Source organism: Stenotrophomonas daejeonensis, assembly GCF_001431505.1.
Taxonomy (GTDB): Bacteria; Pseudomonadota; Gammaproteobacteria; order Xanthomonadales; family Xanthomonadaceae; genus Stenotrophomonas; species Stenotrophomonas daejeonensis.
On the sequence record NZ_LDJP01000056.1, the window covers coordinates 1 to 55,908 of the forward strand.

Annotated in this window: 51 protein-coding genes (1 of these 51 only partly in view); 21 read left to right on the forward strand and 30 right to left on the reverse strand. The window is 69.9% G+C overall.

What is annotated here, in order from left to right; translation table 11 throughout:
• Window positions 1-352: 352 nt before the first annotated feature.
• From rlmM to ABB34_RS09570, 4 genes are all read left to right on the forward strand, one after another.
• A complete protein-coding gene (rlmM, locus tag ABB34_RS09555) occupies window positions 353-1,399 on the forward strand; it encodes a 23S rRNA (cytidine(2498)-2'-O)-methyltransferase RlmM (protein ID WP_057641095.1) in 1,047 nt (348 codons plus the stop codon).
• A gap of 142 nt (window positions 1,400-1,541) precedes the next feature.
• On the forward strand, window positions 1,542-2,498 hold the full coding sequence (locus tag ABB34_RS09560) for an SMP-30/gluconolactonase/LRE family protein (protein WP_057641096.1): 957 nt from the start codon (window positions 1,542-1,544) through the stop codon (window positions 2,496-2,498).
• 63 nt (window positions 2,499-2,561) lie between these two features.
• Window positions 2,562-3,284: a hypothetical protein gene (locus ABB34_RS09565; protein WP_057641097.1), complete on the forward strand. Its 723-nt coding sequence runs from the start codon at window positions 2,562-2,564 to the stop codon at window positions 3,282-3,284.
• A gap of 64 nt (window positions 3,285-3,348) precedes the next feature.
• A complete protein-coding gene (locus ABB34_RS09570; RefSeq protein ID WP_057641098.1) occupies window positions 3,349-3,726 on the forward strand; it encodes an EF-hand domain-containing protein in 378 nt (125 codons plus the stop codon).
• A gap of 113 nt (window positions 3,727-3,839) precedes the next feature.
• On the opposite strand, the gene ABB34_RS09575 is transcribed toward ABB34_RS09570, so the two are convergent.
• Window positions 3,840-5,018 carry a UbiH/UbiF family hydroxylase gene (locus ABB34_RS09575; RefSeq protein WP_057641099.1) on the reverse strand — a complete coding sequence of 393 codons (1,179 nt, stop codon included), beginning with the start codon at window positions 5,016-5,018 and terminating at the stop codon, window positions 3,840-3,842.
• The gene (ubiH, locus tag ABB34_RS09580; protein WP_057641100.1) at window positions 5,015-6,226 is read right to left on the reverse strand and encodes a 2-octaprenyl-6-methoxyphenyl hydroxylase; all 1,212 of its coding nucleotides are present in this window, start codon (window positions 6,224-6,226) and stop codon (window positions 5,015-5,017) included. The genes ABB34_RS09575 and ubiH overlap by 4 nt, the downstream gene beginning before the upstream one ends.
• A gap of 121 nt (window positions 6,227-6,347) precedes the next feature.
• On the opposite strand from ubiH, the gene ABB34_RS09585 reads away from it, so the two are divergent.
• The 9 genes from ABB34_RS09585 (at window position 6,348) to ABB34_RS09625 (ending at window position 15,680) form a co-directional block, all read left to right on the forward strand.
• A complete protein-coding gene (locus tag ABB34_RS09585) occupies window positions 6,348-6,929 on the forward strand; it encodes a hypothetical protein (protein ID WP_057641101.1) in 582 nt (193 codons plus the stop codon).
• A gap of 12 nt (window positions 6,930-6,941) precedes the next feature.
• Window positions 6,942-7,496, forward strand: coding sequence for a cob(I)yrinic acid a,c-diamide adenosyltransferase (locus tag ABB34_RS09590; protein ID WP_057641102.1), 555 nt, complete (start codon window positions 6,942-6,944; stop codon window positions 7,494-7,496).
• A 209-nt stretch (window positions 7,497-7,705) separates the two neighbouring features.
• Entirely contained in the window at window positions 7,706-8,623 is a 918-nt protein-coding gene (locus tag ABB34_RS09595; protein ID WP_057641103.1) for a histone deacetylase family protein, read from the forward strand.
• 89 nt (window positions 8,624-8,712) lie between these two features.
• Complete coding sequence (gene lptD, locus ABB34_RS09600; RefSeq protein ID WP_057641104.1) at window positions 8,713-11,145, forward strand: LPS-assembly protein LptD; 2,433 nt, start codon at window positions 8,713-8,715, stop codon at window positions 11,143-11,145.
• Window positions 11,142-12,479, forward strand: coding sequence for a peptidylprolyl isomerase (locus ABB34_RS09605; RefSeq protein ID WP_057641105.1), 1,338 nt, complete (start codon window positions 11,142-11,144; stop codon window positions 12,477-12,479). Before lptD ends, ABB34_RS09605 begins: the two co-directional genes overlap by 4 nt.
• Before the next feature lie 2 nt (window positions 12,480-12,481).
• A complete protein-coding gene (gene pdxA / locus ABB34_RS09610; RefSeq protein WP_057641106.1) occupies window positions 12,482-13,474 on the forward strand; it encodes a 4-hydroxythreonine-4-phosphate dehydrogenase PdxA in 993 nt (330 codons plus the stop codon).
• Window positions 13,471-14,274 (forward strand): 16S rRNA (adenine(1518)-N(6)/adenine(1519)-N(6))-dimethyltransferase RsmA, encoded by an 804-nt coding sequence (gene rsmA, locus ABB34_RS09615; protein ID WP_057641107.1) that lies wholly within the window; start codon window positions 13,471-13,473, stop codon window positions 14,272-14,274. Before pdxA ends, rsmA begins: the two co-directional genes overlap by 4 nt.
• Window positions 14,275-14,310: 36 nt before the next feature.
• Entirely contained in the window at window positions 14,311-14,694 is a 384-nt protein-coding gene (gene apaG, locus ABB34_RS09620) for a Co2+/Mg2+ efflux protein ApaG (protein WP_057641108.1), read from the forward strand.
• A complete protein-coding gene (locus ABB34_RS09625; RefSeq protein WP_057641109.1) occupies window positions 14,694-15,680 on the forward strand; it encodes a symmetrical bis(5'-nucleosyl)-tetraphosphatase in 987 nt (328 codons plus the stop codon). Before apaG ends, ABB34_RS09625 begins: the two co-directional genes overlap by 1 nt.
• 62 nt (window positions 15,681-15,742) lie before the next feature.
• Here the strand turns inward: ABB34_RS09625 and ABB34_RS09630 are convergent, their stop codons facing one another.
• The 7 genes from ABB34_RS09630 to ABB34_RS09660 form a co-directional block, all read right to left on the reverse strand.
• The gene (locus tag ABB34_RS09630; RefSeq protein ID WP_275452842.1) at window positions 15,743-16,282 is read right to left on the reverse strand and encodes a dihydrofolate reductase; all 540 of its coding nucleotides are present in this window, start codon (window positions 16,280-16,282) and stop codon (window positions 15,743-15,745) included.
• Between the two features lie 50 nt (window positions 16,283-16,332).
• Entirely contained in the window at window positions 16,333-17,127 is a 795-nt protein-coding gene (locus ABB34_RS09635) for a thymidylate synthase (protein ID WP_057641111.1), read from the reverse strand.
• A gap of 46 nt (window positions 17,128-17,173) precedes the next feature.
• Window positions 17,174-18,079, reverse strand: coding sequence for a prolipoprotein diacylglyceryl transferase (gene lgt / locus ABB34_RS09640; protein WP_057641112.1), 906 nt, complete (start codon window positions 18,077-18,079; stop codon window positions 17,174-17,176).
• A gap of 145 nt (window positions 18,080-18,224) precedes the next feature.
• Complete coding sequence (locus ABB34_RS09645; protein ID WP_057641113.1) at window positions 18,225-18,974, reverse strand: TerC family protein; 750 nt, start codon at window positions 18,972-18,974, stop codon at window positions 18,225-18,227.
• A 33-nt stretch (window positions 18,975-19,007) separates the two neighbouring features.
• Window positions 19,008-19,388, reverse strand: coding sequence for a diacylglycerol kinase (locus ABB34_RS09650; RefSeq protein WP_057641114.1), 381 nt, complete (start codon window positions 19,386-19,388; stop codon window positions 19,008-19,010).
• Between the two features lie 235 nt (window positions 19,389-19,623).
• Window positions 19,624-20,898, reverse strand: coding sequence for a sensor histidine kinase (locus tag ABB34_RS09655; protein WP_057641115.1), 1,275 nt, complete (start codon window positions 20,896-20,898; stop codon window positions 19,624-19,626).
• A 90-nt stretch (window positions 20,899-20,988) separates the two neighbouring features.
• Entirely contained in the window at window positions 20,989-21,702 is a 714-nt protein-coding gene (locus ABB34_RS09660; RefSeq protein WP_057641116.1) for a response regulator transcription factor, read from the reverse strand.
• Window positions 21,703-21,840: 138 nt separating this feature from the next.
• Here ABB34_RS09660 and ABB34_RS09665 point away from each other — a divergent pair, with 138 nt between their 5' ends.
• Window positions 21,841-22,194, forward strand: a complete 354-nt coding sequence (locus ABB34_RS09665; RefSeq protein ID WP_057641117.1) for a DMT family protein — start codon at window positions 21,841-21,843, stop codon at window positions 22,192-22,194.
• A 61-nt stretch (window positions 22,195-22,255) separates the two neighbouring features.
• Here ABB34_RS09665 and ABB34_RS09670 read toward each other — a convergent pair whose 3' ends face one another.
• The 4 genes from ABB34_RS09670 to ABB34_RS09685 form a co-directional block, all read right to left on the reverse strand.
• Window positions 22,256-23,191, reverse strand: a complete 936-nt coding sequence (locus ABB34_RS09670; RefSeq protein ID WP_057641148.1) for a DUF6607 family protein — start codon at window positions 23,189-23,191, stop codon at window positions 22,256-22,258.
• Between the two features lie 77 nt (window positions 23,192-23,268).
• Window positions 23,269-25,452: a TonB-dependent hemoglobin/transferrin/lactoferrin family receptor gene (locus tag ABB34_RS09675; protein ID WP_057641118.1), complete on the reverse strand. Its 2,184-nt coding sequence runs from the start codon at window positions 25,450-25,452 to the stop codon at window positions 23,269-23,271.
• A 152-nt stretch (window positions 25,453-25,604) separates the two neighbouring features.
• Window positions 25,605-25,802: a hemin uptake protein HemP gene (gene hemP / locus ABB34_RS09680; protein ID WP_057641119.1), complete on the reverse strand. Its 198-nt coding sequence runs from the start codon at window positions 25,800-25,802 to the stop codon at window positions 25,605-25,607.
• Window positions 25,803-26,352: 550 nt separating this feature from the next.
• The gene (locus ABB34_RS09685; RefSeq protein ID WP_057641120.1) at window positions 26,353-27,324 is read right to left on the reverse strand and encodes a potassium channel beta subunit family protein; all 972 of its coding nucleotides are present in this window, start codon (window positions 27,322-27,324) and stop codon (window positions 26,353-26,355) included.
• Window positions 27,325-27,529: 205 nt separating this feature from the next.
• Between ABB34_RS09685 and ABB34_RS09690 the strand changes: the two genes are divergently transcribed.
• The 4 genes from ABB34_RS09690 to dusB all read left to right on the forward strand — a co-directional run bounded on the left by ABB34_RS09690 (window position 27,530) and on the right by dusB (window position 31,346).
• Complete coding sequence (locus ABB34_RS09690) at window positions 27,530-28,828, forward strand: NupC/NupG family nucleoside CNT transporter (RefSeq protein ID WP_057641121.1); 1,299 nt, start codon at window positions 27,530-27,532, stop codon at window positions 28,826-28,828.
• 28 nt (window positions 28,829-28,856) lie between these two features.
• Window positions 28,857-29,807, forward strand: coding sequence for a ribokinase (locus ABB34_RS09695; protein WP_057641122.1), 951 nt, complete (start codon window positions 28,857-28,859; stop codon window positions 29,805-29,807).
• Between the two features lie 73 nt (window positions 29,808-29,880).
• Entirely contained in the window at window positions 29,881-30,216 is a 336-nt protein-coding gene (locus tag ABB34_RS09700; RefSeq protein WP_057641123.1) for a YegP family protein, read from the forward strand.
• 125 nt (window positions 30,217-30,341) lie between these two features.
• Entirely contained in the window at window positions 30,342-31,346 is a 1,005-nt protein-coding gene (dusB, locus tag ABB34_RS09705; RefSeq protein WP_057641149.1) for a tRNA dihydrouridine synthase DusB, read from the forward strand.
• A 160-nt stretch (window positions 31,347-31,506) separates the two neighbouring features.
• Here the strand turns inward: dusB and ABB34_RS09710 are convergent, their stop codons facing one another.
• Both ABB34_RS09710 and ABB34_RS09715 read right to left on the reverse strand, forming a co-directional pair.
• On the reverse strand, window positions 31,507-32,106 hold the full coding sequence (locus ABB34_RS09710) for a nitroreductase family protein (protein WP_057641124.1): 600 nt from the start codon (window positions 32,104-32,106) through the stop codon (window positions 31,507-31,509).
• 132 nt (window positions 32,107-32,238) lie between these two features.
• Window positions 32,239-33,285 carry a metal-dependent hydrolase gene (locus tag ABB34_RS09715; protein WP_057641125.1) on the reverse strand — a complete coding sequence of 349 codons (1,047 nt, stop codon included), beginning with the start codon at window positions 33,283-33,285 and terminating at the stop codon, window positions 32,239-32,241.
• 143 nt (window positions 33,286-33,428) lie between these two features.
• On the opposite strand from ABB34_RS09715, the gene metK reads away from it, so the two are divergent.
• Both metK and ABB34_RS09725 read left to right on the forward strand, forming a co-directional pair.
• Window positions 33,429-34,664 (forward strand): methionine adenosyltransferase, encoded by a 1,236-nt coding sequence (gene metK / locus ABB34_RS09720; protein WP_057641126.1) that lies wholly within the window; start codon window positions 33,429-33,431, stop codon window positions 34,662-34,664.
• Between the two features lie 183 nt (window positions 34,665-34,847).
• Entirely contained in the window at window positions 34,848-35,357 is a 510-nt protein-coding gene (locus ABB34_RS09725; protein WP_057641127.1) for an acyl-CoA thioesterase, read from the forward strand.
• 97 nt (window positions 35,358-35,454) lie between these two features.
• Here ABB34_RS09725 and ABB34_RS09730 read toward each other — a convergent pair whose 3' ends face one another.
• The 11 genes from ABB34_RS09730 to ABB34_RS09780 all read right to left on the reverse strand — a co-directional run bounded on the left by ABB34_RS09730 (window position 35,455) and on the right by ABB34_RS09780 (window position 49,785).
• Window positions 35,455-38,340, reverse strand: coding sequence for a serine/threonine-protein kinase (locus ABB34_RS09730; protein WP_083490149.1), 2,886 nt, complete (start codon window positions 38,338-38,340; stop codon window positions 35,455-35,457).
• 116 nt (window positions 38,341-38,456) lie between these two features.
• Window positions 38,457-38,945, reverse strand: a complete 489-nt coding sequence (gene folK / locus ABB34_RS09735; protein WP_057641129.1) for a 2-amino-4-hydroxy-6-hydroxymethyldihydropteridine diphosphokinase — start codon at window positions 38,943-38,945, stop codon at window positions 38,457-38,459.
• A gap of 61 nt (window positions 38,946-39,006) precedes the next feature.
• Window positions 39,007-40,518, reverse strand: a complete 1,512-nt coding sequence (locus ABB34_RS09740) for a hybrid sensor histidine kinase/response regulator (protein ID WP_057641130.1) — start codon at window positions 40,516-40,518, stop codon at window positions 39,007-39,009.
• A gap of 6 nt (window positions 40,519-40,524) precedes the next feature.
• Complete coding sequence (locus ABB34_RS09745) at window positions 40,525-40,965, reverse strand: response regulator (RefSeq protein ID WP_057641131.1); 441 nt, start codon at window positions 40,963-40,965, stop codon at window positions 40,525-40,527.
• 11 nt (window positions 40,966-40,976) lie between these two features.
• On the reverse strand, window positions 40,977-42,785 hold the full coding sequence (locus tag ABB34_RS09750) for a sensor histidine kinase (RefSeq protein WP_057641132.1): 1,809 nt from the start codon (window positions 42,783-42,785) through the stop codon (window positions 40,977-40,979).
• Window positions 42,786-42,905: 120 nt separating this feature from the next.
• The gene (gene gnd / locus ABB34_RS09755) at window positions 42,906-43,817 is read right to left on the reverse strand and encodes a phosphogluconate dehydrogenase (NAD(+)-dependent, decarboxylating) (RefSeq protein ID WP_057641133.1); all 912 of its coding nucleotides are present in this window, start codon (window positions 43,815-43,817) and stop codon (window positions 42,906-42,908) included.
• A 220-nt stretch (window positions 43,818-44,037) separates the two neighbouring features.
• Window positions 44,038-46,212 (reverse strand): carboxy terminal-processing peptidase, encoded by a 2,175-nt coding sequence (locus ABB34_RS09760; protein WP_057641134.1) that lies wholly within the window; start codon window positions 46,210-46,212, stop codon window positions 44,038-44,040.
• A 433-nt stretch (window positions 46,213-46,645) separates the two neighbouring features.
• Window positions 46,646-47,653, reverse strand: a complete 1,008-nt coding sequence (gene lipA / locus ABB34_RS09765; protein WP_057641135.1) for a lipoyl synthase — start codon at window positions 47,651-47,653, stop codon at window positions 46,646-46,648.
• A gap of 16 nt (window positions 47,654-47,669) precedes the next feature.
• On the reverse strand, window positions 47,670-48,371 hold the full coding sequence (gene lipB / locus ABB34_RS09770) for a lipoyl(octanoyl) transferase LipB (RefSeq protein ID WP_057641136.1): 702 nt from the start codon (window positions 48,369-48,371) through the stop codon (window positions 47,670-47,672).
• Entirely contained in the window at window positions 48,359-48,637 is a 279-nt protein-coding gene (locus tag ABB34_RS09775; RefSeq protein WP_057641150.1) for a DUF493 family protein, read from the reverse strand. The genes lipB and ABB34_RS09775 overlap by 13 nt, the downstream gene beginning before the upstream one ends.
• Window positions 48,638-48,807: 170 nt before the next feature.
• Window positions 48,808-49,785: a CsgG/HfaB family protein gene (locus ABB34_RS09780; protein WP_057641137.1), complete on the reverse strand. Its 978-nt coding sequence runs from the start codon at window positions 49,783-49,785 to the stop codon at window positions 48,808-48,810.
• A gap of 250 nt (window positions 49,786-50,035) precedes the next feature.
• Here ABB34_RS09780 and ABB34_RS09785 point away from each other — a divergent pair, with 250 nt between their 5' ends.
• Window positions 50,036-51,079 (forward strand): lipid A deacylase LpxR family protein, encoded by a 1,044-nt coding sequence (locus tag ABB34_RS09785; RefSeq protein WP_057641138.1) that lies wholly within the window; start codon window positions 50,036-50,038, stop codon window positions 51,077-51,079.
• A 132-nt stretch (window positions 51,080-51,211) separates the two neighbouring features.
• Here the strand turns inward: ABB34_RS09785 and ABB34_RS09790 are convergent, their stop codons facing one another.
• The 4 genes from ABB34_RS09790 to rodA form a co-directional block, all read right to left on the reverse strand.
• Complete coding sequence (locus ABB34_RS09790) at window positions 51,212-52,405, reverse strand: D-alanyl-D-alanine carboxypeptidase family protein (RefSeq protein ID WP_057641139.1); 1,194 nt, start codon at window positions 52,403-52,405, stop codon at window positions 51,212-51,214.
• 93 nt (window positions 52,406-52,498) lie between these two features.
• Window positions 52,499-53,641, reverse strand: a complete 1,143-nt coding sequence (locus ABB34_RS09795) for a septal ring lytic transglycosylase RlpA family protein (protein WP_057641140.1) — start codon at window positions 53,639-53,641, stop codon at window positions 52,499-52,501.
• Window positions 53,638-54,762, reverse strand: a complete 1,125-nt coding sequence (gene mltB, locus ABB34_RS09800; RefSeq protein ID WP_057641141.1) for a lytic murein transglycosylase B — start codon at window positions 54,760-54,762, stop codon at window positions 53,638-53,640. The genes ABB34_RS09795 and mltB overlap by 4 nt, the downstream gene beginning before the upstream one ends.
• A gap of 522 nt (window positions 54,763-55,284) precedes the next feature.
• On the reverse strand, window positions 55,285-55,908 hold the 3' portion of the coding sequence (rodA, locus tag ABB34_RS09805; RefSeq protein ID WP_057641142.1) for a rod shape-determining protein RodA. Its footprint extends 501 nt past the window's final position; 624 of the gene's 1,125 nt are visible here — the last part of the coding sequence; its start codon lies beyond the right edge, outside the window; it ends in the stop codon at window positions 55,285-55,287.

A 55,908-nucleotide genomic window follows, 5' to 3' on the forward strand; every position in this document is an offset into this window, starting at 1 on the left:
CTCGGCGGCAGGCGGAAGCTCCATTGCGCCGGCGGCGGCGCGGGTAGCCCGAGGCTGGAACGAATGGACAGCAATGCGCTACAGAGAAAGCGTAGAATGCGAGTTGTCCCGATCCCGGATCGAAATGTTTCGTGCTGCATGTCTCCTCCGGCTTCCTGCATTGCCGTACGGACGAGAAGCGCTTTCCGCTTGAAGCCCCTCGCCCTGCGGGAGAGGGGTTGGGGTGAGGGGCGATGGAGTCCCGATAGTTTGGACATCACTGACTCCGCTCGCCCCTCATCCGCCCTTCGGGCACCTTCTCCCGCAGGGAGAAGGGATGCTCTTCGCTTCGCCCAACATCCAAGGAATCCCCATGACCGGCCTGCTCTGCTACTGCCGCCAAGGCTTCGAGCCGGAACTGGCCGCCGAACTGACCGAACGTGCCGCTCATGCCGGCATCGCCGGCTATGCACGCACGCAACGCAACGACGGCTACGTGGTGTTCGCCAGCGATGACGCCGCCGCGCTCGACCGCAGGCTGCCGTGGCGCGAACTGATCTTCGCCCGGCAGAAACTGCGCCTGCTGGCCGAGCTGCCGCAGCTGGACCCGGCCGACCGCATCAGCCCGATCCTCGCCGCCCTGCAAGGCCAGCCGCGTTTCGGCGACCTGTGGGTGGAGCACCCCGATTCGGACGCCGGCAAGCCGCTGGCCGGGCTGGCACGCAGCTTCGGCAACGCGCTGCGCCCGGCGCTGCGCAAGGCCGGGCTGCTCACCGACAAGGACAACAGCAAGTTCCCGCGCCTGCACGTGGTGTTCGTCGATGGCATCCATGCCTTCCTCGCCACCGCCGACACCCGCGACAGCGCGCCGTGGCCGCTGGGCATCCCGCGCCTGAAGCTGCTGCCCGACGCCCCCTCGCGCTCGGCGCTGAAACTGGACGAAGCGCTGCTGACCCTGCTCACGCCCGAGGAACGCGAAGCGCTGGTCAAGCCCGGCATGCGCGCGGCCGACCTCGGCGCCGCGCCCGGCGGCTGGACCTGGGTGCTGACCCGCCAGCACCTGCACGTGAGCAGCATCGACAACGGCCCACTGCGCCAGCACGTGCTCGACACCGGGCTGGTCGAGCACCTGCGCGCCGACGGCTTCCACTGGCAGCCGGAAGCACCGCTGGACTGGATGGTCTGCGACATGGTCGAACAACCGCGGCGCGTGGCCGAACGCATGGCGACGTGGCTGCGCGAAGGCTGGTGCCGGCACGCGATCTTCAACCTCAAGCTGCCGATGAAGAAGCGCTGGGACGAAACCCGCCTGTGCCTGGAGCTGTTCGCCGCGCAGGCCGGCAAGCCACTGACGATCCGCGCCAAGCAGCTGTACCACGACCGTGAGGAAATCACCGTGCTGGCCACGCCGCTGCGCTAACCCGCTCTCGTAGATGCGGGGCTCGCCCCGCATGAGGCTTTCCCGATAAAGCCCCGTACCGGGCAAGCCCGGTACCTACGGCACGCCGCAACCTTCACCGCGCCACCTCGTTGCCCGCGCAACCACCGGCCACGTCCACAGCATGGCTCTGGCACACTCGGCAACTCCCCACCCGGAGACTGCCGCCATCGCCCGCCACGTCCTGCGCCATGCCGCCACCGCGCTGTGCCTCGCCCTGTGCGCCTGCGCCGCCTCGGCCGATTTCATCGCCCGCGACCACGTCGGCGACGGCACCTTCACCGCCGGCATCGAAGGCCCGGCCACCGGCCCGGACGGCGCGCTGTACGTGGTCAGCCTCGGCAAGGACGGCACCATCGGCCGCGTCGATGAGCACGGCAAGGCCGAACTGTTCGTCACCCTGCCCGAAGGCAGCGTCGGCAACGGCATCCGCTTCGCCGCCGATGGTGCGATGCTCGTCGCCGACTACGCCGGCCACGCCATCCTGCGCATCGACCCGGCCACCCGCGCCATCTCGGTATTCGCGCACCTGCCCGGCGCGCACCAGCCCAACGACATCGCGCTGGCGCCGGACGGCACGCTCTACGCCAGCGACCCGGACTGGGCCAACCCCGACAACGGCCAGCTGTGGCGCATCGACCGCGACGGCGGCGCGCACCGGCTCGAATCGGGCATGGGCACCACCAACGGCGTCGAGGTCAGCCCGGATGGCCGCCGCCTGTACGTCAACGAAAGCGTGCAGCGCAACGTGTGGGTGTACGACCGCGACGAAGCCGGCGCGCTGTCGAACAAGCGCCTGCTGATCCGCTTCGACGACCACGGCCTGGACGGCATGCGCTGCGACGCCGACGGCAACCTCTACATCGCCCGCTACGACGCCGGCGTGGTCGCCATCGTCTCGCCCGCCGGCGAGCTGCTGCGCGAGGTACCGCTCAAGGGCCGCAAGCCGACCAACGTCACCTTCGGCGGCGACGACGGGCGGCAGGTGTTCGTGACCCTGCAGGACCGCGGCGCGGTCGAGACCTTCCGCGCCGACCGCCCCGGGCGTGAATACGGGCAGCGCCCCACCGCCGGCCAGTGAGCGCCTGCCGTCTCGTTCCGTGAAACGGCGATCGGGCATGCTGCACTCCACCGGAGGACATGCATGCACGCCATCGAACTGAACGACCCGGCCGGCTTCGGCAACGAATTCCTGCGCCTGACCCTGCTGCAGGGCTTCCAGTCGCTGACCAAGCGCGACCTGGAACTGCTGATCTTCGTGCTGCTCGAACGCGACGGCGCCATCGACCGCGGCGCCTCCAACGCCGCGGTGGCGCTGCAGCTGCGGGTGACGCCGGCCAAGGTCAAGGGCCTGCGCCGCGACGGCTACGCCCGCTGGCGCGCACTGGTGCCCGAGGACGGCGAGGCCGCCCTGCGACGCATCGCCGCCACCGTGCTGACCGAGGCCAACCTGCGCTCGGGCGCCAAGCACGTGAGCGAGCGCAGCCGCAGGGAAGGCTTCCTCGCCATCCGCATCGAGCACCCCGACGACGCGCAGCGTTTCGAGCAGGCCATCCTCGAGGTGGGCGCGCTGCCGGTGTACGAGCGCAACCGCGAGGTGGTGGCGGTGCGTTTCGACACGCTGCTGAAGATCGCCGAGCGCTGGGGCTACCTGCAACCGGACCCACAGGCGACGATGGCGGCATTGAAGAAGCTGGCCCCTGCCTCGCAGGAGGTGGCCGACCTGCTGAAGAAGGACGTCACCCAGCTGCGCTGGGACGACGTGCGCGGCGCGCTCAACAGCCTCGGCGCCAAGGCGGTCGGCTCCACCGTCGAAGGCGGGCTGAAGGGGCTGCTGAAGCTGGTCTTCCCCTTCATCCCGGGCTGAATCTGCACGTTCAGCCAGTGCTGGCTACCATCGCGGCGCACCCTTTCCACCCGCGAACCGTGCCATGAACATCATCCGCCCCGCCCTGCTGCTTGCCCTTGCCGCCCTGCCGTGGAACGACTGCGCCGCGCAGGCCGTCAGTTCGCCGCTGGTACAGGTGCCGGTGGTCGTGCGCGAACAGCCGCTGGCCAGCGGCGCGGTCACCCACCAGGTGCAGTTGCCGGCCGAACCGGGACAGGCCGCGGTGGTGGTGCGTTCGATCCAGCCGGACAGCGTGACCGGCAACTACCGCATCGACTTCGACGCGCTCGACGTCGATGGCGACGGCTTCATCGGCCGCGACGAAGCGCAGGCCAACCCGGCGCTGGCCGACGAGTTCGATTCACTCGATACCGCACGGCGCGGCAAGCTGGCGCGCGAGCAACTGGCCGGCTGGCTGTAGGTCGGGGTTACACCCCCGACGCTTTGCGCATCCGTGCCGGTGCGCAAGGGGTACGGCATGCCGAATGCACGGAGGCGTCGGGGACGTAGCCCCGACCTACGGTCCGCACGGCCTCACAGGCCCGAGGCGCGCTTCCAGAACAGCGACAGCAGCGGCGGCATGCGCCCGGCCAACCCCAGCAGCGCGCCGCGCGCCAGGGTCAGGTGCATCTCGTCGTTGGAAAACAGCTTGTTGATTGCGTCGAAGCCGTAGGCGGCCACCGTGTTCTCGCTGCGGCGGCTGCGCGCCCAGCGCCGCAGGCGGTGCGGCGCGGTCCAGTCCACGCGCCGTTGCAGCGCATCGCGCAGCAGCGCGCGCAGCGCGGCGACGTCGCGCAGGCCGAGGTTGACGCCCTGCCCGGCCAGCGGGTGCACCACGTGCGCGGCATCGCCCAGCACCAGCACGCGGCCGGCGAGGTATTCCTTCGCCAGCTGCCGGCGCAGCGGGAACGCCGCACGCGGCGACACCGGGCGCATCGCGCCGAGGCGGCCGGCGAAGGCGTTGGTCAGCTCGCGGCCGAAGGCTTCGTCGTCCAGCGCCAGCACGCGCTCGGCCTCGGCATCGGGCAGGGTCCAGACGATCGAACTGCAATGCCGGCCGAATGGCAGCACCGCCAGCGGGCCGGTGTCGAGGAAACGCTGCCATGCGGTGTCCTCGTTCGGCCGTTCGCTTTCGACGTAGCCGACCACGCCGCGCTGGCCGTAGTCGTGGCGCGCGACCTCCAGCCCGGCCAGCGTGCGCAGGGTGGATTCGCCGCCATCGGCGGCGATGGCCACGGCCGCTTCGATGCGGCGGCCGTCGTCCAGCCGCAGGCGCACGCCGCGCGCGTCCTGTTCCATTTCCTCCACCCGCGCCGGGCACAGCACCTGCACGCCTGCGGGTGCCAGCGCCGCCCACAGGCGGTCGACCAGCAACCCGTTCTCGACGATCCAGCCCAGCTCGCGCCGGCCCAGGGTATCGGCGTCGAACGCCAGCTCGCCGCCGCCGGCCGCGTCCCACACCCGCATGCGCAGGTAGGGCCGTGCCCGCGCCTGCGCGACCTGCGGCCACACGCCCAGCGCCTCCAGCAGCGCGGCGTTGTCGTGGGCGAAGGCGAACACGCGCAGGTCCGGCTTCTGCGCCGACCATGGCGCCGGCTCGCGCCCTTCCACCAGCGCCACCTGCAGGCCTTCCCGCGCCAGCGCCAACGCGCAGGCGGTGCCGACCACGCCGCCACCGACCACCACCGCATCCAGCATTCCACGACGGCTCATTGCGCCTGGCTCCTGCACAGTTCGGGCACCTGCCCGCGGAACCCCATCGCCCCGCCGACCAGGAAGGACTGCAGTGGCGCGGCCTGCGACGCGGCCAGCAGGCCGATGCTGCGCAGCGGCCGCAGCAGCGGCGAGGGATTGCCGGTCAGCCGCGCCAGTCCGTCGGAGAACGCCAGCGTCTGCTCGCGGTCGGGGCCGCGGCGCTGCACGTAGGCCTGCAACAGCGCGTCGGCGCCGGGGTCCTGCGCCGCATCGCCGATCAGTTCGGCCAGGGTCAGCGCATCGCGCAGGCCGAGGTTGAAGCCCTGCGCACCCAACGGGTGGATGGTCTGCGCGGCATTGCCCAGCAACAGCGCGCGTTCGCCCACCAGCCGCTGCGCCAGCACCTGCACCAGCGGGTAGGCGCTGCGCGGGCCGCTCTCCAGCAACCGCCCGGCGCGCCAGCCGACCACGCCCTGCAGGCGCGCCAGCCATGCCGCATCGTCCAGCGCCAGCACCGCCTCGGCCTCGTCGCGGGCCACGCCATGCACCACGCCGTAGTGGCGGTCGCCGCGCGGCAGCAGCGCGGTCGGGCCGGTGTCGGTGAAACGTTCGTAGGCGGTGCCATCCGGCGCCCGGGCCGGGCGCAGCCGCGCCACGAACAGGGTCTGCAGGTAGTCGTGTTCCTGGGTGGCGATGCCCAGCGCCTGCCGCACCGCGCTGCGGGTGCCGTCGGCGCCGACCACCAGCCGCGCGCGCAGCCGGCGTTCGCCGGCCGCGTCGGCAATCACCACTTCGCGGCGGCCGTCCGTGCAATCGCCCAGCGCCACGAACGTCGCCGGGCGGTAACGGGCAAGGTGTCGCAGTTCGTCGAGCCGGGCTTCCAGTGCATGGCCGAAATCGCGCGCCACCACCACCTGGCCGAAGGCATCGCGACCATAGTCGTCGGCATGCATCAGCACCCGGCCGAAATCGCCGGCGCGGCTGACGTGGATGCGGCGGATCGGGCCGGGCGCCCCTTCCAGTCGCTGCATCACGCCCAGCGCGGTGAGCGCGTTGACCGTGGCCGCGGCGAAACTGAGGTTGCGCTGGTCGAACACCGCCGGCAGGCCGCCGGCCGGGCTGGCTTCCACCAGCCCCACGTCCAGCCCCAGCCGGTCCAGCGCGATGGCCAGGCTGGCACCGACCAGCCCGCCACCGACGATCACCACATCATGCAAGTCACTCATGGCCGCCATGATACCGGCGGGGAGCGCATCCGCAGGCACACACCGCGGTTGCCGGCGCCACCTGTCCGCTCCCCGCCGATTGGCTAGAATGGCCGCCTGAATCCAGGGAGCCACCACCGCCATGACCGCCAACGTCCAACGCACCTTCGTCCTTTGCCTGCTCGTGCTGTTGATGGCCGGCACCCGCATCAACCATTTCGCGCCGATCCCGGACGCCTCGTGGGCGGTGTTCTTCATCGGCGGCTTCTACTTGCGCGGCTGGACCCGCTGGGCCTTCCCGCTGCTGATGGCGCTGGCGGTGGCCATCGACTGGGCGGTCATCAGCGGCCAGGGCCAGAATTTCTGGGGCCATTACTGCGTCTCGTCCGGCTACTGGGCGCTGGTGCCGGCCTACTTCGCGATGTGGGCCGGCGGCATGCTGCTGCGCCGCTGGTACAAGGGTGCGAGCTGGCGTTCGCTGGGCCTGTTCGCCGCCACCCTGGTGGTTGCCGTGGCCGTGTGCCACCTGTTCGCGCAGGGCGGCTTCTACTGGACCAGCAGCGTCGTTGCCGAACCGACCTTCGCTGGCTGGGCCAAGAACTACGGTGACTGGCTGCTGCCCTACCTGCGCACCGCCGTCATCTACACCGGCGCCGCGGCACTGGTGCAGGTTGCCGTGGAAGCCTTCGGCCGCCAGTCGGCCAGCGGCCGCATCGCCCACTGACGGCTCCCGCTCATGGGCAACCGCCTCTCGAAGATCTACACCCGCACCGGCGACGACGGCAGCACCGGGCTGGGCGACGGCAGCCGTACCGGCAAGGATTCGGCCCGGGTCAACGCCTACGGCACGGTGGACGAGGCCAACTCGGCCATCGGCGTGCTGCTGGCGGTGGAACTGCCCGAGGACGTGCGTGCATTGCTGACCACGATCCAGCACCAGCTGTTCGACCTCGGCGGCGAGCTGTGCATCCCCGGCCACGCCGCCATCCAGGCCGCCGACATCGACGCGCTGGAGCAGCACCTGGACCGCTGGAACGACGACCTGCCGCCGCTGAAGGAGTTCATCCTGCCGGCTGGCGGCGAGGGCGCCGCGCGCTGCCACCTGGCGCGCACCATCGTGCGCCGCGCCGAGCGCGAGACGGTGGCGCTGGCCCGCGTCGAGGCGGTGCGCGACGAGGCGGTGCGCTACCTCAACCGCCTGTCCGACCTGCTGTTCGTGCTGGCCCGCGTGCTGGCCCGCGCCGGCGGCCACGGCGAGGTGACCTGGAATCACCAGCGCCGGCACGGCTGACGCGCTCTACCAGGTAGCGCCCGACCGTTGGTCGCGGCGGCGGCGCGCAGCGCCGTGTGGCCTTGCCGCAAGCCGATTGATTGTGCCGACCAACGGTCGGCACCCACCCATGGCGACGCGGCTTGCCCCATCGGCACTTCCCCGTTGGCACTTTTCTGCCGGCCAAGGCCGGCAGCTAGGGGGCATGGCGGTCGGTTACAGTGCCGGGCATGCTCGTCTTCACCCACCCGGCCTGCCTCGGCCATGACCCCGGCATCGACCACCCCGAATCGCCCGAGCGGCTGCGGGTGGTGCTCGACGCCCTGCGCGAGGCCTTCCCCGACCGGCTCGACTGGCGCGAAGCGCCGCCGGTCAAGCTCGGCGAGCTGGCGCGCGTGCACGACCGGGCGCTGATCGACGACCTGCTGCGGCCGCAGGCCGAACCGCTGCGGCGCATCGACCTGGACACCTTCACCTCGCCCGGCTCGGCCAGCGCCGCGCTGCATGCCGCCGGCGCCGGCGTGGCGGCGGTGGCGGCGGTGATGGATGGCCCCGACCGCCGCGCGTTCTGCGCGGTGCGCCCGCCCGGCCACCACGCCACCGCCGACACCGCGATGGGCTTCTGCCTGTTCAACAACATCGCCGTGGCCGCGGCCCATGCCCTCGACGCGCATGGTCTGGAACGCGTGGCCATCGTCGATTTCGACGTCCACCACGGCAACGGCACGCAGGCGATCTTCCTGGCCGATCCGCGCGTGGCCTACTGCAGCACCCACCAGTCCGGGCTGTTCCCGCAATCGGGCAACATGCGCGAGCGCGGCACCGGCAACATCCGCAACATCCTGCTGCCGCCGGGCAGCGGCGGCTTCCGTTTCCGCAATACCTGGGCCGACGAGCTGCTGCCGCAGCTCGACGCCTTCGGCCCGCAGCTGCTGCTCGTCTCGGCCGGTTTCGACGGCCACATGCGCGACCCGCAGGCCGACCTGATGCTGGAAGCCGAGGATTTCGGCTGGCTCAGCGGCGAACTGGCCGCCCTCGCCACGCGCCATGCCGGCGGCCGCATGGTGTCGATGCTCGAAGGCGGCTACGACCTGCAGGCCCTGCGCGAATGCAGCGTGGCCCACGTGCGGGCGCTGCTGGACGGGTGACGGCGGCATGAACCCCGGCCGCCCCCTTCATTGCCCCCATGCAGTCGATACGGCAAGCTAGCGGCCGTTTTCCCCCGAATCCGAACCGCGTGCGCCGAGCCCTTCGCCTGCTCCCCCTGCCCCTGGGCATAGCCATCTGCCTGCCGGCCCTGGCCGATGAAAAGCCGGTGAACTGGAACCTGTGCCCGGCCACCGACACCCTGCCGGCATTCGACGACGCACCCTCGGCCGACCCGAACGCCGCCGCCATCCGCGACACCCTGCCCACCGACATCGAGGGCGACCAGCTCTCCGGCACCAGCACCGTGCCGCAATACGGCGGCAACGTCGCGCTCAAGCGCGGCGACCAGTTCATGGGCACCGACAACCTGCGCCTGGACACCGAGACCGGCAACTACATCGCCGACGGCAACGTGCGCTATTCCGACTCGTCGATCCGCCTGACCGCCCAGCGCGCCGAAGGCAACCAGGAAACCGACAGCCACAAGATCAGCGACATCCGCTACCAGTTGGTGTCCCGGCGCGGCAACGGCAGCGCCGATTCGATCGACCTGCAGGGCTCGATCGGGCAGATGCACCACTCCACCTACACCACCTGCGACCCGTCGCAACCGGTGTGGAAGCTGTCCGCGCCACAGATCGAGGTGGACAACGACGAGGGCTTCGGCACCGCCCGCAACGCGGTGCTGCGCATCGGCAAGCTGCCGGTGATGTACATGCCGTGGTTCAAGTTCCCGATCGACGACCGGCGCATGACCGGCCTGCTCTACCCCAAGCTGAGCCTGTCCGGGCGCAACGGCTTCGACTACGCGCAGCCGATCTACTTCAACCTGGCGCCGAACTACGACGACACGCTGACCCCGCGCTGGATGAGCCAGCGCGGCGTGCTGCTGGAAAACGAGTTCCGCTACCTCTATGGCGGCGGCAAGGGCCAGCTGGACACCTTGTGGATGCCGAACGACGAACTGCGCGACCGCGACCGCGGCAAGGTCGAGTTCCGCGGCTACCACAACATCGACCGCCACTGGCAGGCCCGCGCCAACCTGGCCTGGGTCAGCGACGAACGCTACGTCGAGGATTTCGCCAACCGCCTGGCCGGCGTCACCTCCAGCAACCTGAAGAGCACGGTCGGCGTGTACGGCACCGGCCGCACCTGGACCGCGGGCCTGATGGCCGACCGCTGGCAGCTGACCGACTACACCCTGACCGAACGTGCCCTGCCCTACGACCGCCTGCCGCGGCTGTACGCCAACTGGGGCGATGGCTTCGGCCGCTGGTTCGAGGCCGGCGTTTACGCCGAGGCGGTGCGCTTCAGCCACGGCGACGTGCACGGCAAGTCCATCGTCGATGGCGAATACGTGCGCAACGGCAGCGTCTCGCGCATGGACGGCGGCGCGCGCCTGGACATCAAGCCCTACGTGTCGATGCCGCTGGCCGGCGCCTCGTGGTACATCACCCCGACCCTGGCCTGGCGCTACACCGCCTACGATCTGGAACGCGGGCTGGCCGACGACCTGCGCCGCGACCAGTTGACCGCCGCCGGCATCGACCCGGACACCGCCACGCCCGAACAACTGCGCGGCAACACCACACCCCATCGCAGCCTGCCCATCGCCAGCCTCGACATGGGCCTGTTCTTCGACCGCGAAACCACGCTGGACGGCAAGCCCTACCTGCACACGCTGGAACCGCGCCTGTTCTACCTGAACACGCCCTACCGCGACCAGGGCGGCCTGCCGCTGTTCGACACCCGCGCCTTCACCTTCAGCTGGGGCCAGTTGTTCCGCGATTCGCGCTACAGCGGCGCCGACCGCCAGAACGACGCCAACCAGCTGACCACGGCGTTGACCACGCGCCTGATCCGCCAGGCCGACGGCCGCGAGAAGCTGTCGGCCAGCCTCGGCCAGATCACCTACTTCGAGGACTCCCGGGTCACCCTCAACGACCGCGAGGCCGTGGTCGAGCAGGGCAAGTCGGCGTGGGTGGCCGACGTCAACTGGGCCCTCACCGACCGCTGGACGCTGGGCAGCACCTACCAGTGGAACCCGAAATACCGCAAGGAAGACCTGGCCAGCCTCCGCGCCCGCTACCTGATGCCGGACGACGGCGTAGTCAATCTGGCTTATCGCTACCGCCGCAACCCCAATGACGGCAAGGACCAGCTCAAGCAGGCCGACCTGTCCTTCCTGTACCCGGTCAACCCGCGCTGGAGCCTCGTCGGCCGCTATTACTACTCGATGCTGGACCACAAGCCGCTGGAGATCATCGGCGGCGTGCAGTGGGACAGCTGCTGCCTGGCGGTGCGTGCGCTGGCCCGCCGCTACGTCAAGAACCGCGAGGGCGAGATGAACAACTCCTTCCAGATCGAGTTCGTGCTCAAGGGCCTGAGCTCGGTCGGGCAGGACACGGACCGCACCTTGCGCCGTGCTATTCTCGGCTACTACCGCGACGACCTGTACCTCGTTCCGCCCAGCAACATCGAGGCGAACGACGACGACTACGATCCGAACCTGATTCCATGACCAAGACCCTACCCGCAGTCCTCGCCGCCCTGCTGGCGCTCACCGCCGTGTCCGCACCGGTGCACGCGCAGCAGACCCAGCCGCTGGACCGCATCGCCGCCGTCGTCGACGAGGACGTGATCCTGCAGAGCGAGCTGCAGCGCGCGATCAACAACATCAAGAGCCAGTACGCCGGCCGCGAGCACCAGTTGCCGCCGGAAAGCGTGCTCGAACGGCAAGTGCTCGAACGCCTGGTGCTGGTCAAGCTGCAGGTCGCCCGCGCCGAAAGCAACGGCATCCGCGTCAGCGGCGAGGAACTGAACCACGCCATCGCCAGCATCGCCCAGCAGAACGGCACCGACGTCGACGGCCTGCGCCAGCGGCTGGCCCAGGACGGCATCGGCTTCGAGGACTTCCGCAGCTCGGTGCGCGAGGAAATCCTCACCCAGCGCCTGCGCCAGAGCTTCGCGCAGAGCCGCATCAACGTCAGCGAAGGCGAAGTCGACGCCGCGCTGGCGCAGCAGAACGCCGGCGGCCTGCAGTACCACCTGGCGCACATCCTCGTCGGCCTGCCCGATGGCGCCAGCGCCGAGCAGATCAGCACCGGCCAGGGCAAGATCGAGGGCATCAAGAACCTGCTCGACAAGGGCGAACTGGATTTCCAGGCCGCCGCGGTGCGCTATTCGGACAGCCCCAACGCACTGGAAGGCGGCGACCTCGGCTGGCGCAGCCTGGACGAGATCCCCAACGCCTTCTCCAGCCAGATCCAGGCGATGAAGGCCGGCGACGTGCTCGGCCCGATCCGCGGCCCCAGCGGCTTCCAGCTGCTGAAGCTGGTGGAAGTGCGCGACAGCGACGGCGCCGCCGCACAGACCGTCACCGAATACCACGCCCGCCACATCCTGGTGCGCGTGACCGACCAGGTCGACGAGGCCGCCGCCAAGGCGAAGATCGAGACCCTGCGCGCGCGCATCGCCGGCGGCGCCGACTTCCAGGCCGTGGCCAAGGAGTCGTCCGACGACGCCAACAGCCGCGGCCAGGGCGGCGACCTGGGCTGGTTCCCCGCCGACGCCTTCGGCCCGGACTTCGGCCGGCAGGTCGAGGGCGTCGAAGACGGCGGCGTCACCGCGCCGTTCCGCACCGACGCCGGCTGGCACATCGTGCAGCGCGTAGGTACCCGCCAGACCGACGTCGGCGACGCCAACAAGCGCGCGCAGGTCCGCGAGACCATCGGCCGCCGCAAGCTGGAAGAGGAATACAACCGCTTCCTGCAGGAGCTGCGTGGCGAGGCCTACGTCAGCTTCCGCAGCGGCGACCGTGCCGAGGGCACCGCCGAAACCCCGCAGCAGCCGTAACCATGCTGCCCCAGCTCGCTCTGGTCCCGGGCGAGCCTTCCGGGATCGGCCCGGAACTGTGCATCCGCCTTGCCCAGCAGCCGCGCACCGATTGCCGGCTGCTGGCCTTCGCCGACCCGGACACCCTGCACGCCGCCGCCGCCGCGCTCGGCCTGCCGCTGAAGCTGCTACCCGAGGACGCCGATGCACGGGCGCCCGGTGAGCTGCGCCTGCGCGAAATCCGCAACGCCGTTCCCTCCCGCTTCGGCCAGCCCGATGCCGCTAACGCACGCGCAGTGATCGACGCCCTGCTCTGCGCCGGCCGGGCCTGCCTGAGCGGCGAGCCCGATGGCAAGCTCGATGGCGTGGTCACCGGCCCGGTGCACAAGGCCGCCATCAACGAAGGCGGCATCGCCTACAGCGGCACCACCGAACTGCTGGCCCACCAGGCCGGCGTCGAGGTGGTGATGATGCTGGCCAACGACATCGTGCGCGTGGCGCTGGCCACCACCCACCTGCCGCTGCGCGACGTTGCCGACGCGATCACCGCCGACGGCCTGCGCAAGGCCATCGCCACCACCCATGCCGCGCTGCGCCGCGACTTCGGGCTGGCGCGGCCGCGCATCGCCGTGCTCGGGCTGAACCCGCACGCCGGCGAGGACGGCCACCTCGGCCGCGAGGAACTGGACGTCATCATCCCGCTGCTCGAACGACTGCGCGGCGAAGGCATGGACCTGGTTGGCCCCTTGCCGGCCGACACCGCCTTCCTGCCGGCCAAGCTCGCCGGCTTCGACGCGGTGCTGGCGATGTACCACGACCAGGGCCTACCGGTGCTCAAGTACAGCGGCTTCGAGCAGGCGGTGAACCTCACCCTCGGCCTGCCCTACCCGCGCGTGGCCGTCGACCACGGCACCGCGCTGGAGCTGGCCGGCAAGGGCGTGGCCGATCCTTCCAGCCTGCTGGCCGCCACCGCGCTGTGCGCCCGGCTGGCCGCACAACGTAAGATTCCCCGATGAACACCCACTCCCCGCGCGCCGGCTTCACCGCCCCGGCGAAGAAGCAGCTCGGCCAGCATTTCCTTGCCGACGCGCACTACGTCGAGAAGATCGTGCTGGCGGTGAACCCGAAGCCCGGCGAGCGGCTGGTCGAGATCGGCCCCGGCCAAGGCGCCATCACCTTCCCGCTGCTGCGCCGCCATCCGCAACTGACGGTGATCGAGTTCGACCGCGACCTGATCGCCCCGCTCACCGCCGCCGCCGCGCCGCTGGGCGAGCTGAGCATCGTCCACCGCGACGTGCTGCAGGTGGATTTCACCGAACTGGCCGCCGGCGGCAGGATCCGCCTGGTCGGCAACCTGCCCTACAACATCTCCTCGCCGATCCTGTTCCATGCACTGGACCATGCCGCGGCGATCTCGGACATGACCTTCATGCTGCAGAAGGAAGTGGTGGACCGCATGGCCGCCGCGCCGGGCAGCAAGGTCTACGGCCGGCTGAGCGTGATGCTGCAGGCGTGGTGCGAGGTGACCGCGTTGTTCGTGGTGCCGCCGGGTGCGTTCCGGCCACCGCCGAAGGTGGACTCGGCGGTGGTGCGGCTGGTGCCGCGCGACCCGGCCACGGTCGGCATCATCGATCCGAAGCACTTCGCCGACGTGGTCAGGGCCGCGTTCGGCCAGCGCCGCAAGACCCTGCGCAACGCCTTGAACGGCGTCGTCGACGAAGCCGGTTTCGCCGCCGCCGGGGTGCGCAGCGACGCACGCGCCGAGCAGTTGCAGGTGGCCGACTTCATCGCCTTGGCCAACGCCACCGCTGCCTGACGTCGGTTGCACCCGCTTTTGCTTACACTTGCGCGCATGGACGACTCCCGCCACTACGCGATCGAAGTCGAGGTCACCCCCCGCTTCATCGACGAACATTCCGCGCCCGAGGACGGGCGCTACGCGTTCGCCTACAGCATCCGCATCCTCAACCGCGGCACCGTGGCGGCGCGGCTGATCAACCGCCACTGGCGCATCACCGACGGCCACGGCCGCACCGAGCACGTCGACGGCGAAGGCGTGGTCGGCGAGCAGCCGCGGCTGCGCCCCGGCGAGGAATTCCGCTACACCTCCGGGGTCATGCTCGGCACCGAGCACGGCACCATGCAGGGCCACTACGACATGCAGGCCGACGACGGCACCGAGTTCGCCGCGCCGATCGCCCCGTTCGTGCTGGCCGTTCCCAGGACGCTGCACTGATGGCGACCTGGGCGATCGGCGACCTGCAAGGCTGCTACGACGTCACCCGGCGGCTGCTGGACCGGATCAACTTCGACCCGGCCGTGGACCGGCTGTGGTTCTGCGGCGATCTGGTCAACCGCGGCGGGCAGTCGCTGGAAACCCTGCGGCTGGTGCACTCGCTGCGCGAGCACAGCGTGGTGGTGCTGGGCAACCACGACCTGTCGCTGCTGGCCGTCGGCGCGCGCAGCGAGGAGGAACAGCGCAAGGTCAACCCCGACCTGCAGCGCGTGGTGCTGGCCGAGGACCGAGACGTGCTGCTGGACTGGCTGCGCCTGCAGAAGCTGGTGCACGTGGACCGCGGACTAGGCTGGATGATGTTCCATGCCGGCCTCGCCCCGAAGTGGACCGTGGCTATGGCCGAGAAGCATGCGCGCGAGGTCGAGCAGCAGCTGCACGGCAACGGCTACCGCAAGCTGCTGCGCAACATGTACGGCGACGGCCCCAGCTGGGCGCCGAACCTGGGCGGCTACGAGCGTTCGCGCGCGATCATCAACCTGCTCACCCGCATGCGCTACTGCACCCCGCGCGGCCGCATCGGCATCGAGGACAAGGGCACGCCAGGCACCCAGCAGCAGGGCATGTACCCATGGTTCGAGGTACCGGGCCGGGTCGAGCGCGAACTGAAGATGGTCTGCGGCCACTGGTCGGCGCTGGGCCTGACCATCACCCAGGGCGTGCACGCCATCGATACCGGCGCGGTCTGGGGCGGCAAGCTCACCGCGTTGCAGCTGGACAGCGAGGACCTGCGCGTGGTGCAGGTGCCGGGCCGCGACGTGCCGGCACCGGTGCCCGGCGTGCGCCCGCCGCGCAGGCCACCTACCGAAAATGGCCCGGCAGCGCGCAACGATGCACCCGGCGAGCGCCGCGAACAGCGGCGGCGCCCGCGCCGGCACCGCCCGCACAATGGCGGCAATGGCACGGGAACGCCCACCGAAAAGCCGTAGGTCGGGGCTACGTCCCCGACGCGCTTTACCGGATACGCAAAGCGTCGGGGCGTAGCCCCGACCTACAGTCGCGAGTAGTGGACGAAACGGAACGCGAATGCATGCCGCTCGTCGGCCGCATGCGGCTGGCTGTCCACTTCCCGCCACCGTGCCGGATCGACCTCGGGAAAGTGCGTGTCGGCCTCGACCGCGGCATCCACCCATGTGAGGTACAGATCGGTCGCATGGTCGATCAGCAGGCGATAGACCTCGCCGCCGCCGATCACGCACACCTCCCCTGCGCCTTCATCCGCCGCGATGCGCAACGCCTGGTCGAACGACGCCACCGCGCGCATGCCGTCGAACGGCACCTGTCCGCTTCGGGTAAGTACCAGGTTGGTCCGCCCCGGCAGCGCACGCCCCAGCGATTGCGCGGTCTTGCGCCCCATCAGGATCGGCTTGCCGAGGGTCAGCGCCTTGAAGTGTTTGAAATCGTCCGGCAGGTGCCACGGCATCGCGTTGCCGTGGCCGATGCCGCGGTTGCGGTCCAGCGCGGCGATGAGCGAGAGCCGGGAAGGGGGAGCGGGGAACGGGGAATGAGTGTCCGCCGCAAGCTTCGACACCGCCGCCTCGCCGCACTCCCTGTTCCCTGTTCCCTGTTCCCCGCCCTTCTTCATACCGCCACCGGCGCCTTGATCGCCGGGTACGGGTCGTAGCCGTCGATGCGGATGTCGTCGAAGGTGAAACCGAACAGATCGGTCACCTCCGGGTTCAACCACAGTTTCGGCAAGACGCGCGGTTCGCGCGAAAGCTGTTCGCGGGCCTGTTGGTAATGGTTGGAATACAGGTGCGCGTCGCCCAGCGTGTGCACGAAATCACCCACGCCCAGCCCGGTGGCGCGGGCCACCATGTGCGTGAGCAGCGCGTAGCTGGCGATGTTGAACGGCACGCCGAGGAAGATGTCGCCGCTGCGCTGGTACAGCTGGCAGCTCAACCGGCCGTCGACCACGTAGAACTGGAACAGGCTGTGACACGGCATCAGCGCCATCTGCGGCAGTTCGCCGACGTTCCAGGCGCTGACCAGCAGCCGCCGCGAATCCGGGTTGCGCCTGATCTCCTCGACCAGCCATTGCATCTGGTCGATCTCGTTGCCATCGGGGCCGGTCCAGCGCCGCCACTGCTTGCCGTAGACCGGGCCGAGGTCGCCGTTTTCGTCGGCCCATTCGTCCCAGATGCTGACGCCGTTGTCCTTGAGGTAGGCGATGTTGGTGTCGCCCTTCAGGAACCACAGCAGCTCGTGGATGATCGAGCGCAGGTGCAGCTTCTTGGTGGTGACCAGCGGGAAGCCTTCGTTCAGGTCGAAGCGCATCTGCCAGCCGAACACGCTGCGGGTGCCGGTACCGGTACGGTCGGCCTTCTCCGCGCCGTGTTCGAGCACGTGCGCAAGCAGGTCGAGGTATTGCCTCACTTTTCACCTCCAGCAACGAGCTTGTTTTTCGCCGCCGGCGAAGGCCTCATGCCTTGTCCTCCGTCGGCGGCAGCGGCTGCAGGGTCGGCGCGCGCCGCGACAGCCACAGCAGGGCGATGCCCAGCGCGACCAGCGGCAGGCTCAGCAGCTGGCCGCGGGTGAACCAGCCGAAGGCCAGGTAGACGCCGTTGTCGGGCATGCGCACGAACTCGACGAGGAAGCGGAAGCAGCCGTACAGCAGCGCGAACAGGCCGGACACGGCATAACGGGCACGCGGCTTCATCGAGAACGTCCACAGCACCGCGAACATCACCAGCCCTTCCAGCAGCGCTTCGTACAGCTGCGAAGGATGGCGCGCGTACTGGTCGAGCAGGCCGGCGGCGTAGTCCTGGCGGATCTGCGCAGCCGACATCAGCTGCTCCATCGTCGGCAGCCCGGCCGGCACGTCCTTGAGCGGCGCATGCGGGAACACCACGCCCCAGCCGGCCTGGGTGAACTTGCCCCACAACTCGCCGCCGACGAAGTTTCCGAGGCGGCCGAAGCCCAGCCCCAGCGGCACCAGCGGCGCGACGAAATCGAGGGTGTCGAAGTAATGCAGGCGGTGCTTGCGGGTCCACCACCAGCCGGCGGCCATCACCCCGAGCAGGCCGCCGTGGAAGCTCATGCCGCCCTCCCACACCCGCAGCAGTATCAGCGGGTTGTGCAGGAACTCGGAGGTCGCATAGAACAGCATGTAGCCGATGCGCCCGCCCAGCACCACGCCGAGCATGGCGTAGAACAACAGGTCGGAGAAACCGTTCATGTCCACGCCCGGCAGGCGTCCGGCACGGACGCGGCTGCGCCCCAGCCACCAGGCGGCGGCGAACCCGAGCAGGTACATGATGCCGTACCAGTGCACCTTGATCGGCCCCAGTGAGAAGGCGATGGGGTCGATGTCGTGGAGGTAGATCATGCGTAAGGGCCCGGCGGACAAGCGCCTATTCTCGGGGCAGCGCCCGCGGGGCTCAACCCACGACCGGTACCCGCCATCGAATGCCCGCCACCCGGTCCGGCACCCACGGATGCGGGGAGGGCCGGCATTGCCGGCCCTTCGTCCATCACCAGTCGCCGGCGCCCGGTACCTGGTGCGCCTTGGCACGGCGCCGCATCAGCAGGTTCAGCCACTCCACCAGCACCGAGAAGCCCATCGCCGCGTAGATGTAGGGCTTGGGCACGTGCACGTCCACGCCGTCCAGCACCAGCACCACGCCGACCAGCAGGATGAAGGCCAGCGCCAGCATCTTCACCGTCGGGTTGGCGTCGATGAAGCGGCCCAGCGGGTTGGCCGCCAGCAGCATCATCGCCACCGCCAGCAGGATGGCGCACACCATCACCGGCACGTGGTCGGCGATGCCGACGGCGGTGATCACCGAATCCAGCGAGAACACGATGTCGATCACCGCGATCTGCGCGATCACCATGCCGAACACGGCCGAGGCCTTGGTGGTGGTGGGATCCTCGTCCTCGCCGCCGCTGATCAGCTCGCGGATTTCCTTCACGCCCTTGTAGAGCAGGAACAGCCCACCGAGGATCAGCACCAGGTCGCGGATCGAGATGCCCATGCCGGCCACCGTGAACAGGTTGTTGTCCATGTGCGCCAGGTAAGCCAGCGACACCAGCAGCGCGATGCGGGTGATGCAGGCCACGGCGATGCCCAGGCGCCGCGCCGACGACCGCCGCTCCTCGGGCAGGCGGCTGACCGCGATGGAAATGAACACCAGGTTGTCGATGCCGAGCACGATTTCCAGTGCGCTGAGCGTGAACAGGGTCAACCAGACGTTTGGGTCGGCAAGAAATTCAAGGGACATTCGGAAAATCCTTCAATAGAACCGGGGCTGCATTCAGGACAGGCGGGGCAGCAGGATCAGGCCCCAGCACAGCAGCACGTTCACCATCAGCACGAATACCGCCGCCGAGCCCATGTCCTTGGCGCGGCCGGCCAGCACGTGGAATTCGGGGCCGTAGCGTTCGATCACCGCCTCGATGGCGGAATTGGCCAGCTCCATCGCCATCACCAGCAGCATCGAGCCGACCAGCAGCGCGCGTTCGACCGGGGTCTGCCCCAGCCACAACGCCAGCGGCGCCAGCAGCACGAACAGGTAGACCTCCAGCCGGAACGAGGACTCGTGCCGCCACGCGGCCGCCAGCCCCTGCCAGGACCAGATCGCGGCCTTCACTATCCGCCCCGGCCCGCGTGGCAGGTTGCCTATTTCGTCAGCCATGCGCGCGGCTCCGGGGGGACCGGAAGGGGCGGGAACGGGAGAACACCATGCGGACGACCGTGACGGAGGAGCAACGCGGGATTCTGCCACAGGCGCCCGGCGACCGCCTTGCCACGGCAGCCGCCGGCGTTTCCATGCGTGGATGCGGGGCTTGCGCCGCGCTGGCGGTTTTCCGGCCGGAACCCCATGCGGGGCAAGCCCCACAACTACGGAGGGGCTTGGGTTCCCCGGCCCGTCAGGCGAAGCGCACGGTGGCGGTGGTGCCCCGCTCCGGCTCGCTTTCCAGCTCGATCTTCCAGCCGAAGCGCTCGCACAGCCGGTGCACGATGGGCATGCCCAGCCCGTGGCCCTCGCGGCGCTCCGGCACGGCGCGGAAGAACGGCTCGAAGACCCGCGACAGCGCCTCGGGCGACATGCCGATGCCGGTATCGCGCACCACCAGCCGGTCGGCCTCGACCTCGACCTCGACGTGGCCGGCGTCGGTGTAGTTGCAGGCGTTGCGCAGCAGGTTGCCGACCACCACGTGCAGCACCTGCGGCGGCACCCGCAGCAGGCACGGCGCGTTGATGTGCAGGCGCAGCTCCAGCGGGCGCCCGGCCAGGCCGACCTCGGCGCTGGCCGCCTCGCGGCGCACGACGTCGCCGACGTCGACCCACTCGGACTGCGGCTCGATGTTGGCCTCGCGCGCCAGGATCAGCAGCGCGTCGATCAGCGCCTCCATGTCGCGGCCGGCGCGCTGGATGCGCAGCAGGCTGCGCTGCAGCACCGGGCCGGCTTCCTCGCCGGCATCGATCGCCATTTCGCAGGCCATGCGGATCACGGTCAGCGGCGTGCGCAGCTCGTGGCTGGCGTCACGGGTGAAATTGCGCTCGCGCACCACCTGGTCGCCGATGCGCCCGGCCATGCCGTGCAGCGCCGCGGCCAGTTGCCGCACCTCGCCCTGCACGTCGGCCGGCAGCCGCGCCGGCGCCAGCTCGCTGGCGTCCGGGTAGCGCGGGTCCCATTGCGACACCCGCCGCGCCAGCCACACCAGCGGCGACACCGCGCGGTGCGAGGCGCGGTAGGTCAGCCACGACGCGCCGTAGATCGCCAGCAGCACCAGCAGCACCGGCACCACGCCGAACCAGAACGCCAGCCATTGCGCCTGCGAGCGCAGGAACACCAGGTACAGGCGCCCGGCCGGGGACTGGTCCACCAGCACCAGTTGCCCGGCTTCGCGCAGGTCGTGGAAACCCGGCTGCAGCGCGCGCAGCGGCGGCGGCAGGTTCAGCGGCGAGCCGCCGGTTTCGAGCAGGTAGCCGCGCAGGTGGCGGGTATTGGGCGGCGGCTGCGCCGGCGAGGCCGCGTGCAGCTCCCAGTAATGCGCGGCCTCTTCCTGCAGGACCGTGTTGACCAGCCCGAACTTGACCACCAGCAGCACCAGGTAGCCGCCCAGCAGCGCCGCGAGGCTGGCCAGCAGCGTCTGCAGCAGAAACGCGGTCCTGATCTTGCGTGGCAAGCCGTGCAGCATTACAGCCTTCCCCCTTGTCGCGCACGGCCGGAGCCACTACCGCAGCGGCCATGTCCGCCCGCGTCGCGCCCTGCCCTGCCCATTGCGGCATCAGCCCATCGGCTGGGCGATGTCGGCAACGCGGTAGCCGGCGCTCTGCACGGTGTGCAGCAGCGGCCGGTCGAACGGCTTGTCGATGATCTTGCGCAGGTTGTAGAGGTGGCTGCGCAGGGTGTCCGAGTCGGGCAGGCCATTGCCCCAGATCTCGCGCTCGATCTCCTGCCGGGTCACCACCCGCGGCGACTCGCGCATCAGGATGGTCAGCAGGCGCAGGCCAATGGGCGAGAGCTGCAGCTCGATGCCGGCGCGGGTGGCGCGCATGCTCACCGGGTCCAGCACCAGGTCGGCCACCTTCAGCACCTCGGCACCCACCTGGCGGCGTTCGCGGCGGATCAGCGCGCGCAGGCGCGCTTCCAGCTCCTGTATCGCGAACGGCTTGGTCAGGTAGTCGTCGGCGCCGCAGCCCAGCCCGGTGAGCTTGTCGTCGAGGGTGTCGCGCGCGGTCAGCATCAGCACCGGCGTGGACTTGCGCGCCTCGCTGCGCAGGCGGCGGCAGACCTCCAGGCCGTCCAGCCGCGGCAGCATCAGGTCCAGCACGATCACGTCGTAGCTGTTCTCGGCGGCCAGCCGGTAGCCGTCCAGGCCATCGACCGCGTAGTCCACCTCGAAGCCACGCCCTTCCAGGTACTCGCCGATCATCTCGGAGATGTTGCGGTTGTCCTCGATGACCAGCACCAGTCCGGACGATTCCTTGGTCTGTCGCATGCAGCCTCCCAATTCTTCAGCTTTGTGAAGGATGCCGGCCGGCAGGTGCACCGGATGTGAAGAAACCCTGTCGTGGCCGGCGGCCGGAAACGCCACCGCGCCGCCCTATGCTATGCGCCCCTTCCGCCGGAACCGGACATGGCCGCCGCGCCTTTCACCACCTACCTGTATCCCGTGCTGTTGCTGGTGGCCAGCAACGTGTTCATGACCATTGCCTGGTACGGGCACCTGAAGTTCCGCGCCGCGCCGCTGGCGCTGGTGGTGCTGGTCAGCTGGGGCATCGCCTTCTTCGAGTACTGCCTGCAGGTGCCGGGCAACCGGCTCGGCGCGGCGGTCTATTCGGCGCCGCAGCTCAAGGGCATGCAGGAGGTCATCACCCTGCTGGTGTTCGCCGGGTTCTCGGCCAGCTACCTCGGGCAGCCGCTGAAATGGAACCACTGGGCCGCGTTCGCGCTGATCGCGCTGGCGGCGCTGCTGATGTTCAAGGAGTGAAACCACGGCCACGCCGCCGGAGCCGGGCGCTGCCCGGCCCGCGACGGCGTGGCTGCGGTGCTCAGCCTTCGCCGGGCGCCTTCTCGACATGGGCGGCGAACACCGCGTCGATCTGCTGGTCGGCCACCTTCCCGCCGGCCTGCACCTCGTCGGCCTGGGTGAACAACGGGATGATCATCGCCATGCCGTCGACCTTGGTCTTCAGGTGCACGCCCGGCGCCTGGCCGAGGAAAGCGTCCCAGTGCCGGCGCACCTTCGCCCAGTAGCCGGCGGTGGCGTTCCAGTAGTCGCGGGCCGGGGTGAAGTCCACGTCGGTGCTGCGCACGTAGTCGTTGAAACCGAACTCGCGCGCGATTTCCTGCTGCGTGCCGTCGGCGTTGCGCTGCACCTTGGTATTGAACTGCTCGTGGGTCCAGCCCTCGGGCGTGAGCGTGTGCCGGTTGACCATTGCCAGCGCGTTGTAGTCGCTGCGGCGGGTGTATTCGCGGCGCGGCAGCGGGCGCCAGCCCGGGTCGCTGGTCCAGCTCGGCACGCCGTTGTCGTAGCTCCACCTGCCGGTGCCGCAGTAGCGCGGGGCGTCGCTGACCTCGTACACGCACTGGGTCCACGCGCCCTGGTTGATCGCGGCGGGAATGGCGCGCACCTGCCAGATCTGGTCGGCGCTGAATTCGAAGCGATTCGGCGCCTGGTAGGTCCAGCCCTGGCGCCAGTGCTTGGTGACGTGGCCGCTCTTCGGGTCCACCAGCAGGTGCTGCAGCACGACGCGGGTCGGCGTGTCCTCGACCACCACCACCAGCTCGTTGCCGCCGCTGCGCATCGCCGGGGCACGCTCGTAGCCAGGCTTGAGCAGCACGGTTTCGTCGAAGGCGAAGTCCACGGCGTACTCGCCCTGCATGCGCAGGATGGTGTCGTGGTCGCGGGCGATGTCGGCGGGCGCGGCGCTGGCGGCACCGGTGGCGGCGCACAACAGCAGCAGGCTGGCGTGATGCGGTTTCATCGTGGGTTCCTTGTTCATGCGGGAAGAAGGCCGTCCGTGGCCGATGATGCTCCAACGGAGAGAGAAGCGGCAGGCGCTTACCAGGCCACCGACAGGCTGGCCGACAGCGTGCGCCCGGGGTTGCTGTAGCGGTCGAGCACGATGCTGGACGCGGCCAGGGTCGAGGCCAGGCTGGACCAGTCGATGTAGGCGCGGTCGGCGAGGTTGAACACGCCGACGTTGACCGTGGCGCCCGGGGCGAACGTCCAGTGCGCCATCAGGTCGAGCACGCCGTAGCCGGCCGGGCGCCAGGCGCTGTCGCTGGCGACCCGGTCCTTGCGGCGGGCGAAGGTGCCGGCCAGTTCCACGCCCCAGTCGTCGCGGTCGTACATCAGCCCGAGCGTGCCGCGCAGTGGGTCCACCGAATCCAGCGGCAGGTCCTCGGTGCGGTTCTGGCCGCGCGACCATGCCGCCGCACCGCGCAGCGACCAGCCGGCCAGCGCCGGAGTCAGCTCACCGAAATCGACGCCGGCCTTCAGCTCGGCGCCGTGGATGCGGGCGTCGGCGATGTTCTGCGACTGGAACACCATCAGCCCCTGCGCATTGATGCCGACGTAGCGCTGCGACTCGATGAAGTCGCGGTAGTCGTTCCAGTAGCCGCTCAGGCTGACGTAGGCGGCCGGCGCCAGGTAGCGCAGGCCCAGCTCCAGGCCATTGCTGGTTTCCGGCTTGAGGTCCGGGTTGGGGATGGCGGTGTAGCCGAACATCACGTTGGTGAAGCCGAGATTGACGTCGTTGTACGGCGGCGAGCGGAAGCCGTGCGCATAGCCGGCGAACAGCGACCACTGCTCGTCGAAGCGCCACACCATGCCCAGCTTCGGCGACACGCTGGTCTTGCGCAGCGAGGCGAGCACGACGCCGGGGTTGTCCTCGCTGAAGATCGCGTCGGCCTCGGGCGCGAGCCGGTAGTGGTCCACGCGCACGCCCGGCACCAGCGACACGCGGCCGCTTGCGAAGCGCATTTCGTCCTGCGCGTACAGGCCCAGCTCGGTGGTCTTGCTGATCGGGAAATCGCGCACCGGGAAGACGTCGGGCAGGACCGTGCTGCTGGTGCTGCCATCGGCCAGCACCTGGTAGCCGTCGCGCTTCTGGCGGGTTTCGGTCCATGCGCCGTCGAAGCCCCAGGTCAGCGCATGCTCGACCGCGCCCGTGGCCAGGCCCTTGTCGAACTGCGCCTGCGCGCCATGCACGCGCTGGTCGAAGTTGAACTCGCGATGGCGGCGGCTGCCGTTGGCGCGCGCCTCGTTGGTGACCTGCGTGGTCTCGCTGTCCTGCCGGTACAGCTGCCAGCGCAGGCTGTCGGCGAACGCGGCGTCCAGCGCGTCCATCTCGTGGGCGAAGGACACGCGGGCGCGGGTCTGCTTGTCGTGTGCGGCCATGCCGGTGGTGGTGGCGTGGTCGATCGCCGAATACACGTCGGTATCGGTGATGTCCTCGTTGCCCTCCACGGTCAGGCGGAAGCGCTGGCCCTCGTCCGGCGCGTACACCAGCTTGGACAGCACGCTGCGGCCGTCGCGGTCCTGCGGGTTCGGCGCGGTGCGGGTGTTGTCGAGGCTGCGCACCTCGCCCTTGTTGCCGGTTTCCTGCCCCTGCCGGTGGTTGGCGTTGACCATGCCGCTCCAGCGCTCGCCGCCGAAGGCGACGGTCGCCCCGCCCAGCAGGCCCTGCCAGTCGCCGTCGTAGCCGAACTTCAGGCCGACGTGGCTGCCCTTGCCGTCCTTCAGGTAGTCGGCCGGGTCCTTGGTGACGAAGGCGACCACGCCGCCGAGCGCGTCGGAGCCGTACAGCGAGCTGGCCGGGCCGCGCACGATCTCCACGCGCTTGAGCGTCTCCAGGTCGGTGAAGTTGCGGTTGGCGCTGGCGAAGCTGCCGATGTCGAAGCTCTTGGGCATGGCGATGCCGTCGGTCTGGATCAGCACGCGGTTGCCGTCCAGCCCGCGGATGCGGAAGCCGCCGAGGCCGAAGCGCGCCGCGCTGCGGGTCACCGAGATGCCCGGCTCGTAGCGGACCATGTCGTGGATGTCCTGCGCCAGCTGCCGGTCCAGCTGCTCACGGTCGATCACGTCGACGGTGGCGGCGACGTCGCTGACCGCGCGCTCGGTGCGGGTGGCGGTGACCTGCACGCGGTCGAAGTCGCGGGGTTCGGCCGGTGCCGCGGTTTCGGCATGGGCAGGGGACAGCACCACCCACAGGGCGGCGCTCAGAATGGTGGGACGGATCATGGGGACCTGGAATCGATGGGCGAACAAGACCCTTGGCGAAGCTGCCGGGTTGCGAATGCAACCCGACCGCTGCCAAGGGGGGAGAGAACGTGCGATTCAGGCAGGCTGGGCGCGGCGAGGGCGCGCCGGCTGGCGGCGAATGCGGCCGGGAATTACTTGGTGAGGATCAGCTTGTCGTTGCTGGTGTGGCGCAGGCGGTAGAACTTGTCGCCATGCTGGATGACGATCTCGCGCTGGCCCTTGAGCAGGGCGCCGCTGTCGATCACCTCTTCGGCCGGCATCAACCGGACCGGGCGTTGCGGCAGGTGGAGCGTGCGGTTGCGGAACAGGGTGGCGGGCTGTGCGGACATCGGGGTGATTCCGTGCTGGGTGACGAGTTGATGATAATCATTCTCGTTCGCGTTGCAAGGATTTTTTGGAGATTTTTTTGAAGTCCGGTGCGTGCAGGGAGGCGGGTGTCGGCCAATGACCATGCAGGTACCGGGCTTGCCCGGTACAGGGCTTTACCGGGAACGCCTCATGCGGGGCAAGCCCCGCATCTACGAAGTCCGTGTTCCATTGAGTTCCATTCGCCGGCCCATCACCGGTCGCCGCCCGACCAACGGTCGGGCATCACCGGGAATGGCGATGGGTGTGGGAGCGGCCTCCACCTGCTCAACCAAAAGCAGCCGTAGGTCGGGGTTACATCCCCGACGCCCGGGACGTTCAAGCACAAGCCCGTGTCGGGGAAAGACACGCTGGCTGCAGGTCGGGGCTACGTCCCCGACGCCCGGGACATTCGAGCGCAAGTCCGCGTCGGGGAAAGACACGCTGGCCGTAGGTCGGGGTTACATCCCCGACGCCCGGGACATTCGAGCGCAAGTCCGCGTCGGGGACATGGCCCCGACCTACACCCGGCGATCAGGCGAAGACCGCCTCGATCCGCTGCCAGCCGGCCTCGTCCACGCGCGCGGCCACGTCCAGCGCGCGCAGGTTTTCCTCCAGCTGCGACACCCGGCTGGCGCCGAGGATCACGCTGGACACGTGCGGGTTGCGCAGGCACCAGGCGATGGCCAGCTGCGCCGGCGATTCGCCCATCTCCGCGGCCAGCGCGGTGAACGCGCGCACCTTGCCCAGCCGGTCCTGCGCCGGTTCGCCCAGCACCGCGGCCTGCAACCAGTCCAGCGAGGACTGCGCCAGCCGGGTATCGGCGCCGATGCCGTCGTTGTACTTGCCGGTCAACAGCCCCGAGGCCAGCGGCGACCAGATGGTGGTGCCCAGCCCGGCGTCGGCATACAGCGGCGCGTATTCCTGCTCCACCCGCTGCCGGTGCAGCAGGTTGTACTGCGGCTGCTCCATCGTTGGCGCGTACAGGCCGTTGGCGCGGGCGAAAACCACCGCCTCGGCGATCTGCGCCGCCGACCATTCCGAGGTGCCCCAGTACAGCACCTTGCCCTGCCGGACCAGCAGGTCCATCGCCTGCACGGTCTCGGCGATCGGCGTGTCCGGGTCGGGGCGGTGGCAGTAGTACAGGTCCAGGTAATCCACGCGCAGGCGCTTGAGCGCGTCGTGGCAGGCGTCGCGCACGTGCTTGCGCGACAGCCCGCGCCGGGTCGGCGCCGGGTTCTCGACCGCGCCGAAGAACACCTTGCTGGACACGCAGTAGCCGTCGCGCGGCAGCCGCAGGTCGGCGATCACGTCGCCCATCACCTGCTCGGCGCGGCCATGCGCGTAGACCTCGGCGTTGTCGAAGAAGTTGACGCCGTTGTCCCAGGCCGCGGCGACCAGGTTGCGCGCCTCGTCGCGGGCGACCTGCCCGCCGAAGGTGACCCAGGCGCCGAAGGACAGCGCGGAAAGCTGCAGGCCGGACGACCCGAGGCGACGGTAGTGCATGGCTGGCTCCTGAAAGGGTACGGCCCGCGCGGCAGGCGCGGACGGGCCGCCAGTGTAACTGCCGCCACCGGGTGGTTTGCCGCCACGGACCTTGCCGATGGCGGCGCGATCGCCGCAATTGGCGCCACGGTGACCGGTAATTCTTGCCGGCCACCGGCCGCTGCACTAGGCTTGCGGCTTTTGCGGGCGTGCCCGGGGAATACTCATGGTCGAGGGTTTGGGAAGGATCGGCTTCGGCCTGTTCGGCCTGGCGGTGCTGATCGGCATCACCTGGCTGTTCTCCAACAACAGGCGCGCGGTGGACTGGAAGCTGGTCGGCACCGGCATCACCCTGCAGATCGGCTTCGCCGCGCTGGTGCTGCTGGTACCCGGCGGGCGCGACGTGTTCGACTGGCTGGGCCACGGCTTCGTCAGGATCCTCAGCTTCGTCAACGAGGGCTCGAACTTCATCTTCGGCAGCCTGATGAACACCGATACCTACGGTTTCATCTTCGCCTTCCAGGTGCTGCCGACGATCATCTTCTTCTCCTCGCTGATGGCGGTGATGTACCACCTGGGCGTGATGCAGGCGATCGTGCGGGTGATGGCGTGGGCGATCACCAAGGTGATGCGCGTATCCGGCGCGGAAACCACCAGCGTCTGCGCCAGCGTGTTCATCGGCCAGACCGAGGCGCCGCTGACCGTGCGCCCGTACATCGCCAAGATGACCCAGTCCGAGCTGATCACGATGATGATCGGCGGTATGGCACACATCGCCGGCGGCGTGCTGGCCGCCTACGTCGGCATGCTCGGCGGCGGCGACCCGGCGGCGCAGGCGTTCTACGCCAAGCACCTGCTGGCCGCATCGATCATGGCCGCGCCGGCCACGCTGGTGATCTCCAAGCTGCTGGTGCCGGAAACCGGTACGCCGCTGACCCGCGGCACGGTCAAGATGGAAGTGGAGAAGACCTCCTCCAACATCATCGACGCGGCCGCCGCCGGTGCCGGCGACGGCCTGCGGCTGGCGCTGAACATCGGCGCGATGCTGCTGGCCTTCATCGCCCTGATCGCGCTGATCAACGCGCCGCTGACCTGGCTGGGCGACGTCACCGGACTGGCCCAGGTGATCGGCAAGCCGACCAACCTGGCCACCCTCTTCGGTTACGTGCTGGCGCCGATCGCCTGGGTGATCGGCACGCCGTGGGCCGACGCCACCACGGTTGGTTCGCTGATCGGGCAGAAGGTGGTGATCAACGAGTTCGTCGCCTACATGGACCTGTCGGAGATCATCAAGGGCAACATCGCCGGGGTCAGCCTCAGCGACGACGGCCGGCTGATCGCCACCTACGCGCTGTGCGGCTTCGCCAACTTCAGTTCCATCGCCATCCAGATCGGCGGCATCGGCGGGCTGGCCCCGGAGCGCCGCCACGACCTGGCCAAGTTCGGCCTGCGCGCGGTGCTGGGCGGCTCCATCGCCACCTTCATGACCGCCACCATTGCCGGCGTGCTGACCCATTTCGGCTGATCCACGGCCACTTCGAGAAACAGATTCCATGAGTAGCGTTGTTGTTGCCGGTTCCTTCAATGTCGACCACGTCTGGCGTTGCGAAACCCTGCCCGCGCCGGGCGCGACCATCGCCGGGCGCTACAGCACCGGCCCCGGCGGCAAGGGGTTCAACCAGGCCGTGGCCACTGGCCGCGCCGGCGCCGCCACCACCTTCCTCTGCGCACTGGGCGACGACGCCGGCGGCGTGCTGGCCAGGCGGCTGGCCGACGCGGACGGCATCGCCCTGGTCGCCGAGGCCAGCAGCGAGCCCACCGGCACCGCCGGCATCTACGTGGACGGCCGCGGCCGCAACTCCATCGTCATCGGCCCCGGCGCCAACGCCTCGCTGAGCACCGCGTTCATGACCGCCAACGCCGCGCTGATCGGCGGCGCCAAGGTGCTGCTGGCGCAGCTGGAGTCGCCGGTGGAGTCGATCGAGGCGGCGCTGGGCATCGCCCGCGAGGCCGGCGTGCTGACCGTGCTCAACGCCGCCCCGGCCAACGCGCCCTCGACCATCAGCCTGCTCAAGCTGGCCGACGTGCTGACCCCGAACGAAACCGAGTTCGCCGCCCTGCTAGGCCGCCACGTCGGCGAGCGGGTGGAGGCCGACGACGTGGCCGCACTGGACGGTGCCAGCCTGCACGCGCTGTGCCGCAAGCTGTCGGCCAGCACCGTGGTGGTCACCCTCGGCGCGGTCGGCGTGTTCGTCTCGCACGACGAAGAACGCCTGCGCGGCGACGGCCAGCCCTACTACCGGGTGGCCGCCGAGTCGGTGCAGACGGTGGATACCACCGGTGCCGGCGACGCCTTCAACGGCGCGCTGGCGGCCTCGCTGGCGCAGGCGCCGGAGGCGGCCTTCATCAAGCACGTGCGCTTCGCCAACCAGTACGCCGCGCGTTCCACCGAGCAGGAAGGCGCCGCGGTGTCGATGCCGCGGATGACGCCGGCCGACGCCTGAGCCCCGGTACCGGCGACGCTGCCGCTGGGCTACATTGGCCCGCGGCATCCCGCCGGCAACCAGGAGACGCTTCATGGCAGGCAAGTTCGTGATCGGCAAGCGCAGCAACGGCGATTTCCAGTTCAACCTCAAGGCCGGCAACGGCCAGGTGATCCTGACCAGCCAGGGCTACAGCGACAAGGCCGGCTGCAGGAACGGAATCGAGTCGGTGAAGAAGAACAGCCCCGACGACGCCCGCTACGAACGCAAGGCCTCCAGCAACGGCAAGCCCTATTTCAACCTGCTGGCGGCCAATGGCCAGGTCATCGGCAGCAGCGAGATGTACGAAAGCACCGCCTCGCGCGACAACGGCATCGCCTCGGTGAAGGCCAACGCGCCCGACGCCGCGGTGGTGGACGAGACCGCCTGATCCCCACTACTCCCTGCAGGAGCGACGCCAGTCGCGACCAGGCTTCACCGGTAAAGCCCGGTCGCGACTCACGTCGCTCCTGCGGGCACATTCGCGCGGCTGCATGGCGCACTACAATGCGCGCCATGCAGATCGGCCCCTACACCATCGCCCCCAACGTGGTGCTCGCGCCCATGGCCGGCGTCACCGACAAGCCGTTCCGGCAGCTGTGCAAGCGGCTGGGCGCGGGGTTGGCCGCGTCGGAGATGACCATCGCCGACCCGCGCTTCTGGAACACCCGCAAGTCGATCCACCGCATGGACCATGCCGGCGAGCCGGCGCCGATCAGCGTGCAGATCGCCGGCACCGAACCGCGGCAGTTGGCCGAGGCGGCGCGCCACAACGTCGACCACGGTGCGCAGATCATCGACATCAACATGGGCTGTCCGGCCAAGAAGGTGTGCAATGCGTGGGCCGGCTCGGCGCTGATGCGCGACGAGGCGCAGGTGGCGCGCATCCTCGAAGCGGTGGTCGGCGCGGTCGAAGTGCCGGTGACGCTGAAGATCCGCACCGGCTGGTGCGCCGAAGTGCGCAACGCGCCGGCCATCGCCCGCATCGCGCAGGACAGCGGCATCGCCGCGCTGGCGGTGCATGGCCGCACCCGCGACCAGCACTACACCGGCGTGGCCGAGTACGACACCATTGCCGCGATCAAGGCCGAGCTGCGCATCCCGGTGCTGGCCAACGGCGACGTCGATTCGCCGCGCAAGGCCGCGCAGGTGCTGGCGCATACCGGGGCCGATGCGGTGATGGTCGGCCGCGCCGCGCAGGGGCGGCCGTGGATCTTCCGCGAGATCGCCCATTACCTGCGCACCGGCGAGGAACTGCCGCCGCCGTCGTTGCAGGAAGTGCGCGACATCCTGCTCGGCCACCTGGCCGAGCTGCACGCCTTCTACGGCGAGCCGCAGGGCGTGCGCATCGCCCGCAAGCACCTGGGCTGGTATGCGAAGGACCGGCCCGAGCATACCGATGAGCAGCGGGCGGCCTTCCGCGCGGTGGTCAACGCCGCCGAAAGCGCCGACATGCAGTTGCGGTTGACCCGCGACTATTTCGACGGACTGATCGCCGGGCAGCCGCGGGCCGCGGCCTGACGTTCCTGCATGGCCTGCCGTAGATGCGGGGCTTGCCCCGCATGGGGCTTTGTCGGGAACGCCTCATGCGGGGCAAGCCCCGCATCTACAAGAGGAGGAAGGACCGCCAGCGAAGCTGGCGGGCCCGGACTGGCGCGGGACGAGGAACGCGCCGGATGGATCAGGCGAAGACCTTGAAGCGGGCCTCGTCGTCCATGTAGCCCTTCTCGCCGAAGCCGCCCTCGTGCGAGCCGAACGGCATCTGCGCGCGCAGCTGCCAGCTTTCCGGGATGCCCCATTCGCGGCGCACCGCTTCGTCCACCAGCGGGTTGTAGTGCTGCAAGCTGGCGCCGATGCCGGCCTCGGCCAGCGCCGTCCACACCGCGAACTGGGCGATGCCGTTGGCGTGCTCGGCCCACACCGGGAAATTGTCCGCGTACAGCGGGAACTGGTCCTGCAGGCCCTTGGTCACGTCCACATCGTTGAAGAACAGCACGGTGCCGGCGCCGGCGGCGAAGCCGTCCAGCTTGCCCTCGGTGGTGGCGAAGGCCTCGGCCGGCACGATGGCCCGCAGCGCGTCCTTGGCCAGTTCCCAGAACTTCACGCTCTGCGCCCCATGCAGGATCAGCGCACGGGTGGGCTGCGAATTGAACGCCGACGGCGCTTCGCGCATGGCGTGCTTGATCAGGTCGGTGGCCTGGTCCTGGCCGACCGGCAGGTTGCGGCCAAGGGCGTACTGCGAACGGCGCTTCTGGTACAGGGAAATGGCTTGGCTGTTCATGTGGGCTCCGGAATGAAAGCGGCGATGGCCGCCGGTCGTGATTCGATGGAGCCCATTGTATTTACCGACAAATTCAGAACAAATATCAAATAAATCACTAATTGTTCCAAATAAATTGGTAATTATGGGTATTCAGCCTTCCTCTCGCTGTCCCGGCTCGCGCCAGATCCGCTCCCATACCCGCTTCAGCCGCTGCTCCAGCAGCGCGCGCCCGCCCTGCTCCCGGTAGATCGGGCGCAACTGCCGCGGCGCGATCGCCTCCCAGCCGCCCCCGCGTTCGCGGGCCACGGCGAAGTTGAAGTTGTAGTCCGGCTCCATGCCCATCCGCAGGTCGCTGAGCACCAGCTCGCCATCGCGCACCTGCGCGCGCATGAAGCCGCGGTTGAACCATTGCAACCGCGCCACCGCCGGCAGCTCCGCGGCCTGCCGCAGCGCCTGCACGTTGGAGGGGTGGCCATCGAAACGCATCGGCCCGCGGTCGGCCCACAGCGAGCGCTCGCCGGTCACGTAGCCCTGCGGGGTCATCGCCACCACCTGCCACAGCAGCGTGTTGAACGGCATCGGCACCGAGAAGCGCGGCGCATCGCCCAGCCCCAGCGCCGCCAGTGCGCGGTCGGCCTCGCGCTCGACCTTGTGCTTGGCCAACAGCGACCAGCCCAGGTAGCCGCAGCTCAACACCAGCCCGGCCAGCAACGCACGCTGCGCCAATGGCCGCGCCCGCGCGAACCACGCCACCACGCAGCCCAGCGCCAGCCACACGGTATAGAGCGGATCGATGATGAACACGCTCGACCACATCGTCGGGTGCGGCATCAACGGCCACCACAGCTGGGTGCCGTAGACGGTGAAGGCATCCAGCAGCGGATGGGTGACCAACGCCAGCACGATGGCCCACCACCAGCGCACCGGGGCCGCCGCCACCCGGCCGTGGCCGAAGCGGCGGTACAGCCACCAGAGCAGCGTGCCCAGCAGCGGCAGCACGAACAGCGAGTGGCTGAAGCTGCGGTGCACCGTCATCAGGCTGACGGGGTCGCGGGTGAAGGCGGCGATCAGCAGGCCGTCGAGGTCGGGCACGGTGCCCAGCGCGGCACCGGCCAGCAGGGCCGCGCGGCGCTGGCCGGACGGGGCGATGGCGGCGGCGACCGCGCCGCCGAGGACGATCTGGCTCAGGGAATCCATCGCGCGATGCTAGCCGATCGGGCGGCCTTCCCTGCCTGCCGGCTTAACCATCGGCAACGTCGCAGGGCGCACAATGCACCCCGGCAGCGCACCGTGTATCATGCGCGCCCATCTTTTCATCCGAATCAAGGGATATAGAGCCGATGTCCAGCTACCTGTTCACTTCCGAGTCGGTCTCCGAAGGCCATCCGGACAAGATTGCCGACCAGATTTCCGACGCGGTGCTGGACGCCATCCTGGCCCAGGACAAGCGCGCCCGCGTGGCCTGCGAGACCCTGGTGAAGACCGGCGCGGCGATCGTCGCCGGCGAGGTCACCACCTCGGCGTGGGTGGACATCGAGGAGTTGACCCGCAACGTCATCAACTCGATCGGCTACGACAATTCCAACGTCGGCTTCGACGGCCACACCTGCGCGATCATCAACATGCTCGGCAAGCAGTCGCCGGACATCGCCGCCGGCGTGGACGGCACCGACCGCAAGGCCAAGAAGCCGGAAGAACAGGGCGCGGGCGACCAGGGCCTGATGTTCGGCTATGCCTGCAACGAAGCCCCGGAATTCATGCCGGCGCCGATCTACTACAGCCACCGCCTGGTCGAGCAGCAGGCCAAGGTGCGCAAGAAGAAGAACTCGCCGCTGCCGTGGCTGCGCCCGGACGCCAAGAGCCAGGTCACCCTGCGCTACGGCAACGACGGCAAGATCGAGGGCCTGGACGCGGTGGTGCTGTCGACCCAGCACGACGCCGGCGTGAAGCAGAAGGACCTGGTCGAGGCCGTGCGCGAGCACATCCTCAAGCCGGTGCTGCCGAAGGCGTGGCTGGACAAGCTGCCGAAGAACAAGGTGCACATCAACCCGACCGGCATCTTCGTGATCGGCGGCCCGGTGGGCGACTGCGGCCTGACCGGCCGCAAGATCATCGTCGACACCTACGGCGGCATGGCCCGCCACGGCGGCGGCGCGTTCTCGGGCAAGGATCCGTCCAAGGTCGACCGTTCGGCCGCCTACGCCGCCCGCTACGTCGCCAAGAACGTGGTCGCCGCCGGCCTGGCCGACAAGTGCGAAGTGCAGGTCTCCTACGCCATCGGCGTGGCCGAGCCGACCTCGATCTCGGTCACCACCTTCGGTACCGGCAAGATTCCGGATGCGCAGATCGAGAAGCTGATCCGCGCCCACTTCGACCTGCGCCCGTACGGCATCATCAAGATGCTCGACCTGATCCACCCGATGTACCAGCAGACCGCCGCCTACGGCCACTTCGGTCGCAAGCCGAAGGAATTCTCGTACGTCGACGGCGACGGCAAGACCCAGAACGCCACGGCGTTCTCGTGGGAGAAGACCGACCGCGCCGAAGCGCTGCGCAAGGCCGCCAAGCTCAAGTAAGGGCAGCCGGGCAGGAAACACGGAGGGGCCGCGCAAGCGGCCCCTTCTTTTTGGGCCGCCGGCTTCACAGGTAGGTCGGGGCTACGCCCCCGACGGTTTTGCGGTATCCGATCGGCAACGCCGTCGGGGGCGTAGCCCCGACCTACGCTAAAGTCGGCCGTACCCTCTCCTGCGCTCCCGCCCATGTCCGCGCCCACGCCCCACCAGCTGTCGATGACCGTGCTGATGACGCCGGAAATGGCCAACTTCTCCGGCAAGGTGCATGGCGGCGCGGTGCTGCGCCTGCTCGACCAGGTCGCCTATGCCTGTGCCAGCCGCTATGCCGGCAGCTACGTGGTGACCCTGTCGGTGGACCAGGTGATGTTCCGCCAGCCCATCGCCGTGGGCGAGCTGGTCACCTTCCTGGCCTCGGTGAACTACACCGGCACCTCGTCGATGGAAGTGGGCGTCAAGGTGGTGGCCGAGGACATCCTTCGGGGCAGCGTGCGCCACGCCAACAGCTGCTTCTTCACGATGGTGGCGGTGGACGGGGACGGCCGGCCGACGCCGGTGCCGTCACTGCAACCGCAGGACGGCGACGCGCGCCGCCGCCATGCCGCCGCGCAGATCCGCCGCCAGTTGCGGCAGGAAATGGAGCAGCGCCACCTGGAGCTGCTCGGGAGCCCCCCGGCCTCCGCCGCCGAACCCGGGTAGGCCGGGGCTACGCCCCCGGCGCTTCACGTATCCGGGGCAACGCCGGCATCGCCCGACCGGATGCAGGGGCCACCACGCTCCCGGCCCGCACGAGTCATCACCAGCGCCCCTCCAGCGCCAGCAGGATCGACTCGCGGTGGCTGCGCTTGCTGGCATTGAGCGTGGCCGGGTCGAGCTTGAGCAGCGGGTCGAGGAAGCGGCTACGGATGTCGCGCATGCCCGCCTCGTCGTGCAGCTTGAACAGCGCGATATAGAGGCGGGTCGCGCTTTCCAGGGTATGGCCGTCGAGCATGCCGCGGGTGCGTGCGCGGATCTCCAGCGCCTGCGCGTGGGCATCGCGCGAGGCCTGCCAGTGGCCGGCGTTGCGCTCGATGCGCCCGATCAGGTCGAGGGTGGCGGTCACCAATGGATGCTCGCTCCCCAGTTGCCGGCGCATGGGCTCCAGCGTTGCCTGCGCCAACGCCCGCGCTTCGTCCAGGCCGCCGGGCTGGTCGCTCAGCATGCTGGCCAGCCCGCCCTGGGCGAACAGGGTTTCGCGGTGGTCCGGCCCGAGCAGGCGCAGGCAGTCGGCCAGGTGCCGGCGCTGCAGCGCGATCGCCTCCGTCTTGCGGTCCTGCTTGGAGAGCAGGCGGATCTTGTCGACGACGAACTGCCGCGTGGCCGGGTGCTCGATGCCGAGTATCCGGCCCTGCGCCTGCAGCAGGTGGTCGAGCAGGGTTTCGGCTTCCGCGTAGCCCTGCGGGGAATCGGCCAGCCGCACCAGGCTGGTGGCGGCGGTTCCCCAGGCCTTCAGCGTGTCGGGATGCTCGGCGCCGAGGCGGCGTTCGCGCACCTGCGCCACCTGTCGCGCAAGCGCGGCCGACTGCTCGTAATAGGCATAGGCGAACTGCAGTTCGGCCAGCGTGTCCATCGCCGCCAGCGTGCGGTTGGATTCCGGCCCGAAGTGGGCGCGGTACAACGGCAGCAACTCGGTCATCTCCGCGCTGCCCTCGTCGCGCTGCCCCAGCTCGTCCAGCGTCCGCGCGTAGTCGCCGCGCAGCAACAGCAGGGTTTCATCCTCGGCCGGCAGGGCCGCCATCCATGCCTCGCGCAGGGCACGCTGCTTCGCCAGCGCCCCCTGCGGGTCGCCGCGCGCGGCCTGCACCCGCGCCGCGCCGGCCTCGGCGGCACGCCGCAGCGGGTCCAGCGCGGGCAGCGTGCGCGTGGCCGCCAGCGCCTGCCCGAAGGCCTCCGCCGACGGCGCCAGTTCGCCCTGCTGGAACAAGGCCTGGCCCAGGTCGATGCGCGCCGACGCCATGCGCGCGTCGGTGGCCGGCAACGCCGCCTCGCGCACCTGCAGCACCCGTTGCAGTTCCTGCGCCGCATGCGGGTAGTGGCCGATGGCGATCAGCACCCGCGCCAGCGATTGCCGCATGTCGGCCGCCAGCAGCGGCGCGTCGGCGAAATCGCGGTCCAGCCGCGACAACGCATGCGAGACGACCTGCTGGTCCAGCGCATCGCGGGCGATGCTCGGCGCGCCGACCTGGGCGAAGGCCTGGCGCAGCCGCACCTCCAGCGGTTGCCCCGGCGCCTGCCGCTCCAGCACGTCCAGCACCTTGCGCTGCTGGGTGTCGGTCATGGCGTGGCCCATCGCGTCGATGTCCACGCTTTCCAGCGTCGCCTGCTGGAAATCCGCCAGCCGCTGCAGGTCGTGGCCGCGCTGCTCGGCCAGCGCCTGCTGCTGCCGCGCCTCGCGCAGCGCCAGCACCGAGGCCAGCAGGCCGCCCAGCACCGACAGCGCCACCAGCGCCGCGGCCGCCAGCGGCCAGGCGTTGCGGCGCAGGAAACGCCGCGCGCGGTAGCCGCGCTCGCCGGCGCGGGCGCTGACCGGGCGGCGGCCGAGGTAACGGCGCAGGTCGTCGGCCAGCGCGGCGACCGAGGCGTAGCGCTGCCCCGGCTCCTTGCGCAGCGCCTTGAGCACGATCGCGTCGATGTCGGCCGGCACCTGCTGGTTCCGCGCCGGCGCGGCGCGCTCGCGCGGCAGGCGCCGGCTGGGCGGGGTCACGTCGGTGTGGATGATGGCCTGGTAGAGCCCGGCCGGATTGTCGTGGTCGGCGAACGGCGCCTGGCCGCAGACCAGCTGGTACAGCACCGCGCCCAGCGAATAGACGTCGGTGGCGGTGGTCAGCGGCTGGCAGGCCAGCTGCTCCGGGCTGGCATAGGCCAGGGTCAGCGCATGCTGGCCGGTGCGGGTGTCGCCGGCCGCGGCGCTGTCCTCGTCGATCAGCCGGGCGATGCCGAAATCCAGCAGCCGCGGCTGGCCGCGCGCGTCGACCAGGATGTTGGCCGGCTTGAGGTCGCGGTGGATGACCAGGCAGCGGTGGGCCTCGGCCACCGCCTCGCAGACCTTGACGAACAGCGCGATGCGCTCGTCCAGCGGCAGCCGCGCGGCGTAGGCGTCCATCTGCTCGCCTTCGACGTATTCCATCGCCAGGAACGGGCGGCCGTCGGCGAGGATGCCGCCGTCGAGCAGGCGCGCGATGCCGGGGTGGTCCAGCCGCGCCAGCAGCGCGCGCTCGCGGGCGAAGCGCTCGCGCAGTTCCGGCGAGGCCTCGGCCACCGGGTTGAGCAGTTTCAGCGCGACGGTCTGCACGAAGCCGCCGTCGCTGCGCTCGGCCAGGTAGACCACGCCCATGCCGCCGGCGCCCAGGCGCCGCAGCAGGCGGTATTCGCGGGTGGTATCGGCCGAGGCTTCCTGGCCGCTCAGGTCCTGCCCCGGGTCCGGGGCATCGATGCCCGGCGGCAGCGATACCCGCAGCGTCTGCTCGGCCTCCATGCCGGCGAGCAGGGCATGCACTTCGGCGGCCAGCGCCGCGTCGTCCCCGGTTTCGCGCGCGACCAGTTCCGCGCGCGCCGCGCCGCGCAGTTCCAGCGCCTGCATGACGATCCGCTTGACCCGGTGATAGTGCCCGGCCGCGTCGCCGTCCCCCTGTCCTTCCCGCATCGCCCTGCCCCATCCGGCCTGTCGCCGTCAGCCGCCATTCTGCACCTGCCCCGTAACAGCAGCATCGGGGGCAGCCGCCGCATGCGGCAACGCGCGCCGGTGTCCGCGCCCGTGCCTTACTCCGCCAGTTCGACGCTGTCGAACGCCTCGCCGTGCTGCGGGTGGGCCTGCCACATCTGCCGCAGCGTCAGCCCGCGCACCGGGTCGACGAACTCAGGGGCGATGTCGGCCAGCGGCTTGAGCACGAAGGCGTGCTTCAGCTCCGGGCGCGGGATGCGCAGGTGCCCCGGCCCTTCCACCACCAGGTCGCCGTAATACACCACGTCGATGTCCAGCGTGCGGTCGGAAAAGCGCGGGCCGCTGCGGTCGCGGCCGTGGGCGTCCTCGACCGCGTGCAGCCAGCCGTCGAGCTCGGCCAGCGGCAGGTCGGTTTCCAGCATCACCGCGTTGTTGAGGAAATCCGGGCCATCGAAGCCCACCGCCGGCGTGCGGTAGGCAGGAGAGGCGACGATCCGCCCGAAGCGCTCCTGCAGGACTTGCAGCGCCGAGCGCAGGTAATGGCGCGGGCGCAGGTTGCTGCCCAGGCTCAGGAGCACGGTGGTCATCGTTGTCTGGCGCGGGCGGCTTGCCGGGGGAAACGCCAATGATACGGCCGGCGGGCGGCGATCACGCCGCCGCCAGCGCATCGGCCACCGCGCGCAGCACGCGCTGCATCTCCAGCGGCTTGGGCAGCACGTGCACCTGCAGGCCGGCCGGCGCCGGGCCATCGGCGAAGGCGGGGCCGTCGTCGGCCTCCAGCACGATAGCCGGGCCGGCGTAGCCCAGCCCCTGCATCTCCGCGAGCAGCTGCCCGGCCGACAGCAGCGGGATGCCGCCATCGACCAGCACCGCGTCCGGCAGGCCGGATTCCTGCACCAGCCTCAGCGCGGCGGCGCCATCCAGCGCCACGCTCGGGCGATAGCCCTGGCTGGACAGCGCGTCGCCCAGCAGCGACAGGCGCGTGGCCTCGTCGTCCACCACGAGGATGCGCTGGCCTTGGCCGGCCGGCAGCATCGCCACTTCATCGGCGGCGCCGTCGGCAGCGGCGGCCTGCAACGGCAGCAGCAGGTCGAAACAGCTGCCCTGCCCCGGCTGGCTGCGCACCACGATCTCGCCGCCCAGGCTCTCGACGATGCGCCGGCACGACACCAGCCCGAGCCCGGTGCCGCTGTCCTTGGTGGTGAAGAACGGGCTGAACAGGCGTTCCTGCGTGGCCCGGTCCATGCCGATGCCGTCGTCCTGCACGCGGATGCGCAGGCGTTCGCCGTCGGCGCGCTCGGCCAGCAATCGCAGCTGCCCGCCCTCGGGCATGGCCTGGATCGCGTTCAACGCGAGGTTTATCAGCACCTGCTGCAGCTCGGTGTAGTTGGCTTCCACCACCAGCCGCTCGTCGCCCGCCTCCAGTTGCAGCGCGACGTTGCGCGGCAGGCTGCCCTTGAGCAGCAGGCCCACCGCCTGGAACAGGCGCGGCAGGACGATGCGCTCGCTGGGCCGGCGCGAGCCGCGCACGAAGGACAGCATCGACTCGACCATCTCGTGGCCGCGCCGCGCGCTTTCGGCCACCACGTCGGCCAGCCGCGTCACCTTCGGGTCGTCGCTGCGGTCGCGGATCAGGTCCGGCACGATCAGCAGCGGCTGCAGGATGTTGCGCAGGTCGTGGCTGAGGCCGGCGGCGAGCAGCGCCAGGCTTTCCAGCCGCTGCGCGCGCATCAGCTCGTCGGCCACCCGCTGCCGCTCGTGCTCGCCGCGCGCCTCGCGCACCGCGCGCGCCACCGCCGAGGGCAGCCGCGCCGGCTGGTGCTTGATGATGTAGTCGTTGGCGCCCTCGCGCAGCGCCTGCACCGCGGTGTCCTCGCCCATCGTGCCGGAGACGAAGATGAAGGGCAGCTGCGGGTGCAGTTCGCGCAGGATGCGCAGCGCCTGGTAACCGGAAAAGCCGGGCATGCTCAGGTCGGACAGCACGATGTCCGGCACCTTCGCGGCCAGCGCGGCGCGCATCGCCGCCTCGTTGTCGACCCGCTCGAAGCCGGCTTGCAGGCCGGCCTCGAGCATCTGGTCGCACAGCAGTTCCGCATCCTCCGGTGAATCCTCCACCAGCAGGATGTGCAGGGGACCCAAGGGCGCTCCCTTGTTGGGCATGGGGCCTTACTCCTGGTCCGGCGCTTGGTTGATGACCGCCCAGAAGGTACCGAGCGTCTTGACCGCGTTGAAGAACTGGTCGATGTCCACCGGTTTGACCACGTAGGCGTTCACGCCCAGGTCCCAGCTGCGCGCCAGGTCGCTTTCCTCGCGCGAGGACGACAGGATCACCACCGGCAGGCGCTTGAGCTCCTCCTCGGCGCGGATCCGCTGCAGCACTTCTATGCCGTCCATGCGCGGCATCTTGATATCCAGCAGCAGCACCGCCGGCAGGCCTTCCCCGCGCTCGCTCCAGGCGCCGCGGCGCAGCAGGAAGTCCAGCGCCTCCACGCCATCCTCGACGTGCACGATGGGATTGGCCAAGCGGGCGTCGCGCAACGCGTCGATCGCCATCTCGGCATCGGCGGGGCTGTCTTCGGCCAGCAGGATGGTACGGAGCGGATTCATGCGGGTGGACCTCAATGGTGCGCGTCGGGCGCGGGCGGTGGCAGGGTGAAGTGGAAGGTGGCGCCCCGGTCCGGCGCGGCATCGGCCCAGATACGGCCGCCGTGGCGGGTGAGCACGCGGCGCACGCTGGCCAGGCCGATGCCGGTGCCCGGGTAGTCGCTGGCGCGGTGCAGGCGCTGGAACACGCCGAACAGCTTGCCGGCGTGCTGCATGTCGAAGCCGGCGCCGTTGTCGCGCACGCTGAACTGCTGGGTGCCGTCGGGCAGCTGCCGCGCGCTCACCTCGATGACCGCGTGTTCGCGGCAGGCGGTGTACTTGACCGCGTTGCCCAGCAGGTTCAGCCACAGCTGGCGCATCATGTTCTCGTCGGCCACCAGCACCGGCAGCGGCTCGATCTTCCATTCGACGTCGCGGACCTTGCCGTCCGCCCCGGCCTCGGCGCGCAGGTTGGAATCCAGCAGCGCGTGGGTGTCGGCGACCAGCGACTGCATGTCCACCGCCTGCAGGCGCATCGCCCCGCGCCCCAGCCGCGAATACACCAGCAGGTCGTCGATCAGCGAAGCCATGCGCTGCGCCGCCTCGCCGATCACCTGCAGGTAATGACGGGTCTTCTCGTCCGCGTCCTCGCCCAGGTGCCGGCCGAGCTTGTCGGAGAAGCCGGCCACGTGCCGCAGCGGTGCGCGCAGGTCGTGCGAGACCGAGTAGCTGAACGCCTCCAGTTCGCGGTTGACCTCGGCCATCTGCTCGACCTTGCCTTCCAGCTGCCGGTTCAGTTCCTCCACCCGCAGCTGCACGCGGCGCTGCAGGGTGACGTCGCTGACCGTCATCAGCACCACTTCGTCGTCGCTGTCCGGCAGCGGCATGCGCCGGGCGTTGATCAGCATGGTGCGGGCCATGCCGTCGGCGCCGCGCTGTTCGTGCTCGTAGTCCCACAGCTCGCGCCCGCGCAGCAGCACGTCGGCCAGCCGCTGGCGGATGATGGCGTCGGCCCAGACGCCGTCGCCGATGGACTGCAGCGGCCGGCCGCTGACCTGGCGATCGTCGTCCATGCCGTACAGCTCGGAGAACGCGGTGTTGTGCAGGATGATGCGCAGCCCGCCGTCGAGCAGGACGATGGGCTCGCGCACCGTCTGCAGCACCGAGTTGGCGCGCGCGCTGGCGCGCAGGAAACGCTGCTCGGCGCGCGTGCGGCGGCCGATCTGGCGCTTCAGCAGCCACAGCACCAGCCCGAGCAGCAGCAGCTGCACCGCCAGCGTGCTCCAGGTCACCGTGGTCGCCAGCCGTTGCTGCTTGTGCGCGGCGGTCACCCGCCGCTGCAGCAGTTCGCTCTCGTGTTGCTGCAGCTCGGCCACGATGTCGCGGATCGGGTAGCTGAAGGTCATCTCCTCGATCATCTCGCGCTGGCGCTGCGGGTCCTGGCTGGCCGCGACCTGCCGGGCCACGTCCATGCGCCGCTCGAGCATGGCGCTGATGCGGCCGATCCGCAGCAGCTGGTCGGGGTTGTCGCTGAACAGCGCGGCCAGCCCGTCGAGCGTGGCCTTGATGCGCTCGGCGTGCTGCAGGCGCTGGCGCAGCGGCTCGGACTCGATGCCGCGCGACAGCGTCAGCGCCGCCGATTCCACGTCGCGGATGTCCGCCTGCAGCACGTACAGGCGCGCACTCACGGCCTGGGTGTGGGCCACCCAGTTGGCGGCGTTGACGCTGTCGCGCGACAGCCGCAGCAGCGTCAGCGAAGGCACCACGACGATCAGCAGCGCGGCCAGTCCCAGCCCTGCGAACCGCCAGCGATCCCAGCCTTCATCGGTGAATCGGGAAAACATCCTTTCTCCTTGTCGCGCGGGGTGCGCCGCAACCACCGCGCCGGCACCGTCCACAACGCCGCAAGCATTGCATGCCGCCCGCTGGAAGTGAACGCGACGCGGTTCAGGCTACCGGCCGCGTCACCCGTCCGCGGACCGTTTCAGCGCGTGCCCGCCGAAGCCGGCGCGCATCGCCGCCAGCAGGCGGTCGGCGAAGGAATTGTCCTCGCGCGAGCGCAGCCGCTCCAGCAGCGACAGGGTGATGACCGGCGCCGGCACGTCCAGCTCGATGGCTTCGTTGACGGTCCAGCGCCCCTCGCCCGAGTCCTGCACGTACGGCGCGATGCCCTGCAACTGCGGGTTGCGCTGCAATGCCTCGGCGCTGAGGTCGAGCAGCCACGAGCGCACCACGCTGCCGTGGCGCCAGGTCTCGGCCAGCTGCGGCAGGTCCAGCGCGAACTCGGCCTTCTTCTGCAGCAGCGCGAAGCCTTCGGCGTAGGCCTGCATCATCCCGTACTCGATGCCGTTGTGGATCATCTTGCAGTAATGGCCGGCGCCGACCGGGCCGACGTGCGCCCAGCCGCGGTCGGGGGCCGGCGCCAGCGCCTGCAGCGCCGGCCGCAGCCTTGCCAGTGCGTCGTCCGCGCCGCCCAGCATCAGGCAATAGCCCTCGCTCAGGCCCCAGACGCCGCCGCTGGTGCCGCAATCGACGTAATCCAGCCGCGCCTGCCCGCAGCGCTGCGCGCGCCGCTGCGAATCGCGGTACCAGGAGTTGCCGCCATCGACCAGCAGGTCCTGCGGCGACAGCAGCGGCAGCAGTTCGTCCAGCAGCGCATCCACCGCGGCGGCCGGCACCATCAGCCACAGCACGCGCGGGGCCGGCAGCGCCTGCAACAGCGCCTGCAGGCCGTCGACGACCGGCAGGCCGGCGGCCGCCGCACGCTCGCGCGCCTCCGCGCCGGGGTCGAAGCCGGTCACGGCGATGCCGCCGCGCTGCAGCCGTTGCGCCATGTTGGCGCCCATGCGCCCCAATCCGATCATGCCCAGTTGCATCCGCCACTCCGCTCGTCGTTGGAAACAGCCGCCACCGTAGCGCCGTGGCCGGCGCGTTTCACCTGGTCATGGCCGGCGCGCCGGACTGCGTCCGCGGTTTGCCGCCGCGGCTGCCTCGTGCCAACGGGGTAGATGCGGGGCTTGCCCCGCATGAAGCCTTCCCGGTGAAGCCCCGTGCCGGGCAGGCCCGGCACCTACGGGTTGGCCGTGCTGCCGGCGCTCAATCGGCCCAACGGCCGGGGCCGCTGGACTGCGGCAGCACCTGCGCCGACAGCGGGCGGTCGTTCTCCAGCAGGTTCACCGCATCGGACAGGATCGATGCCGACTCCTTCAGCAGCGGATCCGGGCGCTTCTCGGCGGCCTTCTCGCGCGCGGCGTCCTTGACGATGTCGCGCTCGTTGCCGGTCAGGCCGTCGTCGCTGCCGTCGTCGGCCAGCGGGTCCAGCGGCAGGCCCAGTTCCTTGCGGATTTCCTGGCGCTGCTTGCGCTGGGCATCCTGGCGCTCGCGCTCGGTGCGGCGCTCGGCCTCGTTGAGCGAGATGTACTTCTTCGCTGCTTCGGAGCGGAACTGCTCGACGTCTTCCTGCCACCACTGGAACTCGCGGTCGTCCTGGATGCGCCCGGCATGGCGCGTTTCCAGCTGCGGCAGGATCGGCGCGAAATTGCCGTACCGGGTGTGCGGCACCGCGGCGATACGGGTCCACGGCAGCGCGTTGTCGTAGGTGCTCTCGCCGTACTCGCTGGCATCGACGCTGGCCGGGAACGCCAGGTCGGGCACCACGCCCTTGTGCTGGGTGGAGGAGCCGCTGACGCGGAAGAACTGGGCGATGGTCAGCTTGACCTGGCCGAAGCGCTCCTTCTCGCTGGCCGGCCAGCGGTCCAGCGGCACCACGTTCTGCACGGTACCCTTGCCGAAGCTGGTCTCGCCGATGACCAGGCCGCGGCCGTAGTCCTGGATGGCGCCGGCGAAGATTTCCGAGGCCGAGGCCGAGCCGCGGTTGATCAGCACCGCCAGCGGGCCGTCCCACGCCACCGCCGGGTTGCGGTCGCTGTTGACGGTGACGCGGCCGCCGGATTCGCGCACCTGCACCACCGGGCCCTGCTCGATGAACAGGCCGGTCAGCTCGATCGCCTCGTCCAGCGAGCCGCCACCGTTGTTGCGCAGGTCCAGCACCACGCCGTCGAGCTTGTCGGCCTTGAACCCGGCCAGCAGCCTGGCCACGTCGCGGGTGGCCGAGGCGTAGTCGGTGGCGTTGCGGCGGCGGCCTTCGAAGTCCTGGTAGAAGGTGGGCAGCTTGACGATGCCGATGCGGCGCTCGGGCGCATCGCCACTGCCGGGAATCGTCATCGTCTCGCCCTTGGCGGCCTGCTCGGCCAGCCGCACCTTCTGCCGGGTCAGCGTGACCATGCGGTGCTTGCCGTCTAGGCCTTCGGCGGCGGGGATGTATTCCAGCCGCACCTGGGTGTCCTTGGCGCCGCGGATCTTGGCCACCACGTCGTCGATGCGCCAGCCGATCACGTCCTCGACCGTGCCGGACCTGCCCTGGCCGACGCCGACGATGCGGTCGCCCGGCTGCAGCGTGCCGTCCACCGAGGCCGGGCCGCCGGCGATGATCTCGCGGATCACCACCACGTCGTCCTGGCGCTGCAGCTGCGCGCCGATGCCCTCCAGCGACAGCGACATGGCCTGGTTGAAGTTCTCGGCGGTGCGCGGGGTGAAGTAGTCGGTGTGCGGGTCGACGGCGCGCGTGTAGGCGTTGAGGTAGATGGAGAACACGTCCTCGTTCTTCCACTCGTTGATGCCCTTGAGCAGCGTGGCGTAGCGCTTGTCCAGGGTCTTGCGGATGTCCGCGGCCGGCTTGCCGGCCAGCTTCAGCCGCAGCCAGTCGTTCTTGACCGACTTGCGCCACAGCTCGTCCAGCTCGGCGCCGCTCGCCCACGGCACGTCCTTGCGGTCGTAGTCGAAGCGCTCGTCGAGGGTGAAGTCCGGTTCCTGCTTGAGCAGGCCGCGCGCATAGGCCACGCGCTCGGTCACGCGCTGGCGGTACACCGCGAACACCTGGAAGGCCGGCTCCAGCTCGCCGCTGCGGATTGCAGCACCGGTCTGCTCGGCCAGCGGCGCGAAGTGCTCGATGTCGTCGGCGGTGAAGAACTGCTTGCCGCCGTCCAGCGCCTTCAGGTAGCGGTCGAACACGTCCTGCGAGGTGGCCGCGTCCAGCGCGCGCGGGCGGTAGGCATAGCGGCTGTCGGACAACAGCCCGTACACCAGCCGGGACGTGGTGGCCTGGTCGACCGTGGCCGCGGACGGCAGCGCCGGGGCGTCGGCGCGCGCCAGCAGCGCGGCCGGCAGGGTCAACGCGAAGGCCAGCAGGAAAGCGGGAACTCGATGGTTCATCAACGTACTCGTGGCACCGTGCTATGGGGGGAGACTGCAGCCGGATGGGACAGCAGGACAGTGCCGGAAGTTTCGGTGCTTGTCATCCGGCCCGATGCGCAGGCTAGCGGGCCGGCTGTAGCGGAATGTGAATGGCCTTTCCCGCGATGCGCCGGCAGCACACGCACACCCGGTGGTGCATGGACATTCGGTAGCGCCCGACCGTTGGTCGGGCGGCGGCGCAGCGCGCCGGGCGGTTGGCGTCGCAGGTCGGAGTTACATCCCCGACCCACGGCATGGCAGGGCGTCGGGGGTGTAACCCCGACCTACGGTTGAAGCTTTCCGGCGGATGTCGACCATTCGGCGGTTACGCTCGGACGCCCGTCTCGGGCATCGGCTTGCGTAATGGCGTAGGTCGGGGTTACACCCCCCGACGCCTCGCAGGGCCAGCACATCAACCAATACCGGCGCCGGCGGCCTGGCGGTCGGCGTGGTAGGACGAGCGCACCATCGGCCCGGAGGCGACATGGCTGAAGCCCAGCTCGTAGCCGTACACCTCCAGCTCCTTGTATTCGTCCGGCGTCCAGTAGCGCAGCACCGGGTGGTGGTGCGGGGTGGGCTGCAGGTACTGGCCGATGGTGACCATCTCCACGTCGTGCGCGCGCAGGTCGCGCAGGGTGGCCTTGATCTGTTCGAAGGTTTCGCCGAGGCCGAGCATGATGCCGCTCTTGGTCGGGATCGTCGGGTGCTGCGCCTTGAAGTTCTTCAGCAGGGTCAGCGACCACTGGTAGTCCGCGCCGGGGCGCACGTTGCGGTACAGGTCCGGCACCGTCTCGATGTTGTGGTTGAACACGTCCGGCGGGTTGACCGCGAGGATCTCCAGCGCGCGCTCCATGCGGCCCTTGCCGCGGAAATCCGGGGTCAGGATTTCGATTTTGGTGCCGGGGCTGAACTCGCGGATGGCGCTGATGCAATCGACGAAATGGCCGGCGCCGCCATCGCGCAGGTCGTCGCGGTCGACGCTGGTGACCACCACGTACCTCAGGCCCATGTCCTTGACCGTCTGCGCCAGGTGCAGCGGCTCGGCCGCGTCCGGCGGCTTGGGCCGGCCGTGGGCGACGTCGCAGAACGAGCAGCGGCGGGTGCAGACCTCGCCGAGGATCATGAAGGTGGCGGTGCCGTGGCCGAAGCACTCGTGGATGTTCGGGCAGCTGGCCTCCTCGCACACCGTCACCAGCCGGTTCTCGCGCAGCTTGGCCTTGAGCTGCTGCACGGCGTTGCCGGAGGGGATGCGCACGCGGATCCACGACGGCTTGCGCAGCACCGGGGCGTCGGCGAACTGCACCGGCGAGCGGCCGATCTTGTCGCCACCGATCTGCTTGACCCCGGTCTGCAATGGCGCAGGCGGCACGTCGTCCTGCAGGACCTGCAGGGGGATGGAGCGGCTGGTGGATTCAGTCATGGCGTTACCGGCGGCCTCAGGACCGCGTTGTCAGGTCGGGCGATTCGGGGGTGGCGTGCAGTTCGAGGCCGAACTGCCGGGCCAGGTGCGACAGCAGCACCGGCTTGACCGCGTCGATGCCCGAAGGACCGCCCAAGTCTAGCACCGAGGTCACCGCCAACCCGGCATAGCCGCACGGGTTGATGCGGTGGAACGGCTCCAGGTCCAGGCCGACGTTGAAGGCCAGCCCGTGGAAGCTGCAGCCGCGGCGCACGCGGATGCCGAGCGCGGCGATCTTGGCTCCGCCGACATAGACGCCGGGCGCGCCCTCGCGCCGCTCGGCGGCGATGTTCCACTCGTCCAGCGTGTCGATGATGGCCTGCTCGATGCGGCATACGTAGTCGCGCACGCCAATGCCGAGCCGGCGCAGGTCCAGCAGCGGGTAGACCACGATCTGGCCGGGGCCGTGGTAGGTCACCTGGCCACCGCGGTCCACGTGCAGCACCGGGATATCGCCCGGCGCCAGCACGTGCTCGGCCTTGCCGGCCTGGCCGAGGGTGAACACCGGCTCGTGCTCGACCACCCACAGCTCGTCGCCGGTGGCGTCGCCGCGCGCGTCGGTGAAGCGCTGCATCGCGTGCCACACCGGTTCGTAGGGCTGGCGCCCGAGGTCGCGTACCGTCGCCGGCAGCGGCGCGCCGCGTGCCGGGACGGCCGCGCAGGCGTTCACAGCGTCCACTTCACTTCCGGGTGGTTGCGCAGGGCCACGTGCGCGGCGTCGTACTGCTCGCGGTTGTCGGCCTTGAAGGCGATGCGCACGGACACGTACTTGCCGTTGGACGAATGCTTCCAGCTGATGCGCTCGCTGAGCACGTCCACGCCGGACAGCTGCAGCAGCCGCGGCAGTTCATGTTCCAGGCCGATGTTGGCCGCGCCCATCGCGCTGAGCTCGAAGGTGCCCGGGAACTGGAAGCCGTGGTCGGGGTTGTCGGACTTGATTTCCATGCCCGCCATTATCGGGCCGCGGGGCCGCAAACCCAAGGTCCGCATACGACGAAAGGGCCGCTGGAAGCGGCCCTTTCGCGGAAAGCTGCGTTGCCGTTCCTCCGGGAGCATGTGCCGGCCAACGGCCGGCACCTACCGAAGGCGTACCGGCCGTGGCCGGTACGGCGTGCTTATTTGGACAGTTCCAGCAGGGTGGAGGACACCCAGCCCTTGTTGCCCAGCTCGTCCTCGACCTCCCACATCACGCCTTCCTTGTTGCCGGTCGGGTACAGCATCATGCCCGGGTCCAGCGAGCGCACCGCCGCACCGGTGCCCTGGGCGTTGGCCAGCAGGCGCCCGGCACGGACCACCGTGACCGCCTGCTGGGCGCTGGCCGCCGAGGCGTTCTCCGGCAGGCCGCCGAGCTGGGCGACGATGTCGGTATAGGCCTGCAGGTAGGCCATGGTGATGACCTGGCCGATCTCGGTGTTGGCATAGCCGCCAACGCCGGCCGCGCCGAAGCCGCTGCCGCCGAACAGGCCGCCGCCGGCACCGAAGCCGATGTCGCTCTTGCGCGCCGAGCCTTCGGAGATGGCCACCTGCTCGGAGGAGCGCACGTCGGTCACGGTCAGCACCACGTCCGCGGTCTTGCTGCGGAAGTTCAGCCCGCCGATGACCGCGCCGGCCCGGCCGCCGACCAGGCCGCCGAGCAGGCCGCCGATGGCGTTGCCGCCGGCATTGCTGTTCTGCGAGATCAGGTCCGGCACCATTACGTAGTCGGCGGCCTTGATCTGGCCCTTGCCGACGTTGGAGCGGCCGCGCAGGTCGCCGCTGGCGGCCAGCTCACGCTCGTATTGGCTGGCGGCCATGCCGGCGCCGCGGTCCACCAGGGTGAAGCAGCGCGAGCGGTTGACGAACACCTTGATCAGCCGCGACGGTGCCGGCAGCTGCTGGCCGGTCCACCAGTGCGTGGAATCCTCCGGCTCGATGACCGAAATGGTGCCCAGCGGGCGCTGGCACACCGGGATCTCGGCGGTAGCCTGCTTGCGCTGCTCCTGTGCCTGGGTGCCCTTCTTCTTGAAAGCGGCCTGTGCCGGCTGGCCGACCACGGCCGCGGCGATGCCCACGGTGATGGCCGCTGCAACCAGCGGCGAGAAAACATTACGCATGTTCGTGTAACCCCCGTTACCTGCACCGTCTGCGGTGCGTTCCATTGGCTTGGCGACCTTGCGGCGATCCCTTGGCGCCATGCGGCGCACCCGGAAGAACACGGGCCGGTCGGCGGCGATGCTACCGCAGGCACCCGGTGGTTTGCCACAACGCACGTCACCCCGCAACGATGTGATCCGCCCGGCCCCGCTGCAGTTGCCACGCCGCCCCGCTAAGCTGCGCCCTGTTTCCCGACCCGAGAACGAGCGGATGAAGATTCCGGCATGGCTGCCATTGGCGTTGGCATGCGGCACGGCCCTGCCGGCCTATGCGGCCGATACCTGCCCGCGCAGCGCATTGCAGGACCACCCGCCGGCGGTCAACTTCCGCATCGACAACGACCTGTTCGGCGGCCGCGACCAGGACCAGGGCTATACCAATGGCGCCCTGCTCACCCTGGTATCGCCCAACCTGGCGGACTACACCGACGACCCCTGCCTGCCGCGGCTGGCGCGCTGGGTGAACCGCCACCTGGAGCGCCTGCACCCGGGCGAGTTCGAGCAGCAGAACATGATCTTCAGCTTCGGCCAGGGGCTGTTCACCCCGACCGACCACGCACGCGCGGACCTGATCGAGGACGACCGTCCCTACGCCGCGGTGCTGCTGGCCAACTTCGGCTACAACGCGCGCCACGGCGACCGCCTGCGCACCACCCAGCTGGCGCTGGGCATGGTCGGCCCGTCGGCGCAGGGCAAGCAGGTGCAGGACGCCGTGCACGGCCTGCTCGGCGACGAGAAGTTCATGGGCTGGGGCAACCAACTGCGCGACGAGCCGGTGTTCCGGCTGCTGCACGAGCGCATGCGGCGCTGGCCGTCGGCCAACGGAACGGGCTGGGGCTGGGACGCCATCGGCCACTGGGGCGGCGCGATCGGCAACCTGGACACGCATGCCAACGTCGGCGGCGAGGCACGCTTCGGCTGGAAGCTGCCGGACGACTTCGGCAGTTCGCCGGCGCGCCCGGCCGGCGAGAACACCGCACCCACCCGCACCGGGCGCGCGCAGGGCTGGTCCGGCCACCTGTTCCTCACCGCCGACGCGCGCTGGGTGCTGCGCGACATCACCCTGGACGGCAACACCTTCCGCAACAGCCACAGCGTGGACAAGCGCCCGCTGGTGGCCGACATCGGCTACGGCGTGGCGGTGATGCGCGGCAAGTGGAAGTTCGCGCTGGCCCGCTACCACCGCACCCGCGAGTTCGCCGGGCAGAAGGAACTGCCGGTGTTCGGCAGCTTCACCATCAGCCGGACGCTGTAACCCGCGTCGCGCGCATGGAAAAACGGCAGGACAGCCGTTTTTCACGACGAAGCCGCTCGGAGGGCCACGCACCGGGAAGTGCGCCATGAAAAAGCCGGCTTGCGCCGGCTTTTTCGTTCGATCGGAGCAGGGTCAGGACTCCCACCACATCCAGAAGGCATCCCACAGGCGCCTGAAGAAGCCGCCCTGCTCGACCGCGGCCACCGCCACCAGCGGTGCCTCGGCGATCACCTTGCCGTCCAGCGCCACCTTGACCATGCCGATCTGCTGGCCGGCGGCCACCGGGGCGACGAGCTGCCGGGGCACGTCCATGCTCGGCTTGAGGTCGTTGTAGCGGCCGCGCGGCACGCTGACCAGCAACGGCTGCGCCACGCCCAGCTGCACTTCGTCGGCCGCGCCCTTCCACAGCTTCTGCGTGGTCACCGCCTTGCCCGGCTCGTACAGACGGTGGGTTTCGAAGAAGCGGAAGCCCCAGTTCAGCAGCGCCAGGCTGTCGTCGGCACGCTGCTTCTCCGAGCTGCCGCCCATCAGCACCGCGATCAGGCGCTGGTCGCCGCGCTGGGCCGAGCTGAGCAGGCAGTAGCCGGCGGCCGAGGTATGGCCGGTTTTGATCCCGTCCACGCTGGCATCGCGCCACAGCAGCAGGTTGCGGTTGGGCTGGGTGATGTTGCCTACGGTGAATTCCTTGATCTTGTTGTAGGCATAGGTCTCGGGGTAGTCGCGCACGAAGGCGCGGCCGAGCAGGGCCAGGTCGTAGGCGCTGGACTGGTGGCCCTCGGCGGTCAGGCCGTGGGCGTTGACGAAGTGCGAGTCCTTCATGCCGAGCTTGGCGGCATAGCTGTTCATCAGCGCGGCGAAGGCCTCCTGGCTGCCGGCGGCGTGCTCGGCCAGGGCGATGGCGGCATCGTTGCCGGACTGGACCGCCATGCCCTTTTCCATGTCCTCCAACCGCGCGGTCTTGTTGACCGGGAAGCCGCTGAAGCTGCCGTCGGTGCCGGCGCCGCCCTCGCGCCAGGCGCGCTCGCTCATCATCACCTGGTCGTCGGGGCCGATCTTGCCGGTCTTCGCCTCGGCCGCCAGCACGTAGGAGGTCATCACCTTGGTGATGCTGGCCGGCGGCACCGGGGTGTGGATGTTCTCGCCGGCCAGCACCTGCCCGGTGGCGTAGTCCATCAGCACCCACGCGGTGGCGGCGGAGGGCGCCGGTGCCGGCGGGATCGCCACCTGGGCGGGCGCGGCGGCGGCCGGGGTCGGCGCGGGAGTCTGGGCGGAAGCCAGGCCAACGGCCAGGGTGGTCGCCAGGGCGGCGGCAAAGCGGAATTTCATCGGAAAGCGGTTCCTGTTGCAGCGAGGAATGGAAAACGTGCCGTCATTGTAGGGGGATGCGTCGATGCGTTCCGGGCGGCACCGGGACGCGGGTCAGTCACGGACGATCTGCGGCTTGCCGAAACCCAGACCGGCGATGCGGCCGGCAAGTTCCGCGGCGCCGGCCAGGTCGTCGGCGCTCACCCGCAGCCGCCACAGGGTGCGGCCGCCGCTGACCACGTCGCTGAGCGTGGCGCCGGCGATGCCGGCCGAGCTCAGCTGGCCCAGCGCGCGCGTGGCGTTGTCGCGGCTGGAGAAACTGGCGACCTGCAGCAGCACGCCGCCGAGCGTGGCCGCCACCGGCCCGGGCGGGGCCGCATCGGTGCTGGCCAGCGGTGCGGCAGCGGGCAATGCCTGTACCGCCACGGCCACGTCCTCGATGGCGGCAGCGCTGGTCACCGCCGCTTGCGGCGCGGTGGCCACGGGCGTGGCCGGCAGCCGCTCGACCAGCTGGTCCATGCGGCTCGGCGCGGCCGGTGCCGGCGTCGCGGCGATGGCGCGGTCGCGCGGTTGCCGCGGCAGGTCGTCGCCGGGCGTCAACGCGCGCACTTCCACCCGGCCGGTACCGCGCTGGGTGATGCCCAGCCGCACCGCCGCCGCGTAGCTCAGGTCGATGACCCGGCCATCGTGGAACGGGCCGCGGTCGTTGACCCGCACCACCACCGACTCGCCGTTGTCCAGGTTGGTGACGCGGGCGAAACTGGGCAGCGGCAGGGTCTTGTGCGCGGCGGTGAACGCGTACATGTCGTAGACCTCGCGGTTGGAGGTCAGCCGGCCGTGGAACTTGGCGCCGTAATAGGAGGCGGTGCCGCGCTCGGTGTAGCCGTCCACCTTGTCCAGCACCTTGTATTCCCGGCCCAGCACCACGTAGGGCGACTTGTTGCCGACGGCCGAGCGCGGTTCGTTGCGGACCAGTGGCTCGGGGATGCAGGCCACGTCGGGCACGTAGTCGGGGGTGCTGTCCTTGACCCCGGGCCGGTACAGGCCGCCGGCGCGGTAGTGGCCGCGGGTGCCGGGGTCTTCCTGCGCGCTGGCGTAGGGCGAGCCTTCCGGGCAATGCGCCGGCCGGCCCTGGTGGCCCTGCACCACGCTGCCCGCCGGCTTGCCGTGGCTGGCGCCGGCCGGCTTCTTCGGCGCGCTGCTGCAGGCGGCCAGCCCGAGCACGATCAGCAGCGGCGCCAGCCAGCGCGGTTTCATGCCGGCGGCAGCTCGCGGCCGGCGATGGCCTGCGACAGCTGGAACACGGCCATCGCGTACATCCTGGAGAGGTTGTAGCGGGTGATGGCATAGTAATTCTGGAAGCCCAGCCAGTACTGCTTGCCGCCGCTGCCTTCCAGCGTGATCGGGGTGGCGGTGGCGCCCGCTGCGGTTACCGGGGTGAGCGGGCGGTAGCCCTGCGCGGCCAGTGCGTCGAGGGTGAGGTTGGGCGTCCAGTCGGTGGGGTTCAGTTCCTCGCGTCCGGCGTCGAGCGTGGCCGGCACCGCCACCGTGCCGCCGCGCACCCAGCCGCCCTTCTTCACGAAGTAGTTGGCGATGGAGGCGAACACGTCGTCGAAGCTGCCGAACAGGTCGCGGCGGCCATCACCATCGCCGTCCACGGCATAGTCGAGGTAGCTGGACGGCATGAACTGGCCCATGCCCATCGCCCCGGCGTAGCTGCCCTTGAGCGTGGTGATGTCCAGCTTCTCCAGCGCCGCCAGCTCGAACAGCTTGGCCAGCTCGTCGCGGAAGAACAGCTCGCGGCGCACCTCGCGTTCGAGCTTCTCCGGGTCGCCGCTGCGCGGGTACTTGAACGCCAGCGTGTACAGCGCATCGAGCACGCGGTGGTTGCCGGCATTGCGGCCGTAGCTGGTTTCCACGCCGATGATCGCCACGATCACCTCGGCCGGCACGCCGCTGCGTTCCTGCACGCGCAGCAGCTGCTCGCGGTGCTCGGCGAGGAACGCCTTGCCGCCGTCGATGCGGGCCTGGCTGATGAACATCGGCCGGTATTCGTTCCACGGCTTGACCCGCTCGGCCGGGCGCGACATCGCGGCGATGATCGGCTCGCGGATCTGCGCCTGCGCCAGCACCGATTCGATGTAGGCCGGGTCCAGCCGGTAGCGGGCGGCGGTGTCGCGGACGAAGTTGGCGCGGGCGGTCTCGAACGGCACCGGGGTCAGGTCCACCGGCGGCAGGTCGGGCTTGCGCTCCGGCGCGGCCTCGCTCGGCGCGCTGGCCGGCGGCGTGGCGCTGGTCGATGAGACGGGTTCCTGCGGCCGGGTCGCGCAGGCGACCAGGCCCAGGGTGAGACAGCAGGCAAGGGCACGACGGATCATCGGCCGAGATTAACAGGTCAAGGTCGAAATTCCAGCGCCAAGATCATGAATTGCAAGGAGAAGCGCGTGGTGAATATTGCCCTGGTGGGTGCCACAGGATTCACGACGCGCCGATTGTCGTAGGCACCGGGCTTGCCCGGTGCGAGGCTCTCCCGGCAAAACCCCATGCGGGGCGAGCCCCGCATCTACGAGGCTGCTGCTGCGGTGTGGGAGCGAGCGTTGCTCGCGATGCTTTGGGGCTGTGCCGGTAGAGCATCGCGGCCATGCGCCGCTCCCACAGGGTTTCCCCGGAGTCGTGACCCGGTGGGTGCTCCATCAAGAATCCGGGCACCGGCCGCACCCCCATCCCACAGGTGCGGCCGGCGCCCGGACCGGATTCCGACGTCGGCGGGCATCTCCCCATGCCCGTTCGACGGACCCCGGTATTGCCACGGCGCGATGGCGGCCGGTGGCGGGCGCAATTGTGAGGGTTTTGTGAAGCAAATGGGATGACCGAGATCAAAACCCGTGCAATCCCCGCGTTCAGCCACCGTGGACCGGGCGGTGCACGCGTGCGGCCATCACCAGCCCGAACCCGGCCAGCAGCGACACCGCTGCGGTGCCGCCATAGCTGATCAACGGCATCGGCACGCCCACCACCGGCAGCAGGCCGGAGATCATGCCGCCGTTGACCAGCGCGTAGACGAAGAACGACAGGCCGGTGGCGCCGGCCACCAGCCGCGAGAAGCCGTCGCGGGACTCGACCGCGATCCACAGGCAGCGGCCGATCACGAACAGGTACAGCGCCAGCACCAGCGCCACGCCGATCCAGCCGAATTCCTCGCTCAGCACCGAGAACGCGAAATCCGTGGTCTGCTCGGGGATGAAGTTCAGGTGCGACTGCGAGCCGTGGCCCCAGCCCTTGCCGGTCAGGCCGCCGGAGCCGATGGCGATCTTGGACTGGATGATGTTCCAGCCCGCGCCCAGCGGGTCGTTGTCCGGATCGCGGAAGGTCATGATGCGGTCCTGCTGGTAGGGCCGCAGGAACGAGAACCACGACATCGGCGCGAACACCACCACCGCCACCGCGCTGCCACCCAGCGCGCCGGCACTGATGAACCACCACCACGGCAACCCGGACAGGTACAGCACGAACACGCCGCTGGC

Excerpts from the sequence above, each read along its gene's own strand:
- folK (WP_057641129.1), bottom strand. The coding sequence starts at position 38,945 with ATGACCACCGTGCTCCTGAGCCTGGGCAGCAACCTGCGCCCGCGCCAT.
- ABB34_RS09575 (WP_057641099.1), bottom strand. The coding sequence starts at position 5,018 with ATGAGCCGTCGTGGAATGCTGGATGCGGTGGTGGTCGGTGGCGGCGTG.
- ABB34_RS09790 (WP_057641139.1), bottom strand. The coding sequence starts at position 52,405 with ATGAAATTCCGCTTTGCCGCCGCCCTGGCGACCACCCTGGCCGTTGGC.
- ABB34_RS09785 (WP_057641138.1), top strand. The coding sequence starts at position 50,036 with ATGAAGATTCCGGCATGGCTGCCATTGGCGTTGGCATGCGGCACGGCC.
- gnd (WP_057641133.1), bottom strand. The coding sequence starts at position 43,817 with ATGCAACTGGGCATGATCGGATTGGGGCGCATGGGCGCCAACATGGCG.
- ABB34_RS09670 (WP_057641148.1), bottom strand. The coding sequence starts at position 23,191 with ATGAAACCGCATCACGCCAGCCTGCTGCTGTTGTGCGCCGCCACCGGT.
- ABB34_RS09730 (WP_083490149.1), bottom strand. The coding sequence starts at position 38,340 with ATGCGGGAAGGACAGGGGGACGGCGACGCGGCCGGGCACTATCACCGG.
- ABB34_RS09565 (WP_057641097.1), top strand. The coding sequence starts at position 2,562 with ATGCACGCCATCGAACTGAACGACCCGGCCGGCTTCGGCAACGAATTC.
- ABB34_RS09775 (WP_057641150.1), bottom strand. The coding sequence starts at position 48,637 with ATGGAAATCAAGTCCGACAACCCCGACCACGGCTTCCAGTTCCCGGGC.
- metK (WP_057641126.1), top strand. The coding sequence starts at position 33,429 with ATGTCCAGCTACCTGTTCACTTCCGAGTCGGTCTCCGAAGGCCATCCG.
- rlmM (WP_057641095.1), top strand. The coding sequence starts at position 353 with ATGACCGGCCTGCTCTGCTACTGCCGCCAAGGCTTCGAGCCGGAACTG.
- ABB34_RS09660 (WP_057641116.1), bottom strand. The coding sequence starts at position 21,702 with ATGCGACAGACCAAGGAATCGTCCGGACTGGTGCTGGTCATCGAGGAC.
- ABB34_RS09760 (WP_057641134.1), bottom strand. The coding sequence starts at position 46,212 with ATGAACCATCGAGTTCCCGCTTTCCTGCTGGCCTTCGCGTTGACCCTG.
- ABB34_RS09695 (WP_057641122.1), top strand. The coding sequence starts at position 28,857 with ATGAGTAGCGTTGTTGTTGCCGGTTCCTTCAATGTCGACCACGTCTGG.
- dusB (WP_057641149.1), top strand. The coding sequence starts at position 30,342 with ATGCAGATCGGCCCCTACACCATCGCCCCCAACGTGGTGCTCGCGCCC.
- pdxA (WP_057641106.1), top strand. The coding sequence starts at position 12,482 with ATGCTGCCCCAGCTCGCTCTGGTCCCGGGCGAGCCTTCCGGGATCGGC.
- ABB34_RS09595 (WP_057641103.1), top strand. The coding sequence starts at position 7,706 with ATGCTCGTCTTCACCCACCCGGCCTGCCTCGGCCATGACCCCGGCATC.
- ABB34_RS09570 (WP_057641098.1), top strand. The coding sequence starts at position 3,349 with ATGAACATCATCCGCCCCGCCCTGCTGCTTGCCCTTGCCGCCCTGCCG.
- hemP (WP_057641119.1), bottom strand. The coding sequence starts at position 25,802 with ATGTCCGCACAGCCCGCCACCCTGTTCCGCAACCGCACGCTCCACCTG.
- ABB34_RS09560 (WP_057641096.1), top strand. The coding sequence starts at position 1,542 with ATGGCTCTGGCACACTCGGCAACTCCCCACCCGGAGACTGCCGCCATC.
- ABB34_RS09650 (WP_057641114.1), bottom strand. The coding sequence starts at position 19,388 with ATGGCTGACGAAATAGGCAACCTGCCACGCGGGCCGGGGCGGATAGTG.
- ABB34_RS09740 (WP_057641130.1), bottom strand. The coding sequence starts at position 40,518 with ATGCCCAACAAGGGAGCGCCCTTGGGTCCCCTGCACATCCTGCTGGTG.
- apaG (WP_057641108.1), top strand. The coding sequence starts at position 14,311 with ATGGACGACTCCCGCCACTACGCGATCGAAGTCGAGGTCACCCCCCGC.
- ABB34_RS09725 (WP_057641127.1), top strand. The coding sequence starts at position 34,848 with ATGTCCGCGCCCACGCCCCACCAGCTGTCGATGACCGTGCTGATGACG.
- ABB34_RS09685 (WP_057641120.1), bottom strand. The coding sequence starts at position 27,324 with ATGCACTACCGTCGCCTCGGGTCGTCCGGCCTGCAGCTTTCCGCGCTG.
- ABB34_RS09710 (WP_057641124.1), bottom strand. The coding sequence starts at position 32,106 with ATGAACAGCCAAGCCATTTCCCTGTACCAGAAGCGCCGTTCGCAGTAC.
- ubiH (WP_057641100.1), bottom strand. The coding sequence starts at position 6,226 with ATGAGTGACTTGCATGATGTGGTGATCGTCGGTGGCGGGCTGGTCGGT.
- ABB34_RS09585 (WP_057641101.1), top strand. The coding sequence starts at position 6,348 with ATGACCGCCAACGTCCAACGCACCTTCGTCCTTTGCCTGCTCGTGCTG.
- ABB34_RS09745 (WP_057641131.1), bottom strand. The coding sequence starts at position 40,965 with ATGAATCCGCTCCGTACCATCCTGCTGGCCGAAGACAGCCCCGCCGAT.
- ABB34_RS09715 (WP_057641125.1), bottom strand. The coding sequence starts at position 33,285 with ATGGATTCCCTGAGCCAGATCGTCCTCGGCGGCGCGGTCGCCGCCGCC.
- ABB34_RS09690 (WP_057641121.1), top strand. The coding sequence starts at position 27,530 with ATGGTCGAGGGTTTGGGAAGGATCGGCTTCGGCCTGTTCGGCCTGGCG.
- ABB34_RS09795 (WP_057641140.1), bottom strand. The coding sequence starts at position 53,641 with ATGAAACCGCGCTGGCTGGCGCCGCTGCTGATCGTGCTCGGGCTGGCC.
- ABB34_RS09700 (WP_057641123.1), top strand. The coding sequence starts at position 29,881 with ATGGCAGGCAAGTTCGTGATCGGCAAGCGCAGCAACGGCGATTTCCAG.
- mltB (WP_057641141.1), bottom strand. The coding sequence starts at position 54,762 with ATGATCCGTCGTGCCCTTGCCTGCTGTCTCACCCTGGGCCTGGTCGCC.
- ABB34_RS09665 (WP_057641117.1), top strand. The coding sequence starts at position 21,841 with ATGGCCGCCGCGCCTTTCACCACCTACCTGTATCCCGTGCTGTTGCTG.
- ABB34_RS09780 (WP_057641137.1), bottom strand. The coding sequence starts at position 49,785 with ATGCGTAATGTTTTCTCGCCGCTGGTTGCAGCGGCCATCACCGTGGGC.
- rsmA (WP_057641107.1), top strand. The coding sequence starts at position 13,471 with ATGAACACCCACTCCCCGCGCGCCGGCTTCACCGCCCCGGCGAAGAAG.
- lgt (WP_057641112.1), bottom strand. The coding sequence starts at position 18,079 with ATGATCTACCTCCACGACATCGACCCCATCGCCTTCTCACTGGGGCCG.
- ABB34_RS09625 (WP_057641109.1), top strand. The coding sequence starts at position 14,694 with ATGGCGACCTGGGCGATCGGCGACCTGCAAGGCTGCTACGACGTCACC.
- ABB34_RS09675 (WP_057641118.1), bottom strand. The coding sequence starts at position 25,452 with ATGATCCGTCCCACCATTCTGAGCGCCGCCCTGTGGGTGGTGCTGTCC.
- ABB34_RS09605 (WP_057641105.1), top strand. The coding sequence starts at position 11,142 with ATGACCAAGACCCTACCCGCAGTCCTCGCCGCCCTGCTGGCGCTCACC.
- ABB34_RS09590 (WP_057641102.1), top strand. The coding sequence starts at position 6,942 with ATGGGCAACCGCCTCTCGAAGATCTACACCCGCACCGGCGACGACGGC.
- ABB34_RS09750 (WP_057641132.1), bottom strand. The coding sequence starts at position 42,785 with ATGTTTTCCCGATTCACCGATGAAGGCTGGGATCGCTGGCGGTTCGCA.
- ABB34_RS09655 (WP_057641115.1), bottom strand. The coding sequence starts at position 20,898 with ATGCTGCACGGCTTGCCACGCAAGATCAGGACCGCGTTTCTGCTGCAG.
- ABB34_RS09645 (WP_057641113.1), bottom strand. The coding sequence starts at position 18,974 with ATGTCCCTTGAATTTCTTGCCGACCCAAACGTCTGGTTGACCCTGTTC.
- lipA (WP_057641135.1), bottom strand. The coding sequence starts at position 47,653 with ATGACTGAATCCACCAGCCGCTCCATCCCCCTGCAGGTCCTGCAGGAC.